General features: G+C 75.5%; 31 protein-coding genes and 2 pseudogenes. 21 read left to right on the top strand and 12 right to left on the bottom strand.

Annotated elements, in window-relative coordinates:
* Positions 1–4: 4 nt before the first annotated feature.
* Positions 5–88 (top strand): annotated as a pseudogene (locus AB0E96_RS06315) (cob(I)yrinic acid a c-diamide adenosyltransferase); the annotation flags it as partial.
* A 119-nt stretch (positions 89–207) separates the two neighbouring features.
* Positions 208–996, top strand: coding sequence for an SDR family NAD(P)-dependent oxidoreductase (locus tag AB0E96_RS06310; RefSeq protein ID WP_359819223.1), 789 nt, complete (start codon positions 208–210; stop codon positions 994–996).
* Positions 997–1,054: 58 nt separating this feature from the next.
* Here the strand turns inward: AB0E96_RS06310 and AB0E96_RS06305 are convergent, their stop codons facing one another.
* On the bottom strand, positions 1,055–1,921 hold the full coding sequence (locus tag AB0E96_RS06305) for an NAD(P)-binding domain-containing protein (protein WP_359819220.1): 867 nt from the start codon (positions 1,919–1,921) through the stop codon (positions 1,055–1,057).
* Positions 1,922–2,133: 212 nt separating this feature from the next.
* On the opposite strand from AB0E96_RS06305, the gene AB0E96_RS06300 reads away from it, so the two are divergent.
* Positions 2,134–2,673, top strand: a complete 540-nt coding sequence (locus AB0E96_RS06300; RefSeq protein ID WP_359819217.1) for a MerR family transcriptional regulator — start codon at positions 2,134–2,136, stop codon at positions 2,671–2,673.
* Positions 2,674–2,677: 4 nt separating this feature from the next.
* A complete protein-coding gene (locus tag AB0E96_RS06295) occupies positions 2,678–3,451 on the top strand; it encodes a GNAT family N-acetyltransferase (RefSeq protein WP_359819214.1) in 774 nt (257 codons plus the stop codon).
* Between the two features lie 411 nt (positions 3,452–3,862).
* On the opposite strand, the gene AB0E96_RS06290 is transcribed toward AB0E96_RS06295, so the two are convergent.
* The 4 genes from AB0E96_RS06290 to AB0E96_RS06275 form a co-directional block, all read right to left on the bottom strand.
* Positions 3,863–5,056, bottom strand: a complete 1,194-nt coding sequence (locus AB0E96_RS06290; RefSeq protein WP_359819211.1) for a PP2C family protein-serine/threonine phosphatase — start codon at positions 5,054–5,056, stop codon at positions 3,863–3,865.
* Positions 5,057–5,227: 171 nt separating this feature from the next.
* Positions 5,228–5,650, bottom strand: a complete 423-nt coding sequence (locus AB0E96_RS06285; RefSeq protein ID WP_359819208.1) for a MarR family transcriptional regulator — start codon at positions 5,648–5,650, stop codon at positions 5,228–5,230.
* 30 nt (positions 5,651–5,680) lie between these two features.
* The gene (locus AB0E96_RS06280; RefSeq protein ID WP_359819206.1) at positions 5,681–6,955 is read right to left on the bottom strand and encodes a M48 family metalloprotease; all 1,275 of its coding nucleotides are present in this window, start codon (positions 6,953–6,955) and stop codon (positions 5,681–5,683) included.
* Between the two features lie 138 nt (positions 6,956–7,093).
* Positions 7,094–7,885, bottom strand: a complete 792-nt coding sequence (locus AB0E96_RS06275; RefSeq protein WP_359819203.1) for a universal stress protein — start codon at positions 7,883–7,885, stop codon at positions 7,094–7,096.
* A gap of 273 nt (positions 7,886–8,158) precedes the next feature.
* On the opposite strand from AB0E96_RS06275, the gene AB0E96_RS06270 reads away from it, so the two are divergent.
* The 7 genes from AB0E96_RS06270 (at position 8,159) to AB0E96_RS06240 (ending at position 15,559) form a co-directional block, all read left to right on the top strand.
* The gene (locus tag AB0E96_RS06270) at positions 8,159–9,403 is read left to right on the top strand and encodes a CapA family protein (protein WP_359819200.1); all 1,245 of its coding nucleotides are present in this window, start codon (positions 8,159–8,161) and stop codon (positions 9,401–9,403) included.
* 459 nt (positions 9,404–9,862) lie between these two features.
* The gene (locus AB0E96_RS06265; protein ID WP_359819198.1) at positions 9,863–10,645 is read left to right on the top strand and encodes a 2,3-dihydro-2,3-dihydroxybenzoate dehydrogenase; all 783 of its coding nucleotides are present in this window, start codon (positions 9,863–9,865) and stop codon (positions 10,643–10,645) included.
* Between the two features lie 235 nt (positions 10,646–10,880).
* Positions 10,881–12,032 (top strand): isochorismate synthase DhbC, encoded by a 1,152-nt coding sequence (gene dhbC, locus AB0E96_RS06260; protein ID WP_359819230.1) that lies wholly within the window; start codon positions 10,881–10,883, stop codon positions 12,030–12,032.
* On the top strand, positions 12,029–13,708 hold the full coding sequence (locus tag AB0E96_RS06255; RefSeq protein ID WP_359819195.1) for a (2,3-dihydroxybenzoyl)adenylate synthase: 1,680 nt from the start codon (positions 12,029–12,031) through the stop codon (positions 13,706–13,708). Before dhbC ends, AB0E96_RS06255 begins: the two co-directional genes overlap by 4 nt.
* 35 nt (positions 13,709–13,743) lie before the next feature.
* Positions 13,744–14,499: an isochorismatase family protein gene (locus AB0E96_RS06250; protein ID WP_359819192.1), complete on the top strand. Its 756-nt coding sequence runs from the start codon at positions 13,744–13,746 to the stop codon at positions 14,497–14,499.
* Between the two features lie 5 nt (positions 14,500–14,504).
* Entirely contained in the window at positions 14,505–14,729 is a 225-nt protein-coding gene (locus AB0E96_RS06245; RefSeq protein WP_359819228.1) for a phosphopantetheine-binding protein, read from the top strand.
* A gap of 77 nt (positions 14,730–14,806) precedes the next feature.
* Positions 14,807–15,559, top strand: coding sequence for an AMP-binding protein (locus tag AB0E96_RS06240; protein ID WP_359819189.1), 753 nt, complete (start codon positions 14,807–14,809; stop codon positions 15,557–15,559).
* Between the two features lie 152 nt (positions 15,560–15,711).
* Here the strand turns inward: AB0E96_RS06240 and AB0E96_RS06235 are convergent, their stop codons facing one another.
* Positions 15,712–16,944 (bottom strand): amidohydrolase, encoded by a 1,233-nt coding sequence (locus AB0E96_RS06235; protein WP_359819187.1) that lies wholly within the window; start codon positions 16,942–16,944, stop codon positions 15,712–15,714.
* A 119-nt stretch (positions 16,945–17,063) separates the two neighbouring features.
* Here AB0E96_RS06235 and AB0E96_RS06230 point away from each other — a divergent pair, with 119 nt between their 5' ends.
* From AB0E96_RS06230 to AB0E96_RS06215, 4 genes are all read left to right on the top strand, one after another.
* Positions 17,064–24,572 carry an amino acid adenylation domain-containing protein gene (locus tag AB0E96_RS06230; RefSeq protein WP_359819184.1) on the top strand — a complete coding sequence of 2,503 codons (7,509 nt, stop codon included), beginning with the start codon at positions 17,064–17,066 and terminating at the stop codon, positions 24,570–24,572.
* Positions 24,569–24,754 (top strand): MbtH family protein, encoded by a 186-nt coding sequence (locus AB0E96_RS06225; protein WP_359819181.1) that lies wholly within the window; start codon positions 24,569–24,571, stop codon positions 24,752–24,754. The genes AB0E96_RS06230 and AB0E96_RS06225 overlap by 4 nt, the downstream gene beginning before the upstream one ends.
* Positions 24,755–24,765: 11 nt before the next feature.
* Positions 24,766–26,145 (top strand): DHA2 family efflux MFS transporter permease subunit, encoded by a 1,380-nt coding sequence (locus AB0E96_RS06220; protein WP_359819178.1) that lies wholly within the window; start codon positions 24,766–24,768, stop codon positions 26,143–26,145.
* A gap of 71 nt (positions 26,146–26,216) precedes the next feature.
* The gene (locus tag AB0E96_RS06215) at positions 26,217–26,765 is read left to right on the top strand and encodes a Uma2 family endonuclease (RefSeq protein ID WP_359819176.1); all 549 of its coding nucleotides are present in this window, start codon (positions 26,217–26,219) and stop codon (positions 26,763–26,765) included.
* Here the strand turns inward: AB0E96_RS06215 and AB0E96_RS06210 are convergent.
* From AB0E96_RS06210 to fhuB, 5 genes are all read right to left on the bottom strand, one after another.
* Positions 26,753–26,959: a DUF397 domain-containing protein gene (locus AB0E96_RS06210; protein ID WP_359819173.1), complete on the bottom strand. Its 207-nt coding sequence runs from the start codon at positions 26,957–26,959 to the stop codon at positions 26,753–26,755. The genes AB0E96_RS06215 and AB0E96_RS06210 overlap by 13 nt on opposite strands.
* Positions 26,956–27,771 carry a helix-turn-helix transcriptional regulator gene (locus AB0E96_RS06205; protein ID WP_359819170.1) on the bottom strand — a complete coding sequence of 272 codons (816 nt, stop codon included), beginning with the start codon at positions 27,769–27,771 and terminating at the stop codon, positions 26,956–26,958. The genes AB0E96_RS06210 and AB0E96_RS06205 overlap by 4 nt, the downstream gene beginning before the upstream one ends.
* 145 nt (positions 27,772–27,916) lie before the next feature.
* A complete protein-coding gene (locus tag AB0E96_RS06200) occupies positions 27,917–29,278 on the bottom strand; it encodes an RICIN domain-containing protein (protein ID WP_359819168.1) in 1,362 nt (453 codons plus the stop codon).
* Between the two features lie 273 nt (positions 29,279–29,551).
* A complete protein-coding gene (gene fes, locus AB0E96_RS06195) occupies positions 29,552–30,664 on the bottom strand; it encodes an enterochelin esterase (RefSeq protein ID WP_359819165.1) in 1,113 nt (370 codons plus the stop codon).
* Positions 30,665–30,683: 19 nt separating this feature from the next.
* Positions 30,684–32,864: a Fe(3+)-hydroxamate ABC transporter permease FhuB gene (gene fhuB, locus AB0E96_RS06190; protein WP_359819162.1), complete on the bottom strand. Its 2,181-nt coding sequence runs from the start codon at positions 32,862–32,864 to the stop codon at positions 30,684–30,686.
* Positions 32,865–32,971: 107 nt separating this feature from the next.
* Between fhuB and AB0E96_RS06185 the strand changes: the two genes are divergently transcribed.
* From AB0E96_RS06185 to AB0E96_RS06160, 6 genes are all read left to right on the top strand, one after another.
* Complete coding sequence (locus AB0E96_RS06185; RefSeq protein WP_359819159.1) at positions 32,972–33,991, top strand: ABC transporter substrate-binding protein; 1,020 nt, start codon at positions 32,972–32,974, stop codon at positions 33,989–33,991.
* Between the two features lie 28 nt (positions 33,992–34,019).
* On the top strand, positions 34,020–34,802 hold the full coding sequence (locus AB0E96_RS06180; RefSeq protein ID WP_359819156.1) for an ABC transporter ATP-binding protein: 783 nt from the start codon (positions 34,020–34,022) through the stop codon (positions 34,800–34,802).
* 227 nt (positions 34,803–35,029) lie between these two features.
* Entirely contained in the window at positions 35,030–35,878 is an 849-nt protein-coding gene (locus tag AB0E96_RS06175; RefSeq protein ID WP_359819226.1) for a DUF4132 domain-containing protein, read from the top strand.
* On the top strand, positions 35,875–40,956 hold the full coding sequence (locus AB0E96_RS06170) for a hypothetical protein (RefSeq protein WP_359819154.1): 5,082 nt from the start codon (positions 35,875–35,877) through the stop codon (positions 40,954–40,956). Before AB0E96_RS06175 ends, AB0E96_RS06170 begins: the two co-directional genes overlap by 4 nt.
* Positions 40,953–42,098: an AAA family ATPase gene (locus AB0E96_RS06165; protein ID WP_359819151.1), complete on the top strand. Its 1,146-nt coding sequence runs from the start codon at positions 40,953–40,955 to the stop codon at positions 42,096–42,098. The genes AB0E96_RS06170 and AB0E96_RS06165 overlap by 4 nt, the downstream gene beginning before the upstream one ends.
* Positions 42,099–42,102: 4 nt before the next feature.
* Positions 42,103–46,083, top strand: coding sequence for a DUF5682 family protein (locus AB0E96_RS06160; protein WP_359819148.1), 3,981 nt, complete (start codon positions 42,103–42,105; stop codon positions 46,081–46,083).
* Positions 46,084–46,108: 25 nt separating this feature from the next.
* Here the strand turns inward: AB0E96_RS06160 and AB0E96_RS06155 are convergent.
* Positions 46,109–46,204, bottom strand: a pseudogene (locus AB0E96_RS06155) (ABC transporter ATP-binding protein); the annotation flags it as partial.

Raw genomic sequence — 46,204 nt, 5'->3', positions numbered from 1 at the left:
CCGCATGGTCAATCTGACGCGCATCTACACCCGTACCGGCGATGACGGCACCACCGCGCTCGGCGACATGAGCCGGACCAGCAAGACGGGGCCGCTCCGGCCTGCTCCGCCCCGCTCCGGGCCGCTTTTGAGCCGACGACCGGTCGGATCCGGCGCACCGGTCCGGAGCTCCCCGACGCCCTCGTGCCCGCTGGGTAGAGTCGCGCCATGGTGACTGTGAGCGCGGGAACCCCCGAGGGCGGGCGGCTGGCCGGCCGTTCCTGCGTGGTGACGGGCGCGGCCAGCGGCATCGGGCGGGCCGTCGCCGAACGCTTCGTCCGGGAGGGCGCGTCGGTGGTCGCCACCGACGTGAACGAGGCCGGGCTGGACCGGCTGGCCGAACGGTTTCCGGGCGCCGTCAGCACGGTGGTCGGCGACGTGTCCCGGGACGAGGACGCCCGCCGGATGGTGGCGGCAGCCGTAGAACGGCACGGGCGGCTGGACGTACTGGTGGCCAACGCCGGGATCATCCCGCTGATGGACATCACCGAGGCCACCGCCGAGGACTGGGACCACGTGATGGCGGTGGACGGCCGCGGCATGTTCCTCACCTGCAAGTACGCGATCGAGGCGATGACCGCGCAGGACCGGCCGGGCGGCTCGATCGTCTGTCTGTCCTCCATCTCCGGTGAGGCCGGCCAGCCCGGCCAGGCGGTGTACGGGCCCGCCAAGTTCGTCGCCTCCGGCCTCACCAAGCACCTCGCCGTCGAGTGGGCCGGCCGCGGGATCCGGGTCAACGCCGTGGCCCCCGGCACCATCACCACCGAGCGGGTCGCCCGGCTGCACGACGAGCCCGGTGGCACCGAGTACCTCGCGGCGATCGAGAAGCTGCACCCGCTGGGGCGGCTCGGCGCCCCGGCCGAGGTCGCCTCGGCCGTCCTCTTCCTCGCCTCCGACGACGCGTCCTTCGTCACCGGGGTGGTGCTGCCGGTGGACGGCGGGTACCTGGCGCAGTAGCCGGCCCGGCCCCGCGGCGGTGGTCCGCTGCCCGGCGCTCCGGCTGCCCGGCGCCCGGCTACTCGGGGGCCCGGCCGCCCGGCTCGCCGGTGAGCAGCTCGACGAGGGCGGACACCCCGTCCGGCCCGTGTCCGGCCGCGACCGCGCGCCGGGTGAGCGCGAGCGCCGCGTCCAGCACGGAGGTGTCCAGCCCGCGCGCCCGGGCGGTGTGCGCGACGTGCGCCAGCCCGGCCTCGGCGGAGACGATGCTGCTCCGGTCGCCCGGGTGGCTCCGGTCGTCCGCCTGCCGCGCGAAGCCGTCTATCAGCGGTGGCAGCAGGCGTGGCAACCCCTGGGCGAACGGCGCCAGTTCGGCGCCGCTGATGCCCTCGGCGCGGGCCAGCGCCAGGGCGTGCAGGTATCCGTGGGCGGTGGTCCAGAACAGGTCGAGCAGGGCTGCGTCGAAGGCCGCCGCCCGGCCCGGTTCCGCGCCCACGTGGTGCACGGTGCCCAACGCCCGGAGCGTCGTCCGGTGCGCGGCGAGGAGCTCGGGGTCGCCGCTCAGCAGGACGGTTCCCTCCGGGCGGCCGATGGTCGGGGTCGGGGAGGCGATCGCGGCGTTCAGGAGGCGGAAGCCGCCGGCCCCGGCGTGGGCGGCGTTCGCCCGCGCGTCGTCCGGTGCGATCGAGGTGGCGTTGACGACGGTCCGGCCGCGCAGCGCGGATCCGGCGGCCTCCAGCACGGCCCGGGCGGCGGGCTGGTCGCGGACGCAGAGCAGGACGAGCGGGGCGCCCGCCACCGCCTCGGCAGGGCTCCCGGCCGACCGCGCGCCGAGGGCGAGCGGCTCGGCGTCCCGGCCCGGCGTGCGGTTCCACACGGTGACCGGATGGCCCGCGGACAGCAGCGCCCGGGCCAGCGCCCGGCCCATCGGGCCCAGGCCCAGCACGGCAACGCCGTTGGGGGAAGATGGGGTTGAGGAAGATCCTTGGTTCGGCACGGCGTTCACGCTAGACCTTCACGTCGGCGGCAGGGTCAAGACGGGCGGCGCCGTCCGGGCGGCCCGGCCGCCGGGTGGGGGCGTCCGCCCGGCCGTGCCGCTCGGCTGGTCCTGCCGTCCGGACACACCGTTCGGACCCGCCGTGACAGGAGGAACCGCGCATGCGGATCGGAGAGCTCGCCCGGCGCGCCGGGGTCACCCCGCGCGCCCTGCGCTACTACGAGGAACAGGGACTGCTCGCGCCCGAGCGGCGCCCCAGCGGCTACCGTGAGTACGACGAACGGGACGTGGACACCGTCCGGGGCATCCGCACCCTCCTCGCGGCGGGCCTCAACAGCGCCGCGGTCGGCGAGGTCCTGCGCGGTCTGCCGCTCCCCGGGCAGCGCCGACCCGGCCCGACCTGCCCCGAGCTGCTGGCCGGCCTGGCCGAGGAGCGTGCCCGGATCACCCGGCGGATGAACGAACTGGCCGGGGCCCGGGCACTGCTGGACGCCGTCATGGGCGCGGAGGCGCCGGGGGACGCGATCCGGTCCGGCTCCCTGGGCGCGGGCGCGCCGGAGGGGGACCGGGAGACGGAAAGGGGCGTGGAGGGGCAGGGTGCGCGGGGCCCGGTCGCGGGTTCCGCACCCGCCGGGGCCCGCCGCCCGCGCGCGGTGGCGCGGAAACTCGATGGCGCGCGATCCCGGGCCGTGCTGGAGTGAGCGGATGGATCATGATGAGGTGCTCGCCCTGTTCGACGACCGGCTCCGGCGCAACGCGCCGCCCGACCCGGGCTGCCGCGTCGAGCGCGACGGCGCCGTGCTCCGGCAGGTGGGTTCGGAGCACAGCTGGAACGGCGTGGTCTGGTCCGGACTGGACGAGGCCGGGGCGGACGCGGCGATCGCCGCACAGGTGCGCCACTTCGCCGGGCTGGGGCTGGAGTTCGAGTGGAAGGCCTACTCCCACGACCGCCCCGCCGACCTCGGCGCCCGGCTGCTGGCGGCGGGCTTCACCCCGGAGCCGGACGAGGCGCTGATGATCGCCCGGATCGCGGACCTGCCCACCGGAGCGGCCCTGCCCGAGGGTGTCCGGCTGCTCCCCGTGACCGATCCGGCCGGGGTGGACCTGATGATGGAAGCCCACGTCCAGGCCTTCGGCTCCGAGAACCCCAACCTGCGCGAGCGGATGGTGGACCACCTGCGGCAGGGCGGCTCGACGGTCAGCATGGTCGTCGCGATGGCCGGTGACCGGCCGGTCAGCGGTGCGCGGATGGAGCTGGTCCCGGGCACCGGGTTCGCCGGTCTGTGGGGCGGCGGCACCGTGCCGGAGTGGCGCGGCAGGGGCATCTACCGCGCCCTCGTCGCCCACCGCGCCCGTCTCGCGGCCGAACTCGGCTACGAGTACCTCCAGGTGGACGCGAGCGACCAGAGCCGGCCCATCCTCCAGCGCCTCGGCTTCGCCTGGGTGAGCACGACGACGGCGTACCTCCGCCGGCCGTAGCACCGGGTCGTGGCACCGGGCCGTAGCGCCGGGTTGTGGCGCAGTGTCGTGGCGCCGGGGCCGCAGTGCCTGTCGGGGCGGCGTGCCGCCGAGTCCCCCTGCCGATCGGCAGGGGGACTCAGGTGTGTCCTCGCCCGGGTTGTGCCGTTCGGTACATGTGCGGGAGGGGCTGCCGGGGTCACTGTGGGGACACCGCGAGCGGGGGCCGTCCGGGCCCCCGGGAAGGAGCCCGGCATGTCCGACATCCGCCGTCCGAGGATCGATCACGCCGGTCCCGGTCCCGGTCCCGGTCCCGGTCCCGGTGTCGGTGTCGGGGTCGGGGTCGGTGTCGCGGGCGGCGGTCCAGTCGGGGGCGTCCCGGAACGGCACCCCGATCGCCGCCGCCGGCGGCCGTACGGGGTCGGGCCGCCCTCAGGGCAGCCGCTCGACCACGACCATGGCCGCGTCGTCGTCCAGCCGGCCGTCGACGTGGGCGAGCAGGTCCTGGCGCAGGCGGTGGAGCAGGGCGGTCGGGCGCTCGGCACGCCAGGCGGTGACGCGTTCGGTGAGCGGGTAGAAGCGCCGCTGGGCGTCGCGGGCCTCGATCACGCCGTCGGTGTAGATCAGCAGCCGGTCGCCGGGCCGGAACGGGAAGGTCTCCGTCTCGTACCGCACCGGTGCGAGCTCGCCGAGGCCCAGTGGCGGGGCGGGCCGGCGGGCGGCGATTGCGGTGATGCCGTCGGGGCGCAGCAGCAGCGGGGGCGGGTGGCCGCAGTCGATCAGGCGGACGGGGGAGCCGTCGTCGGGGATGTCGAGCAGGACGGCGGTGATGAAGGACTCGCCGGCCTCGCCGCTCTCCTCGGGGGGCTCCTCCGGTGGAGGGAACGGCAGTGCGGACAGCGCCTGCCGGTCCCGGCGTTCCCGCCGGTTCTGTCGTTCCCGGCGGGACTGCTCGGCGAGCTGGGCGAGGTCCCAGCTGACGCTGCCGTCCAGGTAGGCGGCCAGGTCCGGCAGCTCGGCGTGCAGGTGGGCGGCGGCGCGGAAGGCGCCGAGAAGCAGGGCCGCGTCGCCGAGCGAGGACAGGCCCTTGCCGCGCACGTCGCCGACCAGCAGCCGGGTGCCGGTGGCGGTGCGGGCGGCCGCGTACAGGTCGCCGCCGACCTGTGCCTCGGCCTCGGCGGCCAGGTAGACGGAGGCCAGGTGCAGCGGTCCGATCCGCTCCGGCAGCGGGCGCAGCAGCACCCGCTGGGCGGCCTCGGACACCGAGCGCACCCGGGCCAGTTCGCGCTCGTGCCGCTCGCGCAGTACCCGCAGGCCGACGATCAGCACCGAGACGATCAGTTGCGCGCTCAGCTGGGTTTCGATGTTCGCGCTGGTCAGGTTCTCGCGCACGGCGCCGATGGCGGTCAGCGCGGCGAACGCGAGCACGGCGACCCCGGCGGTGGCCCGGGGCCCGGCGAAGGAGGCGGTGAGGGCGGGGGCGACGATCAGCAGCGGGCCGAGGTGGATGTCGGGCGGGGACAGGACGTCGACGACGGCGATCACGACGATGAGCGCGAGCGTCAGCGCCGTCAGCACCCGGCGGTCGGGCCGCCAGGCGCGGCGGCGGTCGGGGGGATGCGGCACGGGCGGCGGGTGCGGCGCATCGGGACGCTGCCGGAGGGGCACTCCTCCTCTGTACACCGTGGAAGCGGCGGGGCGCACCCGGAGGGGCCGGTCCGTGCTCCGGGCCGCGTTCCGATCGGTCCGGGTCGGCCGGGGCCGGTCGGGTCGGAGCGAGCCGTCCGGTCCGCTCGGTCAGCCCTCCTGGCCGTAGCGGGCCAGGTAGTCGGCGAAGCGGGCGACGTCCTCGTCGGACCAGTCGGTGAAGCGTGCGGTGAAGGAGAGCCGGCGCTGCTCGTTGGCGTCCTGCAGCAGCGTGAGTCCGGCTCCGGTGGCGCGCAGGATCTGGCCGCGCTGGTCGTCCGGGTCGGTCTCGCGGGCCAGCAGGCCGAGCTTCTCCAGCGCGGTGACCTGCCGACTGACGGTGGACTTGTCGAGCATGAAGTGCGCCGCCACGTCGGCGGCCCGGCAGCCGCCCCGCTCGGTGATCAGGTCGAGGATGCTGTAGGTGACCAGGGAGAGGTCGGGGTGCAGCTGGGAGGCCTTGTGCCGGGCGCGGCGGGCGAAGGCGGTCAGCTCGCGCTGGATGGTCTCGATGGACGACTGACGGCCGGGCACGGCGTTCCTACCTCCTCGATATTTGTTGCACTATACAACGGATTTGCCCGGGGTTCCACGCCGCTCCGATGCCCGCTGCGCCGGCGCGGCCCGCCAGGCGCGGGCGGCGGCGATCCGGCGGGTCGCACTCGGGTGAGTGGCGAACAGTAGCTCAAGCAGCCTCGGCGGGTCGACATCGGAGACGTTCGCCACGGCCAGTCTGCGCTGCATCGCCACGAACTGCTCGACATCCCCGGTCAGTTCGAGGGCGTGCCGGTCCGCCCTGGCCTCGATCCGGCGGCTCACCGCGCACTGCAGCGGCCCCGAGAGGGCGCTCAGCAGCGCCGCGAGCGCCGCCAGCAACGGCAGCGCCCGGGCGTCGGCGGCATCCGACACCCCGGCGGCGTCCAGCAGCGGTCGCCAGTCGGCGAGCAGGCCGAGGACGGCCACCGCGACGGCCGCGCCGACCGCGCCCATCGCGGTACCGACCGGCACGTCCCGGTGCTTGACGTGGCCCAGCTCGTGCGCGACCACCAGCTCCACCTCGCGCGGCTCGGCGGTGGTCAGCAGCGTGTCGTACGCGACGATCCGGCGGGTCGCCCCGAACCCGGAGACGTAGGCGTTCAGCGCGGTGGTGCGGCGGGAGGCGTCCGCCACCAGGACGTCCCGGACCGGGACCTTGTCCCGCTCGGCCAGCGCCAGCAGCGCGGTCCGCAGCTCGCCTCGGGGCATGGAGGAGAAGCGGTTGAACACCGGCTCGATCAGCAGCGGGTGCAGAAAGGAGAGCGCGGCCGTCAACAGGGCCGCCGCGCCCGCCCCCGGCAGCCACCAGTACCGCGGCGACCAGGCGGTCAGCGCGAACAGCCCGAGCGCGAGCGGGAGGACGAGGACGAGGGTCAGCGCGAGGCCGCGCGCCGCGTCCAGCGCCCAACCGGCCCAGCCCTGGGTCACCAGCCCGTACCGGGTCCGGACGGTCCGCGCCCCGGCGCCGAACGGCAGCTGCAGCGCCTGGCCGAGCAGCACCAGGGCCGCCGCGCCGGCCAACACTTCAGCCGGCCGGGAGCCGCCGAACCAGCCGCCGACCGAGGTCACCAGCGCGGCGCCGGCCGGGGTGAGGCCGAGCAGCAGGGTGAGTGCCAGGCCCGCCGCCCGACCGCCCAGCGCCCACGGTGACTGCGCGCGGCGCAGCGCGCGGCCCCGGGCGCGCTCGTCGGGGGTGAAGTCCGGCGCGGGGTCCGGCGTGAGGTCCGGGGCGGGGGCCGGGGCGGGGGTCGGCGTGGGGGCCGGTGTGGGGGTCGAGTCCGCAGGGGGCGGGGTGGGGTCCATGGCGGGGAACGGCTCTTCCGGTCGGGTCGCGAGAGGGGCGGGGGCGACGGTTCGGCGGGGGTCAGCGGTGATTCAGCATGGCGTACCCGGCCGGTGGGTGCCCACACGGTTGGTCGTCTCCCGCTCCGGGGGCGGGGTTCACTCCTGCACGGACCCGGTGGCGCCGTGGACGCCGGCGCGCAGCAACTGGTGGCCCAGGTCCACCAGGGCGCGGCCGACGGCGAACTCGTCGCCCACCTCCGGGGCGGGGTCGTCGTGCGGGTTGCGGCGGGAGCGGGTGTCGCTGTGCAGCACGTTGCCGTCGGCGTCCAGCACGGCGTGCACCCGGGTGGTGTCCTCGTCCTCGACCACGTGCAGGCTGAGCTGCCAGTCCTTGGTGCGCACGGCCCCGGAGGCCTGCCGTTCGGCCCCGGAGGCCGCGGTCACGGCCTGTGGCGGGGCGGTGGCCGTCCCGTCGGCGCGGACGATCACCACCGGGCAGGCCCCGTGCACCGCGCAGCGGGTGGACACCGAGCCGAGCAGCGTCCGGGCGAAGGTGCCCCGGCCGCGGCTGCCCAGCACCAACAGATCGGCCCCGGCGGCCGCCTCCAGCAGCACCTCGGCGGCGTGGCCCAGCACCAGGCTCTCCCGGACCTCCACCGGGCGGTCGGGTCCGAGGATCTCGTTGATCTCGGCGCTCAGCGTGCGGCGGGCGGTCCGCTCGAAGCCGTCGTCCACCATCGGCGCGAACCACCCGTAGAGCGAGGGGTACTCCCAGGCCGCCACCGCGTGCACCGTCGCCCCGGTCAGCACGGCCTGGCCGACCGCCCAGCGCAGGGCCGCCTTCGAGGGGGGCGAGCCGTCGATCCCGACCACGATCCGGCGATCCCGCGCCGGCGGCCTCCGGCCCCCGGACGAGGCGCCCTCGGCGGAGAGCTGGTTGCTGCCCATCACGTCAACACCTCCCGGCCCGCGCGGAACTCGCACCCCGTACACCACGCTGCGCGCTCCGCCTCCTCCGCGCCAGGGACGTGGTGGCCGGGTCGGCCGGGAGGATCCGGCCGGACAGGCCAAGTGGCCGCCGGCCGGGGCACGTACGTCCGTCGACGCCAGGGTCGGGGCAGTCGGCCTTTGTGGCCGGAATGTTGCGGGATCGGGTCCAGGTGGTGGTGATTCGGTGGCGTAGTCTGATCGTTCTCGCATCATCCTCGGGGGGATCCACTCATGCGTCGTGCCGCGGCCGCCGTCGCGCTGTTCGTCGGACTGACCGCCGTCGCCGCCTGCGGGCCGGACGACCCCGAACCGGCCCCGGCCTCCGCCGCCCCCGTCCCGCCGGGCACCTCCTCGGCACCGAGCGGCTCGCCCTCCGGAACGGTGCCCGGCAAGAGCGCCCCGCCCCGGCCCGACGGCACCATCACCGTCGCCTTCGCCGGGGACGTCCACTTCGAGGGCCGCACCGAGGCCCGGCTGGCCGTCCAGGCCCCCGAGTCGGCGCTCGGCCCGATCTCCCGCACCCTCGCCGACGCCGACCTGTCCGTCCTCAACCTGGAGACCGCGATCACCGGGCGCGGCGCCCCGGAGCCGAAGACCTACACCTTCCGCACCTCGCCCAAGGCGCTGTCGGTGCTCAAGGACTCGGGCGTCGACGTCGTCTCGATGGCCAACAACCACGCCGTGGACTTCGGCGCCGACGGCCTCACCGACACCCTCGCCGCCAAGGACTCCTCGCCGATCCCGGTGGTCGGCGTCGGGCGCAACGCCAAGGAGGCGTACGCCCCGTACGTCACCACCGTGCGCGGGGTGAAGGTCGCGGTGGTCGCCGCCAGCCAGGTCGAGGACATCACCAACCAGAAGTGGCGGGCCGGCGCCACCAAGCCGGGCATCGCCTCGGCGCTGGACGTCCCGGCGCTGGTCAAGGCGGTGGAGACGGCGAAGCAACAGGCGCCGGTGGTGCTCGTCTACCTGCACTGGGGCGACGAGGGCAAGGCCTGCCCGACCGGCCCGCAGACCACCATCGCCAAGAAGCTCGCCGCCGCCGGCGCCACCGCCGTGGTCGGCACCCATGCGCACACCATGGTCGGCTCGGGCATGCTCGGCAACACCTACATCGGGTACGGCTTCGGCAACTTCCTCTGGTACGGCACCTCCAACTACCCCAACTCCAACGAGACCGGGGTCACCACCCTCACCCTCACCGCCGACGGCAAGGTGACCGGCGAGGCCTTCGCCCCGGCCACCATCGACGACAAGGGCATCCCGGAGCCGGTCACCGGCGCCACCGCCGAAGCCGCCCTCAAGCGCCGCGACGGCCTGCGCGGCTGCACCGGCCTCACCCCGCCGCCCGGCGCCCCGGCCGCTCCCGCCGGCGGTTCGACGGCTCCGGCGGCCACGGCCCCCGCCTCCACGCCTCCCGCGAAGTCCCCGTCAGGTCCCGCCAAGGCCCCGGCGACCCCCGCGGCCTCTCGCTAGGAATTCCCGCCGGTCGGTGGGAGTGCCCGGCCGCGTCCTCTCCGTCGGGCGCTCCTGACGTGCCCCCGTGCCGGGCCCTCGTGCCGGGCCTTCGTGCCGGGCCTTCGTGCCGGCCCCGTGTTGTGCCCTCCGGCTGCGCTCTGCCGGGGGCCGCATCGATGCCGCCCTGCTGTTCTGCTGTCCACCCGCAGGCGGCAGCCCCCGTCCACGCCCCTCCCCGACCGTTCATGGCCGGCCGACCACGGCCGCGCCCCCCACGCCGCGGGACACCGAGGCCGTCCGCCCCACCGGGCCGGGCGGCCTCGTCGTGTCGAGGGGGGGTGGGTTTCGGTCGCGAGGGTCTGTCGCGGGCCTTGCGGGACGCGGGGAGCGAGTTGACGTCCGTACAGACGCTCGGCGCAGGCGAACAGCTGTGTTAGGTTAGGCTTGCCTAATCTTGCTGGTCGGAGGGGATGTCCTGTGCAGCAACAGTCCGAATTCGCCGGTGCCGTCGCGATGGTCACCGGGGCCGGGCAGGGCATCGGCGCGGCCGTGGTGCGGGCGCTGGTGGCCGAAGGCGCCGTCGTCGCGGCGGTGGACCGCAGTCCCGGCGGGCTCGACGCCCTGGTGGCCGAGCTGCCGACCGTGCGTCCGTACGTGCTGGACGTCTCCGACGCCCGGGCCGTGGACGGCGTGGTCGCGTCGATCGAGGACCAACTCGGCCCGATCGCCGTGCTGGTGAACGTCGCGGGGATCCTGCGAACCGCTCCGGTCGTCGAACTCACCGACGGGGACTGGGCGGACACCTTCGCGGTCAACACCACCGGTGTCTTCCACACCAGCCGTGCCGCCGGCCGCCGGATGGCGGCCCGTGGGCGCGGATCGATCGTGACCGTCGGGTCCAACGCCGCCGGGGTGCCGCGGGCCGGAATGGCCGCCTACGCGGCGTCCAAGGCGGCGGCCACCATGTTCACCCGCTGCCTGGGGCTGGAGCTCGCCCGCTCCGGAGTGCGGTGCAACGTGGTGTCGCCGGGCTCGACCGACACCGAGATGCAGCGCGCCCTGTGGGGCGAGGACGCCGAGGCATCCGAACGCCGCGTGATCGAGGGCGACTTGGGGGCCTGGCGGGTCGGCATCCCGCTCGGGCGGATCGCCGCGCCCGCCGATATCGCGGAGGCGGTGGTGTTCCTGGCCTCCGACCGGGCGCGGCACATCACCATGCACGACCTGTACGTCGACGGCGGCGCGACCCTGCGCGCCTGAGCCCGGTCGCGGGCCGTTCCGCCCGTCCTCGCAGGTCCGTCCTCGCAGGTCCGTCCCCGCAGGTTCGCCTCCGTTCGTCCGCCCCCGTCCGTCCGCCCTTGCCCGTCCTCCCGCAGAACCGTCCCAGACTGGAGAAACCGCCGTGACCACGGTGCACCACGCCCCTGCCGGGCCGATACCCGCCGGGCCCGACGCCTCGGCGACCGCCCTCGCCGAGGGCCCGGACCATGCCGTCATCGGCGCGGCCAGCGGACTGCTCGGCCAGTACCGGGCCGGCTCCGACGAGGCGTTCTTCGCCTCGCCGACCCGCACCCTGCTCGGCTCCGGCGTGCACGCCCGGGTGCCGCAGGACGGGCGGCCGCTGCCGGTACGGGTCGCCGAGACGCTGGCCGAGGCCGGCCGGGCCGGGGTCGAACGGCCGCTGGTGGTCGGCGCGGTGGCGTTCGACCGGGACAGCCGGGTCGAACTCGCCGTCCCCGCCCGGGTCCGCACCGCCGGGGCGCTGCGCGACGACCCGCTCATCGCCCTCCCCGCGCCGCAGGCCGAGCGGGTCGAGTGGCGGATCCGACCGGTGCCCGCGCCGGAGGCCTACGGGGCGGGCGTCGCCGCAGCCGTCGAGCGGCTGCGCGGTGGGGAGTTGAGCAAGGTGGTGCTGGCCCGGACACTGGAGCTGAGCGCCGCCGAGCCGCTCGACCTGCCCGCGATCCTGCAGCGGCTGGCCCGCCGCGACCCGGGTGGCTACACCTTCGCCGTCCCGTCCGGCGGCGGCCGCACCCTGATCGGTGCCAGCCCCGAACTCCTGCTCTCCCGGCGGGGAACGGCCGTCCTGGCCAACCCGTTGGCCGGTTCCGTGCCGCGCAGCGAGGACCTCGGCGAGGACGTCCGGCGCGCCGCCACGCTGCTGGAGTCGCCCAAGGACCTGCATGAGCACGCCGTCGTGGTCGACGCCATCCGGGAGGCGCTGGCGCCGTACTGCCGCACCCTGGAGGTGCCCGAACGGCCCACGCTGGTGCGGACGGCCGCGATGTGGCACCTGGCCACCACGATCCGCGGCGAGCTGGCCGACCCGGCGGTCTCCGCCCTGGAACTGGCCTGTGCGCTGCACCCCACCCCGGCCGTCTGCGGTACGCCGACGGACGTCGCGCGCCGGGTGATCGGCGAGGTCGAGCCCTTCGACCGGGGCCTCTACACCGGTATGGTCGGCTGGGAGGACGCGACCGGTGACGGCGAGTGGGTGGTGACCATCCGCTGCGCCGAGGCGGAGGAGCGGACGCTGCGGGTGTACGCCGGCGCGGGCGTGGTCGAGCAGTCCCGGCCGGAGGCCGAACTCGCCGAGACCAGCGCCAAGTTCCGCACCTTCCTGGACGCCGCGGGGGTGGCCCGGTGACGCCGCTGGAGACCGTCCGGGCGGGCTTCACCCCGTACCCCGCCGAGTTCGCCGAGCGCTACCGGGCGGCCGGGTACTGGCGCGGCGAGACCTTCGGACGGATGCTGCGCGAACGCGCCGCCGCACACGGCGAGCGGACCGCGGTCGTCGACCCGGGCGGCCACGCGGTGGCGGCGACCGAGCGGCGCTGGACGTACGCCGAACTCGACCGCAGGGCCGACCGGATGGCCGCCGGACTGCTGGCCCGGGGCATCCGGGCCGGGGACCGCGTGGTGGTCCAACTGCCCAACGCCGCCGAGTTCTTCGAGGTCGTCTTCGCGCTGTTCCGGATCGGCGCGCTGCCGGTGTTCGCGCTGCCCGCCCACCGGTACGCCGAGATCGGGCACTTCTGCTCCTTCACCGAGGCGGCGGCGTACGTGGTGCCGGCCGTCGAGGGCGGCTTCGACTACCGCGAACTCGCCACCCGGGTGCGGGCGGAGAACCCCGCGTTGCGGCTGGTGCTGGTGGCCGGAGAGGACCCCGGGGAGCACATCAGGCTCGCCGACGTGCCCTGCGACGGCCCCGGCCCGGAGGCCTTCGGCGGGGAGCCCGGCCCGGGCGACGTCGCCTTCCTCCAGCTCTCCGGCGGCAGCACCGGCGTACCGAAGCTGATCCCGCGCACCCACGACGACTACATCTACTCGCTGCGCGGCTCGGTCGAGCTGTGCGGGCAGGATCCGGACAGCGTGTACCTGTGCGTGCTGCCCGTCGCCCACAACTTCCCGCTCAGCTCACCGGGTTCGCTCGGCACGCTGTACGCCGGCGGCCGGGTCGTGCTCTGCCCGCAGCCCGCCCCGGAGACGGCCTTCCCGCTGATCGAGCGCGAGGGCGTGACCATCACCGGGCTGGTGCCGCCGCTCGCGCTGCTCTGGCTGGACGCCGCCGACCGCGGTGCCCGCGGGTACGAGAGCCTGGAGGTGCTGCTGGTCGGCGGCGCCAAGTTCAGCGAGGAGGCCGCCCGCAGGGTGCGCCCGGCGCTGGGCTGCACGCTCCAGCAGGTGTTCGGAATGGCGGAGGGCCTGGTCAACTACACCCGCCTGGACGACCCGGAGGAGCTGATCACCACCACCCAGGGCCGGCCGATCTCGCCGGACGACGAGGTCCGGGTGGTCGACGACCAGGACCGGGACCTGCCCGACGGCACCACCGGCCACCTGCTGACGCGCGGCCCGTACACCATCCGCGGCTACTGGAACGCGCCCGGTCACAACGCGAACTCCTTCACCGCGGACGGGTTCTACCGCACCGGCGACCTGGTCCGGCGCACCCCGACCGGCCACCTGGTGGTCGAGGGGCGGGCCAAGGACCAGATCAACCGGGGCGGGGAGAAGGTCGCCGCCGAGGAGATCGAGAACCACCTGCTCGCGCACCCCGCGGTGCACGACGCGGCGGTGGTGTCGATGCCCGACCCGTACCTCGGCGAGCGCACCTGCGCGTACGTGGTACTGCGTGCCGAACACCGTGAACAGCCCCCGAAGAGCGTCGAGTTGAAGCGGTTCGTGCGCCAGCGCGGGCTCGCCGAGTACAAGGTGCCGGACCGGGTCGAGTTCGTCGCCGCCTTCCCCGCCACCGGGATCGGGAAGGTCAGCAAGAAGGATCTGCGCGCCGCGATCGCGGCCTCGCTGACCGCCCGCTGATCCCCCGACCCGCCCTCCAGACAAGGAACACCACCGTGGGCCTGCCCCGCATTCCCCGCTATCCCATGCCCGCCGCCGAGGAGCTGCCCGCCAACCGGGTCGCCTGGACGGTCGACCCGGCGCGCGCCGTCCTGTTGGTGCACGACCTGCAGAACCACTTCCTGGACGCCTTCGACGCCGAAGCCGCTCCGGTGCCCGAACTCCTGGGCAACGTCGCGGCGTTGGCCAGAGCGGCGCGGGCCGCCGGCGTGCCCGTCGTGTACTCGGCGCAGCTCGGCGGGCAGAGCCCGGCCGAGCGCGGGCTGCAGCAGGACTTCTGGGGTCCGGGCATCCCCGACGACCCGCGGGCCACCGCGATCGCCGGGGCCGTCGCCCCGGAGCCGGGCGACACCGTGCTCACCAAGTGGAAGTACAGCGCCTTCGTGCGCACCGAGCTGGAGCGGCTGCTGCGCGAGCAGGGGCGGGACCAGCTGGTGATCACCGGCGTGTACGCGCACATCGGGGTCCAGGCCACCGCCTGCGACGCCTGGATGCGGGACGTACAGGCCTTCGTGGTGGCCGACGCGGTCGCCGACTTCGGCCCGGAGGAGCACCGCGGCGCGCTGGCCTGGGTGGCCGGGCGCTGCGGGATGGTCGACACGGCGGAGACGGTGCTCGCGGCGCTGGGTTCGGCCGCGGCGGCAACGGCCCCGGGGGCCCCGGCCGCGGCCGGCGTGGCGGAGGCCTCGGGCGCGTCGCAGGCCCAGGATGTGTCGGAGAGTGCGGAACTCGAGAAGGCGGGCGGCAAGTGACGGGCGTGGGCTTCACGGTGGAGCGGATCCGGGCCGAGGTCGCCGACCTGCTCGGCGAGGACCCGGCGGAGATCCCGCTGGACGAGAACCTGGTCGACTGGGGGCTGGACTCCGTACGGCTGATGGCCCTCGCGGGGCGCTGGCGGGAGGAGGGCGCCGACGTGGCGTTCGTCCAGCTCGCGGAGCGCCCTGCGATCGAGGCCTGGGCCGAGCTGCTGGGCGCGGCGTGATGGCGGCGGGGGCGGGCGGGGCGGTCCGGGACGCGGTCCGCGGGACGGCGCTGCCGACGGCACCGACGGTGCGGACGGTGGCGGAAGCGCCCGCGCTGCCCGAGCTGCCTCCGCTGCCCAGCCGTGCGGCGCGGTACCCGGCGACCACCGTGGTGGGGCCGGTCGAGGCGCAGGCGGCGCGGACGCCGGACGCGCCGGCGCTGCTGCTCGCGGGCGGGGAGACCGTCAGCTACCGGGAGTTGAACGCCTCGGCCAACCGGCTGGCGCGCGCCCTGGCCCGTCGTGGGGCACGTCCGGGTGCGGTGGTCGGCCTGGCGGGCCCGAGCCGTCCGGTGGAACTGGTGACGGCGCTGCTGGCGGTGGCGAAGTCGGGCGCGGCGTACCTTCCGCTGGACCCGACGGACACCCCCGGGCGCCGGGAGCGGCTGCTCGCGGAGAACGCGCCGGTCTGGGTGCTGGGGGAGGAGGTGCCGGGGGCGCCGGCCGGGCTGGAGACGGACGGCGAACTGCCGACCGACCCGCCCCGGGCGCTCACCCCGCAGCACCTGCTCTGCGTCGGGTACGGCCCGGGCGGGCGCCCGACCGCCGTCCGGCTCACCCACGCGGAGGCGGACCGCCGGGTGCGCGAGCTCCAGGCGGCCCACCCGCTCGGCCCGGGCGACCGGGTGCTGCAGCTGGGCCTGCCGCTCTGGGAGTACCTGTGGCCGCTGCGGACGGGCGCCGCGGTGGTGCTCGCCGATCCGTGGCAGGAGGGTGAGATCGGGGCGCTGGTGCGGGAGCTGGGCGTCACGGCGGTACGGGTGGCACCGGAGGCTCTGCTCGGCGGGTGAGGCCGGCCGCCGGCCGCCTGCCGCTTGCGTCTGCCGCTGGTCGGCGCACGGCGGACAGCGGGCGACGTTCGGATGACAACTTTCGGCGAACAGATGTCAGCGAACAGATTTCATCATCTGTTCGCTGAAAGTTGTCGGCTGTCACCCGTCGGTCAGCGCGACCCGGCCACCTCCCCTTCCGGGGCCGCCGCCGGCCGCGCCGCCGCCCGGTCCGCCGGGCCCGCCGCCTGGTCCGCTGCCGCCGTCTGCACCGCCAGGTCCACCGCGGTCCACGCCATCGCCATCGCGCCGTCCAGTAGCGCCCGTTCCGCCTCCGCGCCCAGCGCCGCCTCCGCGAACGCCTCCTCGTGCGGGGCGCAGGCGCCGCCGGTGATGTCCAGCACCGGGTGGATCGACGGCACCGCGTGCGACACGTTCCCCATGTCGGTGCAGGCGAACGGACCGCTCTCGACCGGTTCCGGCCGGCCGAGCGCCGCCGCGTTGGCCCGCCACAGCGTCAGCAGCCGGGGGTCGGACCGCATGTCCAGGTAGTCCGGCTCGGGCCGGGTCAACTCCACCTCGCAGCCGGTGGCGAGGGCTCCGGCACGGAAGCAGGCCTCGACCCGGGAGCGCAGTTCGGTGAGGTCCTCGGCCGCCGAGGCCCGGATCTCGTACTCGGCGCTCGCGCTGTCAGGGATCAGGTTCGGCGCCGTTCCGGCCGCCGTGGTAATGCCGTGCACCCGCCACTGCGGCGGGAGTTGCTGGCGCAGCAGCCCGATCGCGACCTGGGCGACGGTGAGCGCGTCGGCGGCGTTGCGCCCCCGGTGGGGGTCGAGGCTCGGGTGGGCGGCGCGCCCGGTGTAGCGGACGGACAGCGTGCCGAGGGCGAAGGAGCGGAAGTCGGCGACCTCGACGGGGCAGGGGTGGACCATCATGGCCGCGTCCACCCCGTCGAACGCCCCGGCCTCCAGCAGCAGGGCCTTGCCCGCCCCGCGTTCCTCGGCGGGCGCGCCGATCACTCGCACGGTGAGCCCGAGCCGGTCCGCGAGCGGGGCGAGCCCCAGCGCCGCGCCGACCCCGGCGGCGGCGATCAGGTTGTGTCCGCAGGCGTGGCCGAGCCCGGGCAGCGCGTCGTACTCGCAGACCAGTGCGACGGTGACCGGTCCGGTGCCGAGGCGCGCGTCGAAGGCGGTGGCCAGGCCGTGTGCGGGCGCGGTGACCGAGTACCCGTGCGCGCGCAGCAGTTCGGCGCACCAGGCGGCCGCCAGGTGTTCCTCGAAGGCGGTCTCGGGGTGGGCGTGGATGCGTCGGCTGAGCGCGAGCAGCTCGTCCCGGTGGGTGTGGACGCGGTCGTGCACGGCCTGCTTGGCCTCGGCGGGAGGGGTGCGCGGCTCGGTCGGGGTCATGGGTGACGTCTCCGGACTGTCAGGGGCCCGGCCTCGCGGGGCCGTTGACCAGATCATATGAGGTTAGATTAGGCTAACCTAAGTAAGGCGTTCCGGATCCCCGAGGAGCTCTCCACCCCATGCCTGCCGTCGAAACCCAGATCGCCGACAGCCAGATCGCCGACAGTCCGGCCGCCGACAGTCCGGCCGGTGACAGCCCGGCCGGTGACAAGCCGGTTGCCGACAGCCCGGCCGGTGACGGTCGGACCGCCGACGGCGAGGCCGCCGACGTCCCCCTGCTCGCCGCCCAGGCCGCCATCTGGTACGCCCAGGCCCTCGACCCCGCGAGCCCGGTCTACAACACCGGCGACGCCGTCGAGATCACCGGTCCGCTCGACGAGGACCGGTTCGAAAAGGCGCTGCGGCAGGCGGTGGAGGAGGCGGAGGCGCTGAGCGCCGTCGTCGTCACCGGCCCGGACGGCACGCCCCGCCAGCGGCTGCGCCCCGGCCGCCGCTGGCCGCTGCACCGCCTCGACCTGCGCGCCGCCGACGACCCGGCGGCCGAGGCCGAAGCCTGGATGCGTGCCGACCTCGCCCGCCCGGCCGACCTCGCCGAGGGCCCGCTGTTCACCCACGCGCTGATCCGGCTCGCCGAGGACCGTCGGCTCTGGTACCGCCGCATCCACCACCTCGCCGTCGACGCCTACGCGTTGACGCTCCTCGGCGACCGGGTCGCCGCCCTCCACACCGCCGCGGTCGCCGGCGCCGAGCCCGCGCCGAACCCCTTCGCCGGACTCGCCGAGGCCGCCGCGGAGGAGGCCGAGTACCGGGCGAGCGCGCAGTACGAGGCCGACCGCGCCCACTGGGCCGCCCGGATGGCCGACGCCGACACCCCGGCCGCCCTGCCGGGCACCCCCGAGCCCGCCGACGGCGACCGGAGCGCCGCGTCCGGTGCCCCGATCCGCCTCACCGCCGAACTGCCCGCCGGCACCCGTGAGCGCCTGGAGCGCGCCGCCGACACCGTCCGGGCCACCTGGGCCGAGCTGCTGCTCGCCGCCGCGGCCGGCTACCTGCACCGCACCGCCGGCACCCAGGACGTCGTCCTCGGCCTGCCGCTCGCCAACCGCCGCGGCCCGGCCGCCCTGCGCACCCCCGTCGCCGCCGCCAACGTGCTCCCGCTGCGCCTCGCCGTCCGCCCCGCCGACAGCGCCGAGGCCCTGCTGCGCGCCGTGGTCCGCGAGCTGCGCGCCGTCCGCCGCCACCAGCGCTACCCGCTGGAGGAGTTGCGCCGCGACCTCGGCCGCACCGGCGACCGCCGCTCCCTGTTCGGCCCGATGGTCAACATCAAGGCCTTCGAGAACGACCTCGACCTGGCCGGGCTGCCCGGCACCGTCCGCAACCTCGCCGCCGGCCCGGTCGACGACCTCGCCCTGAACGTCTCGCCCGGCCCGGACGGCGCGCTGCGCCTGGTCATCGACGCCGATCCGGCCCGCTACGGTGCCGCCGCCCTCGCCGCCCACCGCGACGGCCTGCTGCGCTACCTCGACGCCCTCGCCGACCTCCTGCTCACCGACCCGCGGGCGCCGATCGCCCGGATCGACCTGCTCGACCGGGACGGCCTGCGCCGCGCCACCGAAGGCCGCACCGAGCCCCCGGTCGAACGGACCGTCCCCGAGCTGTTCGCCAATCAGGCCGCCCGCACCCCCGACGCGGTGGCCGTCCGCTCCGGCCGGGCCGCGCTGACCTACCGGCAGCTCGACACCGCCGCCGACCGCCTTGCCCACCGGCTGACCGCCCTCGGCGTCCGGGCCGGCGCGCCGGTCGCGATCGCGCTGCCGCGCGGCACCGACACCCTGGTCGCGATGCTCGCCGTCCTCAAGGCGGGCGGCGCCTGCGTCTCCCTCGACCTCGCCCACCCCGCGCAGCGCCTCGCCGCCGTGCTGGCCGACGCCCGCCCCGTCTGCGCGATCGGCACCGCCGAGGCCATCGCCGGCCTCGACCTGCCCGACGGCCTGCCCACCGTCCGACCGGACGCGGCCGGCGAGGAGTCCGGCCGCGAGCCCGGCGACGTGAGCGGACGCGGGCCCGACGGCGCTCCGCCCGCGCCCGCCCCGCACCAGCCCGCCTACGTGCTGCACACCTCGGGCTCCACCGGCCGCCCCAAGGGCGTGGTGGTCACCCACGCCTCGCTGGCCAACCTGTACGCCGGCCTGGGCGAGGACCACATCGCCCCCGCCGTGCGCCGCACCGGCCGGGACCGGCTGCGCGTCGCCCACAGCGCCTCGTTCGCCTTCGACGCCTCCTGGGACCCGGTGCTCTGGATGGTCCACGGCCACGAGCTCCACCTGCTGGACGACGCCACCTACCGCGACCCGGCCGCGCTCGCCGCCCACCTCGACCGCGAGCGCATCGACTACCTCGACCTCACCCCCTCCTACCTCGAAGTCCTGCTCGCCGAAGGCATCCTGGACGAGGGCCGGCACCGCCCGTCCGTCCTCGTGGTCGGCGGCGAGGCCACCCCGCCCGCCCTCTGGCAGCGCCTGGCCGCCGTCCCCGGCCTCCACCCGGTCGACCTCTACGGCCCGACCGAGACCACCGTGGACGCCTACGCCTGGATCCCGGGCCCGGACGGCGCCCCGCGCGGCCGGGTGGTGCGCGGCTCGCGCGCCTACGTCCTGGACGGCTCGCTGCGCCCCGCGCCCGACGGCGTCACCGGCGAACTGTACGTCGCCGGCGCCTGCCTGGCCCGCGGCTACCTCGGCCGCCCCGACCTCACCGCCGAGCGCTTCCTCGCCGACCCCTTCGGGCCGCCCGGCGGCCGGATGTACCGCACCGGCGACCTCGCCCGGCGCCGTCCGGACGGCACCCTGGAGTTCCTCGGCCGGGCCGACGACCAGGTGAAGATCCGCGGATTCCGGATCGAACCCGGCGAGATCGCCGCCGTCCTCGCCGAACTGCCAGGCGTCGCCCAGGCCGTGGTGATCGCCCGGCCCGGTCCGCAGGGCAAGCGCCTGCTCGGCTACGCCGTCCCGGAAGCCGGCAGCGCCCCCGACCCGGAGGGGCTGCGCGCCGCGCTCGCCGCCCGGCTGCCCGCGCACATGGTCCCGGCGGCCGTCCTGCTGCTGGACGAACTCCCGCGCACCGCCCACGACAAGCTCGACCACCGCGCCCTGCCGGAGCCGGCCGCGACCACCGAGGGCGAGGCGCCCGCCACGCCCGAGGAGGAACTGGTCTGCGGCCTGTTCGCCGAGGTCCTCGGCCTGTCCCGGGCGCCCGGCCGGGAGGCCTCCTTCTTCGACCTCGGCGGCCACTCGCTGCTCGCCGGACGCCTGGCCGCGAGGCTGCGCGACACCTTCGCCGCCCCGGTCGGCTTCGCCGACGTGTTCCGGCAGCCGACCCCGGCCGGGCTCGCCGCCCACCTCCGGGCCGGCGGGGAGGCCGAGCGCCGCTCCGCCCCGGTGCCGGTGCCGCGCACGGAGCGGATGCCGCTCTCGCCCGCCCAGCGCGGCCTCTGGTTCCTGCACCGCCTCGAAGGCCCCAGCCCCACCTACAACATCCCGCTGGTGCTCACCCTCACCGGCCCGCTGGACCGCGGCGCGCTCGTCCTCGCCCTCGGCGACCTCGTCTCCCGGCACGAAGTCCTGCGCACGGTCTATGGGGAGGAGCCGGACGGCACGCCGTACCAGCGCATCCTGGCCCCTTCGGGCATCGAACTGCACGACGGGAGCGGCGACTTGGCCGGTTCCGTCCGGTACGCCTTCGACCTGACCGCCGAAGCTCCGCTGCGCGCCACCCTGTTCGCCGGTGCCGTCGAAGCCGTCGAAGCCGTCGGTGCCGCCGGTGCCGATGCGTCCGCCGCGTCCGCCGCGTCCGCCGACGGCGCGCAGCGGCACACCCTGCTCCTGCTGCTCCACCACATCGCGAGCGACGGCGCCTCCACCACCCCGCTGCTGCGCGACCTGGCCGCCGCCTACACCGCCAGGGTCGCCGGTCGCGCCCCCGAACTCCCCGAACTCGCCGTCCAGTTCGCCGACCATGCGGCCTGGCAGCGGGAGCGGATCGGAACCGCCGACGAGCCCAGCCCGCTGGCCGTCCGGCAGGCGGAGCACTGGCGCACCGCGCTCGCCGGACTGCCCGACCAGCTGGAACTGCCGCTGGACCGTCCGCGCCCGGCCGTCGCGGGCCACCAGGGCGCCACCGTGCCCTTCGCGCTCGGCCCCGAGGCGCACGCCGCCCTGGCCGGGCTCGCCCGGGCCGCCGACAGCACCGTCTTCATGGCCGTCCAGGCCGGGCTCGCCGCCCTGCTCACCCGGCACGGCGCGGGCACCGACATCCCGGTCGGCACTCCGGTGGCCGGCCGCGAGGACGAGGAGAGCGCCGCACTGGTCGGCTACTTCGTCAACTCGGTGGTGCTGCGCACCGACACGTCCGGCGACCCGAGCTTCCGCGAACTGCTGGCCCGCGTCCGGGCCACCGTGCTCGCCGCGCACGAGCACGCCGAGCTGCCCTTCGACCGCCTGGTCGAGGAGCTCAACCCGGCCCGCTCGCTCGCCCGCCACCCGCTGTTCCAGGTGATGCTCGCCTGGCAGAGCCGCCCGGACGAGCGGATCGCCCTGGGCGGCGGCCTCACCGCCGACATCGCCGCGATCCCCAGCGGGACCGCCAAGTTCGACCTCACCCTCAACGCCGGTGAACTGACCGGCGGCGGCATCGGCGGCTTCCTGGAGTACCGCACCGACCTCTTCGACGCCGCCACCGCGGCTGCCCTGGGGGAGCGCCTGACCAGGCTGCTCACCGCCGCCGCGAGCGCCCCCGACACCGCGATCGGCCGGCTTCCGCTGATCGGCGAGGAGGAGCGGCTGCGCGCACTGGTCGCGTGGAACGGCGGCGCCCCGGCCGAGCCCCGAACCCCGGCCGACGCCGGAACCCTGGCCGACGCCGGAACCCCCGTCGCCCCGGAGAACCCGAACGCGACCCTCCCCGAGCTGTTCGAGGCGGCGGCCGACGCCAACCCCGGCTCCATCGCGGTCAGTTTCCGGGAGCAGCAGCTCGACTACGCCGAACTCGCCTCCCGTTCCGACCGGTTGGCCCGGCTGCTGGCCGCCGAGAGCATCGGCCCCGGCACCATCGTCGCGCTCGCTCTGCCGCGCTCGCTCGAACTCGTCGTCGCCCTGCTGGCGGTGGCCAAGTCCGGGGCCGCGTACCTGCCGCTCGACCCCGACTACCCCGCCGACCGGCTCGCCTACATGCTGGCCGACGCCGCCCCGGCCGCCCTGCTCACCGACCGGGACACCGCACCCCGACTGCCCGCCCACGAGGTGCGGCAACTCCTGGTCGACGGGCCCGAGTCCGCCGCCTTCCCGGCCGCCCCGCTGGCGCAGCACGAGCGCACCCGCCCGCTGCGCGCCGAGGACACCGCCTACGTCATCTACACCTCCGGCTCGACGGGCCGCCCCAAGGGCGTGCCGGTCACCCACCGCAACGTCGTCCGGCTGTTCGGTGCCACCGACCACTGGTTCGGCTTCGGTGCCGAGGACGTGTGGACGCTGTTCCACTCCTACGCCTTCGACTTCTCCGTCTGGGAGCTGTGGGGCGCGCTGCTGCACGGCGGGCGGCTGGTCGTCGTCCCGCACCTGGTCAGCCGGGACCCGGCGGCCTTCCTGGAGCTGCTCGCCCGCGAGCGGGTCACCGTGCTCAACCAGACGCCGTCCGCCTTCTACCAGCTCAGCGCCGCCGACCGGGACCGCCCCGGCAGCGAACTCGCCCTGCGCTACGTGGTGTTCGGCGGCGAGGCGCTCGAACTGGCCCGGCTGGACGACTGGTACGACCGGCACGCCGAGGACGCGCCCACCCTGGTCAACATGTACGGCATCACCGAGACCACCGTGCACGTCTCGTACATCGCCCTCGACCGGGCGACCGCCGCCGCCGGGAGCAGCAGCACCATCGGCGTCAACATCCCGGACCTGCGGGTCTACGTCCTCGACCAGCACCTCCAGCCCGTGCCGCCCGGCGTCACCGGCGAGATGTACGTGGCCGGGGCGGGACTGGCCCGCGGCTATCTCGGCCGTCCCGAACTGACCGCCACCCGTTTCGTCGCCGACCCGTACGCCGAGCTGTTCGGCGAGCGCGGCACCCGGATGTACCGCTCCGGGGACCTCGCCCGCCGCCGCGCCGACGGTGTGCTGGAGTACTTCGGCCGGGCCGACCAGCAGGTCAAGCTGCGCGGGTTCCGGATCGAACTCGGCGAGATCGAGGCGGTGCTGGCCGCCCACCCGGCCGTCGCCGACGCCGCGGTGGTGGTCCGCGAGGACGTGGCGGGGGACAAGCGGCTGGTCGGCTACGCGGTGGCCGCCGGCACCTCGCCGGAGGAACTGCGCGCCCACGCGGCCGTCGAACTGCCCGCCCACATGGTGCCCTCCGCCGTCGTCCTGCTCGACCGCCTCCCGCTGACCGCCAACGGCAAGCTCGACCGCCGCGCCCTGCCCGCCCCCGAGGCGCCGGCGGCGGGAGCCGGCCGCCCGCCGCGCACCCCGCGCGAGCAGCAGCTGTGCGAACTGTTCGCCGAGGTGCTGGGCGTGGCCGCGGTCGGCGTCGAGGACGACTTCTTCGCGCTCGGCGGGCACTCCCTGCTGGTCGTGCGGCTCGCCGGGCGGATCCGCGAGGTGCTCGGACTGGAGGTCGGCATCGGCGCGCTGTTCCAGGCGTCCACCGTGGCCGCCCTGGAGGCCGCCCTCACGGCGGGCGCGCCGGACACCGACGCCCTGGACGTGCTGCTCCCGCTGCGGCCCGTCGCCCCCGGCCGGCGGCGGCCGCTGTTCGCCGTCCACCCGGCCGGCGGCCTCAGCTGGTGCTACACCGGGCTGATCCGCAACCTGCCGGGCGAGGTGCCGATCTACGGCCTCCAGGCGCAGGGCGTCGGCGCCGCGACGGCCGGACTCCCGCTGCCCGCGACGCTGGAGGAGCTGGCCGCGCACTACGCCGACCGGTTGCGCGAGGTCCAGCCCGCGGGGCCGTACCGGCTGCTCGGCTGGTCCACCGGCGGGATCATCGCGCACGCGGTGGCCGTCCGGCTCCAGGAGCTGGGCCACGAGGTCGAGTTGCTCGCGATCCTGGACGCCTACCCGGCCGAGGGCTTCCGCGAGCTGCCCGTGCCCGACCAGGCCGAGGCGCTGGAGGCACTGCTCACCATGGGCGGCTTCGGGCCCGAGGACCTGGCCGGCCGGCCGCTCGAACTCGGCGCCGTCACCGAGGTGTTGCGCCGCGAGGGCAGCCCGCTCGCCGGTCTGGACGAGGCCACGGTGGCCGCGCTGAACGAGATCTACCTCAACACCAACCACCTGGTGCGCGGCTACGACCACCGCCGTTTCGAGGGCGACGTGCTGTTCTTCCGCGCCACCGTCGACACCATCGACGACACCCTGGTGCCCGAGCTCTGGGAGCCGTACGTCTCCGGCCGGATCGCCAACACCGACGTGGCCTGCTCCCACAAGGACATGACCCTGCCCGCCCCGATCGCGCACATCGCGAGCGTGATCGCCGACCACCTCGCCGAACATCCCGTCGACCACCCCACCGCCGAACATTCCGCCGCCGAACATTCCGCCGCCGACCCGCGCACGACCCACGATGGAGAAGACCACCGATGAGCGACGCCCCCGCCAACCCCTTCGACACCGACGGCGAGTTCCTCGCGCTCGTCAACCCCGAGGGGCAGCACTCCCTGTGGCCCGCCTTCGCCGCCGTCCCGGCCGGCTGGAGCGTCGCCCACGGCCCGTGCGAGCGAGCCGCCGCCCTGGAGTGGATCAGCACCCACTGGACCACCCTGTGACGCCTCCACCGGTGGAGTCCCCGGCGCGCCCCCTGTTCGCGGGGCGCGCCGCGGTGGTGGTCGTCTACACCGCCGCGATGTGCATGAACGGCCTGGACTCGACCATCGTCAACCCGGCGCTGTTCAGCATCGCCGAGGACTTCGGCCGGCCCGTCTCGGCGGCCAACGCGGTGGAGACCGCGTTCCTGGTCGGCCTCGCCCTCGGTCTGCCGGTGGCCGGCTGGCTCGGCGACCGGTACGGCGTCAAGCGGATCTTCCTCGGGGCCCTCGCCGTCTTCACCCTCGCCTCCGCGCTCTGCGCGGCGGCGCCCGGCCTGGGCACGCTGTCGGCCGCCCGGGCCGTCCAGGGCGTGGCCGGCGGGCTGCTCACCCCGGTCGGGATGACCCTGCTGTTCCGGGCCTTCGCCCCGCACGAGCGGGCCGGCCTGGGCCGCATCCTGATCGTCCCGACCGCGCTGATGCCCGCCCTCGGGCCGCCGCTCGGCGGCTTCCTCACCGAACACCTGTCCTGGCACTGGCTGTTCCTGGTCAACGTGCCGATCGGGGCGGCCGCGGTCCTCATCGGGCTGGTCGGCCTTCGCGGTGAACAGGAGCCCCCGGCCGGGCGCTTCGACACCACCGGGTTCCTGCTCGCCACCCCCGGCCTCGGCCTGCTGACCTACGCCCTGGGCTTCGGTCCGGCGCACGGCTGGACCTCCCCGGGCGTGGCCCTCGGCGGGATGCTCGGCCTGGCACTGCTGGGCGCCGCTGTCCGGCACCAACTGCGCTCCACCGAACCGCTGGTGGACCTGCGGCTGCTCGCCGACCGCACCTTCGGCGCGGCGAGCTGGCTGGCCCTGCTGACCTCGGCCGGGCTGATGGGCGCGCTGTTCGTGCTGCCGCTGCTCTACCAGGCGGCGCGCGGTGCCACCGCCCTGGACGCCGGGCTGAGCGTCTTCCCGGAGGCGATCGGCCTGATGGCCGCCTCACAGGTGGTGGACCGCCTGCTGCCCCGCCTAGGCCCGCGCCGCCTCGCGCTGCCCGCGCTGCTGCTCGCGGCGGCGGTGCTGGCCGCGCTCGGCTTCGCGGAGAACCCGTGGGCGGTCAGGGCGTTGATGTTCGGCGTCGGCCTGATCCTGGGCACCGCCGTGCTCACCGTCCAGATCGCCGGCTTCGCCGATGTCCCCGGCCCCGCCATGGGCCGCGCGATGGGCCTGTTCACCATCCTGCGCACCCTCGGCGGCGCCCTCGGCATCGCGGCCACCGCCGCGCTGATCGGCGCGCTCGGCGACGGCACCGCCGCCGGGCCCTACCGCCTCGCCCTCCTGCTCACCGCCGCCCTGGTCGCCGCCGGCGCCCTCCTGGCCCGCCGCCTCCCCGCCGAGGCCCCGGGCCCTCCGCCGGAGGACTGACGGCGGAGCGGACCGTGGCGCCTCCGGTGCTCCGACTGTCGTACGGTGGTCGGAGCATCGGAGGAGAGCGCATGAACCCTGAGCAGTATCGTCTGCTCGAAGAGGCCCGCCGCAGCCTGCCGGACGGCTACAAGGTCGAGCTGTCCGGCGACGTCATCGTGGTGCAGACGCCACCGTCGTCGATCCATCAGCTCAATCTGGCGATCGTCCAACGCCAGTTCGAGGCGCACTGCCCGGCCGGGTACTTCCCGACCGGGAACAGCGACCTCTCCTCGCCCGAGGTCGGATCCGTCCGCAACCCCGACCTCACGTACCTGCCCGAGGACGTCATCGAGCTGGGCCGGGAGATCCCCGCCGAACTGGCGCTGATCGCGGTCGAGATCGTCTCGCCGTCCAACCCCGACAACGACTGGAGCGGGAAGGTCCGCGACTACCCGCGGATGGGCTTCCCGCTCTACCTGATCGTGGACCCGCGCCAGAAGACGGTGACGCTGTTCTCCGAGCCCAACCGCGACCGCTACCACACCCGGACGGAGCGGGAGTTCGGCGAGAAGATCCGGATCCCCGCGCCGTTCGACTTCGAGTTGGACCTGGCCCGGCTGGTCCCTTACCGGAACTGACCAAGTTCGGGACCGCTGTTCTGAGCGAAGCCGATGAAGTCGGCCCAGGCTTCGGCGGTGAAGTCGAGCTGAGGGCCGGTCCTGTCCTTGGAATCCCGCACATGGACCGTGCCCTTGGCGGAGGCGACCTCGACGCAGTTTCCGCCTTCGGTCCCGCTGTGGCTGGACTTGAACCAGGCCAGTTCGGTGCTCATAGTTCCTCCGCGAGCTTGCTGATGAACTCCGCCGAGGCCTCGGGGGTGAGGGCCTTCCTGAGGATCATTTCATGCCGCTGGCAGAGCTGGTTGACCTTGTCCGGCTCCGAGGAGAGTAGTCCCATCGATTGGCCTTCTTCATATGCGAGACGGTCATGTTCGGGCGTCTCAAGCAGCACGAAGGGCCCGTTGAGACCAGGGTGGGCTCCTGTGTCCGGCACCACCTGAACCGCGATGTGGCGAGGCTTCCCGCTGGCGAGCAGGTGGAGGAGTTGGCGACGCTGCTGGTCGATGCTCCCGATCGGGCGTCGCAGCACGTGCTCTTCGATCAGGAAGTTGAACGATTTGGTCTGGGTCTTCAGCAGTTCCTGCCGTTGTAGACGAGCAGCGACGCGTTCCTCGACGGTTTCGTCGTCCATGGGTGGCCAGTGTGCGTGCAGGAGCGATCGAACGGTCTCCTCGGTCTGAAGCAGTCCCGGGATGAGCTGATTCTCGTACGAGCTGTGGACGATGGCGGCGACCTCGTACCGCATGAAGTCCTCAGCGAAGTGGGGGTATTTCTCGGGCTTCAGATACTGCTCTCCCGCTGCGAGGATCCCCTTCGCGCCGCACATGTCGTCCGCCACCTGCAACATGTGCACGGACGGCTTGCGTCGCCCCGCCTCCATCGACCGCAGGCTCTCGATGCTGTACCCGGCCTCCTGCGCCAGGGCCTCCCTGCTGACGCCGGCACGCGTCCGCCACAGCTTGATCTGGTTGCCGCAGTACCGCCACGACATGGGCGGCGGCGTGGCGGGCGAGGACGCGTTCAAGGGGTACCTCCAGGCCGATCGATGCGAAGTTCGACGCTAGACGCCCGATGGCCTGGGGGTACGCGAATCAGCCCGAAACCATCCCCCCGGGTGACCGCCGGCCCGGCGGGGGCCGGGCCGGCGGTCAGGTGTCACGCGTGGCGGATCAGGCGGAGACGCGCCAGCGCTGGTTGTCGTCGCCGGTGCACTGCCAGACGCCGAGGACGACGCCCTGGGTGCTGCTGGTGAGGCAGCCGCCGTCGGCGCCGACGATCTCGTACTTTCCGCTGCCGACGGACCGCAGGGTCCACTTCTGGTTGTCGGTGCCGGCGTAGCCCCACAGTTGGGCGAAGTAGCTGGTGCCGTCGACGGTCCGGGAGCGGTCGTTGTTGGCGTCGAGCGACGAGCCGGTGTTCAGGACCGGGGTGATCCGGTAGCGGCCGTCGGACAGGCGCTCCAGGTTCCAGCGTTCGGCGCGGTCGCCCGTCGAGTAGGCCCAGGACATCACCCGGGTGCCGTCGGTGGTCTGCGAGTGGTCGACGTCGGCGGCGAAACCGGTGCGGGCGTTGACGATGGTGACGTTGGTGGTCGGCAGCGTCGGGGCGGGACCCGCGATCAGGTACGGGCTGTTCGCGACGTTCCAGTGGGAGGCGAGGTAACTGCCGGGCGCCGGGTTGGGGTTGAAGTACATGTCGTGGGTGCAGTCGATCCAGCCGGCGCCGGGGTGGCAGTCCGGTTCGGCGTCGATCATGGTGCCGGGCGGGCTGGGGATGCCGCCGTCGTCGTAGCAGAGCAGGTCGCCGTTGACGTAGCAGTGACCCCTGCTGGTCGAGTACTTGGCCGACGGCTTGACGGCGCCGAGGGTGTGGGTGAGCTCGTGCACGTCGACGTCGCGGTTGTCCCAGCAGCCGTTGATGCCGACGAGGACGATGCCGGTGCCGGTGGCGGGGTTGTCCTGGCCGGGCCGGTCGTCCCCGCCGCCACCGCCCCAGGCGAGGCCGCAGGTGGTGGACTCCACCCAGGTCAGGTACTTGCGGTCGTTGTTGTTGTAGCCGCGGCGGGCCAGCTCGTCGTGGACCGCGCCCTCGCCGCCGTTGACCGCGCTCTGCGGGATGACGACCCGCTCGACGACCGGCTCGCAGGTGGACGGGTTCTGGACGAACCGGATCGCGCGGTGGCCGCCGAGGGCGTCCGAGGTGCGCGCGTAGCGGGCGTTGAGGTGGTCGACGCGGGTGCGGAACTCGGGCACCAGTTGGTCGTAGCGGTCGGCGGTGGCGTCGCCGCGGACGTAGAGGAGCTGGACCCGCTTTCCGTTGACCCCGTTGCCGTCGCAGGCGATGGCGGCGGCTGCCGGAGCGGCGGCGAGGGACGGCTGCGCGGGTGCGGCGGTGGGCAGGTGGTCGTCCACGATCGTCTGCTCGACGGGGCGGCCGGCGGCGGGGGACCCACTGCCGTCGGCGACGGCGGGGCTCTGGAGGGCGGCGGCCACCAGGCCGGCTCCGAGCACCGCCCCGGTCAGTGCACGCATCAGGCGGGACCGTGCGCGTATCGACGCCATGTCATTCCCTTTCAGGGTGGACGGAAACGGTTCGTACTGTCGCGCGCCGGGGAGAGCGCCACCGCCACGGACCACGGGCACGCCGAGTCGGTTCGTGCCCGTCGTCCGTGGCGGGTCCATGGATTTCACAGTTCGTCCGTACACGGCAAGGATTGACAGTCGCGGCCTATCGGGCGTCCGGCGCCGGGTGTCGCGAATTCGACCGTCCGCGGGCTCGGGGCATCGCCGCAGGTGGCGGGCGCTTCAGCCGGCCGGCCGGCGAAGGAGCTCCGCCAGTCCGTCCGCCAGGCCGCCGCGCCAACAGGCGTAGTCGTGGCCGCCGTTGAACTCGCGGTAGGAGAGGTCGTAGCCGCGTGCGGTCAGCACGTCGCGCAGGTGGCGGTTCTGGCTGAGAAGCATCCACTCCTGGAGGCCGACCTCGATCCAGAAGCGGGCCGGGCGCCGTTCCTCGGCGGCGAAGCGGCGGGTGAGCCATTCGCTGCCCTCGTCGAACTCGGTCTCGTCGGGCCACCAGAAGGAGCCGGACTGGGAGAGGGCGTTGCCGAAGCGCTCCGGGCGGCGGTAGGCGGCGTAGGCGGCGGTGAGGCCGCCCGCGCTCTGGCCCGCGATCACGGTGGCGGCCGGGTCGGTGCTCGCGCCGAACTCCGCCGCGGCCCAGGGGAGGAGGCGGTCGGCGAGGAGGTCGACGAAGGCCGGGTTGCAGCTGAGGTCGTCCGGTCGCTCCGGCCCCAGGGTGTGCACCAGCAGTGCGACGGTGGGCGGGATCTCGCCGTCGGCCGTGAGGTTGTCGAGGGTGTCGCCGACGGACAGCACCTCGCCCCACATCTCGCCGTCCAGCAGCACCGCGACCGGGTACGGGCCCCGGCCGGGATCGTGCCCCGCCGGGAGGTGGACGTCGACCCGTCGCCCGGCCACGGTGCGGGCGAGCGTGCGCCCGCGCGGCACGTCCTCGCGCCGCGCCACGTACGGCTGTGCGGGCGCGCCGGGCAGGCTGAGCACCGAGGAGGGGTGGCGGCCGCCGCGGGCGGGCAGCCGGGGCTCGGTGTCGTGCGGGTCGGGGAGGGCGCGGTCGAGGACGCGCAGCCAGTCGGGGCGGGTCGTGCCGGGGGCCTCGCCGCGGAACGGGTACAGCTGGTAGGAGGCGCGGTGGTCGGCGCGCAGCCGGTAGGTGATCGCCCATGTCCCGTCCTCCCGGCGGGACATCAGGTGGGGTGTCAGGTCCCCGGCATGGCGGTCCTTGTCGGTGACGGTGTGCAGCAGTGCGAGCACGCCGTCGCAGTCGGCGTCCCGGTGGGTGAGGGTGACGAGGCGGTAGGCGGGGTCGTCGGGGTCGAGGGCGACGAGCGGGGTTTCCACAGCAGTGACTCCAAAAGGCCTAAGCGGGGCTGCCCTTGCGGCCGAGCAGCACCCAGAGCAGGAACGGGCCGCCGAGGATGGTGGTGACGATGCCGACGGGGATCTCCACCCCGGCGAACAGCACCCGTCCCAGCGTGTCGGCGAGCACGACGAGCAGGGCGCCGGTCAGTGCCGAGCCGAGCACCGGCACCCGGGCGGGTCCGGCCAGCCGCCCGGCGATCACGGGGGCGGCCAGCGCCACGAACCCGACCGGCCCGCAGATGCCTACGGCCAGTCCGGCCAGGGCGACGGCCAGCAGCAGGCAGGCGAGCCGGACCCGGCCCGGGTCGACGCCGAGCGCGGAGGCGACGTTGTCGTCGAAGCGCAGCACCGCCAGCCGTCGGGCCACCACCAGCGCGAGCGGCACCAGCACCGCCAGTCCGATCAGGACGGGCGTGGCGACGGCGAGGTCCCGTCCGTTGAGGCTGCCGTTGGTCCAGATGTACAGCGAGCCGGCCGAGTTGAGCGAGCGCCGGGCCATCGCGACCTGGATGACGGCGGAGGCGAGCGCCGACATGGCGAGCCCGACCACCAGCACCCGGTAGCCGCGCGCGCCGAGCCCGCCGGAGGCCAGGGTGACGACCAGGACGGCGACCAGCGCGCCGAGCGGTCCGGCCCACCAGGCGCCGAAGGTGCCCGCGGCGCTGGCGGAGATCAGGACGGCGGCCGTCGCGCCGTCGTTGACGCCGAGGAGTTCGGGGGTGGCCAGGCGGTTGCGGGCGAGGGTCTGGGTGAGGCAGCCGGCCAGGCCGAGGGCGGCCCCGGCGGCCAGCCCGGCGACGATCCGGCCGAGCCGGAACTTCTGCACCAGCAGTACGTCCAGCCGGTCGCCGTAGCCGAACACCGCCTGGAAGGTCCGGGTGAGGTCGAGTTCGCTCTGGCCGGCGTGCGCCGAGACCACGACGGCGGCCAGCAGGGCGGCGGCCAGGCCGAGCGAGGCGAGCAGGGCGCGGTGCGGCAGCAGCAGCGACCAGGCGCCGTAGCGCAGCTTCACGTCCGGCTTGGGCGGGGCCGGTTCGCCGCGGCGCCGGCCGGCCGGCGCGGACTCGGTCGGATCGCCCATGGCCAGGGCGGCGGAGCGCCGGGAGCGGACGATCGCGATCAGGGCGGGGGCCCCGATCAGTGCGACGATCACCGACACCGGTGCCTCGAAGGGGCGGGCCACCACGCGGGCGAGCACGTCCGAGGCGGTCAGTACGGCGGCGCCGAACAGCGCGGCGAGCACGGTGAGCCGGCCGACCCGGGGGCCGGCGACGGTGCGGGCGAGGAAGCCGGAGAGCAGCCCGAGGAAGGCGACCGGCCCGGCGAGGGCGACCGCCGAAGCGGTCAGCAGGGTGACAGCGACGGCGACGGCGGACCGGATGGCGCCGGGCCGGTGGCCGAGGCCGCGGGCGAGGTCGTCGCCGAGTGCGAGCGCGGTCAGCGGCCGGGTGGTGAGGGCGGCGAGCAGGAACCCGGCGCCGAGCACGGGGGCGAGCTGACGCAGTGTCGTCCAGCCCTCCACCCCGGCCAGCGAGCCGAGCACCCAGACCCGGTACCGCTCGTACGCCTCGGGGGAGTTGACGATGAGGACGTCGGTGAGGCCGCGGAAGATCGCCGCGACCGCGGAGCCGGCGAGCACCAGGCGCATCGGCGAGCCGCCGCCCCGGGTGCTCGCGACCAGCAGCACCACGGTGCTGGCGAGCACCGCGCCGCCGAAGGCGAAGGCGAGGTAGCCGAAGGAGGTCTGTACGCCGAGCACGGCGATGCCGACCACGACGCCGAGCGAGGCGCCGGCGTTGACGCCGAGCAGGCCGGTCTCGGCGAGCGGGTTGCGGGTGACGGACTGCAGCTGCGCCCCGGCGACGCCGAGCGCGGCGCCGACCAGCAGGGCGGTGAGGGTGCGGGGAAGTCGCAGGTCGCCGACGACCAGTGCGAGCCGGCTGTCGGCGCGGGCGCCGTGGCGGTCGAGCAGGTAGTCCAGCACCTGTCCGGGGCCGACCTCTCCGGCGCCGACGGACAGTGAGAGGGCGGCGAGGGCGAGCAGGAGCACCACGACGGCGGTGACGGCAGGCCAGGTCGGGCGGGCCCCCTCGGGCGGGCGGCCGCGCCGGCCCGGTGGCGGCGTGTCCGGCGCGGTGGCGGGGGGCGCCGTGGGGACGCCGGCTTGCGACAATGTCATAAGGTAAGGCTAACCTAATGGCCGAGCCCGTCCCGCGGGGCACCCCCGTCCCGCCGAGTTGTCCGGACGCCGCTCAACTCCAGTACCACCATTGCCCGGAGGCACCCATGCCGTTCGCCCGTCGCCCGCTCAGCCCCGTCCGCCGCCGTGCGGCCCAGGCGCTGGCCGTCACCGGGGCGGCCGCGCTCCTGCTCACCGGCTGCGGCTCCTCCGGCTCCTCGTCCTCCGGCTCGTCCGCGGCCGCCTCCCCGGCGGCGGACGCCGGCAAGGGCGGCAGCGGCGACAAGCGGACCGTCAAGGACGCCACCGGCAAGGCCGTCGAGGTCCCCGCCGAGCCCAAGCGGATCGTCACCCTCACCCAGGAGGACCTGGACGCGGTGCTCGCCCTCGGCGTCAAGCCGGTCGGCATCACCAACGGCCAGGGGCTGGCCGAGCCGCCCGCCTACCTCAAGGACAAGGTGCAGGGCGTGCCGGTGGTCGGCAACCTGCTCCAGCCCGTGATGGACAAGGTGATCGCCGCCAAGCCCGACCTGATCCTGGCCGGCGACATGCAGGACGAGCAGGTGCTCAAGCAGCTGCGCGAGATCACCCCCGCCACGCTGGTCACCATGGCGCCGACCGACGACTGGAAGCTCGCCTTCCGGGGCATCGGCAACGCCGTCAACAAGCTGGACCAGGCCAACAAGGTGATCGGCGACTACGAGGCCAAGGCCGCCAAGGCGGGCGGCGAGCTCACCAAGAACAAGGGCGCCGCCGTCTCCATCGTGCGCTGGAACCCGGCCGGCCCGAGCTGGATGGAGAAGAAGCAGTTCGCCGGCGGCGTCGCCCTGGACATGGGCCTGACCCGCCCGGCCGCGCAGGACAAGGACGGCAACGCGCACAGCCCGGCCCTCAGCCTGGAGAAGCTCAACGAGATCGACGGGGACTGGCTGTTCCTGTCCACCCTGACCGACGACGGCAAGGCAGCGCTCAAGGACGTCCAGTCCAAGCCCGCCTACCAGGAGCTGGGCGCCGTGAAGAACAACCACACCGTCACCGTGGACGGTTCGGTCTGGTCCACCCGGGGCGGCCCGCTCGCCGCCGACGTCGTCATCGGCGACTTCTCCAAGGCGCTGGGCGGCAGCTGAGCGCGCGCCGGTCGAGGGGGAGACAGCCATGGAGTTGACGATCGAGGGTCTCAGCGCCGGCTACGGGCCGGGGCGCCCGGTGCTCGGCGGCGTCGACCTCACCGTCCCGGCCGGGCAGGTGGTGGCGGTGGTCGGCCCGAACGGCTGCGGGAAGTCCACCCTGCTGCGGTCCGTCGCGAGGCTGCACCGGCCGGACGGCGGGCGGGTCCTGGTCGGCGGCGAGGACGTGTGGCGGCTGCGCCCGCGCCAGGCCGCCCACCGGATCGCCCTGCTGCCGCAGAGCCCGCAGGCCCCGGAGGCGGTGACCGTCACCGGGCTCGTCCGCTACGGCCGCCACCCGCACCAGGGGCTGTTCCGCCAGTGGTCGGCCGAGGACGAGCGGCTGACCGCCGAGGCGCTGCGCGCCACCGGGGTGGAGGAGCTCGCCGACCGCCGGCTGGACCGGCTCTCCGGCGGCCAGCGGCAGCGCTGCTGGCTCGCCATGGTGCTGGCCCAGGACACCCCGGTGGTCCTGCTCGACGAGCCGACCAGCGCGCTCGACCTCGGGCACGCGGTGGAGGTGCTGGAGCTGGTCCGCCGGGTCGCGGCGGGCGGGCGGACGGTGGTCATGGTGCTGCACGACCTCGCGGCGGCCGCCCGCTACGCGGACCTGCTGGTCGCACTGCGGGACGGCGCGGTGGTGGCCTGCGGGCCGCCGCGCGAGGTGGTGGACGCGCCGCTGGTGCGGGCGCTGTACGACATCGACAGCCACGTGCTCGCGGCGCCGGGCGACGGCGCGCCGGTGATCGTGCCCCGGGCACCGCTGGACTGAGCGGGCGAGGGGTCGGGGGGCGGGCGGGGCGGCTGCGTGGGGGCGGCTGCCCCGCCTTTCCTCATCTCATCGATCACTCGTTCGAGTGGTTTGAATTCGCCATGTCACGGCCCGAGTTCACCCCGCCGGTCGCGTTGTCAGTGCCCCTCGCTACGTTCCTCGCATCGCTGGTCAGCAAGGCGATCGACAGGTGTTTCCCTGGTGGGAGGAGTACGGCCGTGGCATGGGTGGAGACGGGCGCGGGAGGATACCGCGTCACGCTCGACGGGGAGGGCAGGGTGGTGTGCCGCAACGCGGCGGGCCGCGACCTCAAGTCCCTGCCGTCGAAGCTCGGTGACGACCCGGTGGTCACCCAGCTCAAGCAGCTCGCCGAGTGGCTGGCCGCGCACGAGCGCGGCTGCCTGGACGACGTCGAGCGCTGGATGGTCCGCTCGCTGCCGGTGCCCGCCGCCGTGCTCACCGCCGTGTGGCCGGACGAGGCCTGGCAGCGCGTCCTGAAGGACCTCGTGGTCACCGCCACGGACGGCTCCGTCGCCGGCTTCCTGCGCGGCGCCGACGCCGAGCGCGGCCTCGGCCTCGTCGACCTGGACGGCGACACCGTGCGCCTCACCGACGGCGAGGTGCTGATACCGCACCCCGTCCTCCTCCACGACCTCGAAGAGCTGCGCGAGTTCGCCGTCGAGCTGGGCGTCTCCCAGCGCGTCCAGCAGCTCTACCGCGAGGTCTGGCACCGGCCCGCCGAGCCGCAGGCCGGCACCGAGGTCACCACCTACGCCGGCGGCCGCTACCGGGAGCTGCGCGAGCTGGTCGGGCGCTGCAGCAGGCTCGGCGTCCGGGTCCGCGGCGGCTCCGCCGTCCAGCCCGTCACCGAGGGCGGCCGCACCGTCGAGGCCCGGGTCTGGGTCGGCGACTACTACGAGTACGACGAGTGCGAGACCGGCGCGCTCAGCTGGGCCGGCCCCGACGGCCGCGTCCTGCCGCTCACCGAGGTCGGACCGGTCGCCTGGTCCGAGGGCATGCGGATGGCCGCCGCCCTGCACGCCGGCCGCACGATCCAGGGGGACGAGACCGCATGACCAGCACCGTGAACCCGACCATCGCGGGCCGAACCGCCGCCACGCCCGAGCAACTGCTCGACGCCGGAGCCGTGCTCCCGTCCGGCACCCTGCCCGACGCCGGCCGCCCCGACAGCGCCGCCGACGTGCTCACCGCCCGCGGCTACACCCACCCCGCGCTCGACGGCCGCCGGATCGTCCGGCTCGTGCCCGGCGCGCTCGGCCCCGCCGAGGACCTCGCCCTCGACTTCCTCGGCCTGGCCCCCGAGGCCTCGCCCGCCGAGGTCGGCCAGGTCCGCCAGGAGGCGCTCGGCTTCCCCGCCTGGGCGCTGGTGCACGACCCGGCCAACGGCCACCACGCGCTCGCCCTGGTCAAGGAGATGGAGCGGCTCAACCGCCAGGCCGCCTCCAAGCCCGGCGCCGCCAAGGACGGCTTCGACGAACTGGCCGTCCGCCTGGGCCGGGCCGTCCCGCACTTCCTGCCCACCTTCTGCGAGGAGGTCGGCCGGATCTTCCTGCGCCACGAGAACCAGACCTACGCCGCCGCCTGGTTCGGCAAGGCCCGGGACGCCGAGCGCACCCACGGCCTGACGGTGGACGAGGAGCGGCTGCGCGCCGTCTTCCTGGAGTTCGCACTGGCCGGCGCGCTCACCGTCAAGTCCCTGCGCCAGTACGTCAAGGAGCTCGCCCAGCGGCTCGACCCGCTGACGGCCTGGCAGCGCTTCCGTCAGCTGTGCACCGAGCGCTCCGCCGCCGGGATGGCCCCGTACGCCGGTGTCGCCGAGGACGCCCGCGCGCTGGTCAAGGCCGCCGGGCTGGACCGCGCCGAGCATGAACGGGCGCTGCTCGCCGAACTGCTGGACTCCCCGTCGGTCAACCGGGCACCGGCGGCGTTCTGGAAGTCCTGGCACGGCGCGCTGGTCGAACTCGGCCGCGACGACCGGGCCGTCCGCACCCGGCTGCTGGAGCTGCTGCCCGACCCGGCCTCCTCCGACCCGGCCGCGCACGACACCGCCTGGCTGGCGCTGCTCGCCGAGACCGGCGCCGAGGAACTCCTCACCGGCCCCCGCGCCGAGGGCGCCGAGCCCGCCGCCGCCTGGCTCCAGCGCTGGTGCAACCACCTCGGCCGCGGCTGGCGCAGCCGGCCCGGCTGCCCGGCCACCCTCGCGCTGGCCGGCCGGATGGTCGAGCGGCTGAAGGCCGACGCCGTCCCCGTCGACCTCCACACCGGTATCCGCGGCAGCTACACCCGGATCGACCTGCTGGACCTGCTGCTGACCGCGGGCGTGCCGGTGGCCGACCCGCCGGAGAGCCTCACCTTCGACCTGCGCGACTGGGCCGGCCAGTGCGGCCCCGACGGCCCCACCCTGGCCGCCGTCGCCGCCGACGAGCGCTACCGGCCCCTGCTGCGCCGCGCCGCCCCGCCCGCCTGGGAGACGGCCGTCAAACGGCAGGTGCCCGCCCTGCCGGTGCTGAACGAACTGTTCGCCGAATGGGCCGAGGAGCGCACGCGGGAGCTGTCCGCCGCGCGCGGCCTGGCCGGCGCCGCCGACCTGGTCCGCTCGATCAGCCAGTACCGCGAGGCCGTCCGGGCGGTCGCCCCGGCCTCCGCCGAGCGGATCGCCGCCCTCGACGTCACCACGCTGCTCACCGACGCCCTCCGGGCCGGCATCCTGGACGAGCTCGGCTGGCCCGCCCTGGAGGAGGCGCTCGGCCGGCTCGCCGACCCGCCCGCCGCCGACGCCCCCCGGCACCCCGTCCCCAGCCTGGGCGGCGCGGGCCTGAAGGGCCTGATCGTCGAGGACGCCTGGCCGCACCTGATCCTCTCCCGCCTCGACCGGGCCGTCGTGGTCGGCCCCGAGGGCATCGTGCTGGAGCGCACCCTCCGGCTGCCCGAGCAACTGCACCAGCGCAACCGGCTCCGGCTGCGCCTCGTCGACGGCGAACTGCTGGTCGTCTGGTCCCACGAGGGCAAGCAGCTCGCCTACTGGTCGAGCCGCCCGGACGAGCAGTTCGAGCTGGAGGGCGAGACCATCGCCGGCTACCACTACGGCGACCGCGAGCCCGAGCCGCCGTCCCTCCAACTGCCCGGCGGCGGCCGCACCACCGGCGAGCGCCCGCTGCACGCCGGCGACACCCGGATGCCCGCCGAACACCCCGTCCTCGGCGACGGCACCGGCTACTGGACGCTGCGCCACGCCTCCGACGGCGAGGCCGTCCTGCGCGAACTCGACCCGGCCACCGGCACCCTGGGCCGCACGTCCGAACCGCCGGTGATCGCCGCCACCGCCGGATCCGGCCGGCTGCTGCGGAGCAGCACCTGGCTGCTGCCGCTCCAGCCCGGCCTGGAAGGGACCCCGCTCGGCACCGACGGCACCGTGCTCGGCAGCTGGACGAGGGTCGAGCCCGGAAAGGCCGTCACCACCTTCACGGCCGACGGGCAGCGCATCGTGCTGCCGCTGACCGGGCACCGCGCGGACACCGTCCCGGTGGGCCGGCTCGCCCTGCCCGGCGCGGGCGCCCCGGTCGTCAGCCACACCTCCGGCGACCACTTCTCGCTCAACCTGCCCGAGCTCACCGGCCGCACTGACCGCACCGTCGTGCTGCGCCCCTGCCGGTCCGGCGAACTCGCCGCCGCCGGAACCCCGCTCGTCCCGCCGTACCCGCACTGGCACGCCCTTCGCCCGCGCGACGAGGCCGGCTCGAAGGTGCTGCGCACCGTCACCGCCGAGCAGGCCGCCCGGCTGATCGACGCCGCCTGGCCGGTCGACACCGAGCCCGTCCCCGAGGGCGAGCAGTGCTGGCTCACCGTCCAGGGCGTGCGCCGCCCGCTCGCCCGGCACGGCTCGGCGCACCGCGTCCTGCCCGTCCCGGCGGTCGGCGGGATCCTGCCCGGCATCGCGCACCCCCGGCTGCTGGCCGGCGTCGCCGGGCTCGCCCGCACCGCCGCGGACCTGCTCGACCAGGTCGCCCGCTTCCTCCCGCAGCCGGAGGCCGAGCGCCCGAGCGAGGCGAAGAGCACCACGTGGCAGCCCGACCACGGGCGGGACCACGAACTGCGCGACGCCGTGCGCGCCGTGCTGCCCGAGAGCGACGGCTTCGGCAACAACTGGGGCTCGTCCGAGCAGTGGGCGGTGCTCAACAACCTGCGCACCGTCAGCGCCGTCCTGGCCGACCCGCCGGCCGCGGAGGGCGAGGGCTGGACCACCCCCACCACCGTCACCCTGCGCACCGGCGAGGTCCACCACGGCTGGCTCGGCCTGCTCGGCCGCCTGCACGCCCTCGCCTACGCGGTGGCCGCGCCGTACACCGAGCCCGCCCACCGGTCCTCGCTGGTCCTGCTGCTCGGCGAACTGTCCAAGGGCCCGCTGGCCGACCGCGGCGCCACCCTGCGCGAGGTCGTCCTCGCCGAACAGGTCCCGTTGGCCGCCAACGCCGGCTCCGGGCGGCCGGTCCCCCGCCGCGGGGGCGAGGTGCTGCGGCACGGCGACCGAACCGTCGTCATCCTCGCCCACCAGCGGCAGTACACCGACGGCGTGGTGCACTGGCTCGCCGTCGACCACGACCCGAGCGGGGAGTTCGGGCCCGTCGCGCACTTCACCACCGTCAGGGAGCGCGGCACCGAGGAGCGGATCGACGCTGCCTGGGTCGCCAAGTTCTGGCGGGTCGCCGCGCTGCGCGGCACCACGCCGTGGTCCCCGGACCAGGCCGAGGCCTTCAGCGTGCTCACCGGCATCGGCACCGCCCGCTCCACCCTGCTGCTCTGCCCGCCGTCCGGCCTGCTCCACTGGAGCGACGTCGCCGCGCCGGCCGAGTTCGGGCTCAAGGCCGCCGAGTTCAAGGCGGCCCGGGCCTGGCTGCGCCGCCACGACCACACCGGTCTCGCCGCCGTGTGGGGCGCCATGCTCCCCGCCGACCCGAAGACCCTGTGGACGGACGGCCCCGACCTCGCCGCCGGGGCCGAGGAGTGGATCCGGCGCTTCGGACGCCTCGTCACCCTCCCCGAGGAGGCACTGGCCACCGTCCAGGGCGTGTCCATCGACACCGTCGAGGCGGTGCTCAACCCCGCCCACACCCCGTGGCTCACCGGCCGCACCCGCTTCCGGGCCACCGACAAGGACGGGAACGGCCCGCGGCTGGTCGCCGAGGACGGCACCGCCGTGCCGGACTCCGGCGCGCTCGCCGCCACTGTCGGCGCCCTGCGCTGGCTCGCCTACCACCTGCCCGCCGACAGCCCGCTGCGCCCGCTGCTGCCCACCGCCGCCACCGCGCTGCGCGACCGCCTGGCCGACCCGGAGCTGCTGCTCGACCTCCACGTGACCAGCACCGTCAAGAACGCGCCGCTGGCTGCCGTGCTGCGCACCCACTTCGGCCTGCCCGCCGAGGGCGGAGCCGATCCGGACGGCCTGGTCCGCTGCGGCCCCGCACTCGTCCTGGTTCCGTACCACGAGAAGTACGAGCGGATCTGGCTGCGCCCGGCCGCCCTCACCGGCCCCGACGACCCGCTGCTCGAACTGATCGACGGGCTCTGCGACGGCCACTGGTACCACACCGAGCGGGCGGCGATCGCCACCGTGCTGCGCGGCGAACCCGAGCGGCTGGCCGCCTCCGCCGCCGCGGTACCGGCCGCCGGCGAGGGCCCGGCCTGGCTGCAGAACCCGCAGCTCTCCGTCCCCGAGCTGGTCGCCGAGGTGTCCCGCACCCACGGCCTGGGCGAGGACGCGGCCACGCTCTACCTCCAACTGCTCGCCCTGCCCGACCCGACGGACCGCAACGCCGCCCGCTGGACGGGCTGGAAGCCCGCCCGGCTGAAGAAGGCCCGCGCCGAACTCGCCGCCACCGACCTGGTGCTGGAGGCCAAGCGCGCGCGGGCCGGCCGCAGCCTCTTCCTGCCCGGAGGCTGGCAGGAGGCCAAGTCCCCCGCCCTGCCGGCCGAGAGCTGGAAGGCCGCCCTGTACGAACTGCCCACCCACCGGCCCGCGCTGGTCGACCTGCCCGTCCCCGAGCTGTTCGCCCGGGCCTGGCAGCGGACGGTCGACGGCGACGCCCCCGGCTACGAAGAGCTCCAGACCAGCAAGCGCAGGAAGGCCCGTCGATGAGCACGACCACCCCCACCCCCGCCGCGGACCGGCAGACCGTCCCGCCCGAGGAGAAGTACGCCGCCGAACTGGAGTTCCTGGCCGCCCACGACAGCGGCCCCCGCCCGCCCGGCTGGCGGCTGACCCCGCGCGCCGCGGTCACCTTCGTGATGGGCAGCGGCGGCGAGAAGCTCAAGGCCGGCCGCAGGAGCCTCGTCATCGAGCCCAAGTTCGTCGGCGAGCGCGCCCTGGTCGAGCGCTGCGTCGTCACCCTCGCCGGCGAGCGCGGCCTGCTGCTCGTCGGCGAGCCCGGCACCGCCAAGTCCATGCTCTCCGAGCTGCTCGCCGCCGCCGTCTGCGGCAGCAGCGCGCTCACCGTCCAGGGCACCGCCGGCACCACCGAGGACCAGCTCAAGTACGGCTGGAACTACGCCCTGCTGCTCGCCAAGGGGCCCAGCCGCGAGGCACTCGTCCCCTCGCCGGTGCTCACCGCGATGACCACCGGCGCGGTCGCCCGGGTCGAGGAGGTCACCCGCTGCCTGCCAGAGGTGCAGGACGCCCTGGTCTCGCTGCTCTCCGAACGGCGCATCGCCGTCCCCGAACTGGCCGGCACCCCGGACGGGCAGCTGCACGCCGCGGCCGGCTTCACCCTGATCGCCACCGCCAACCTGCGGGACAAGGGCGTCAGCGAGATGTCCGCGGCACTCAAGCGGCGGTTCAACTTCGAGACGGTCGGCCCGATCGGCAGCCTCGCCGCCGAGGTCGAGCTGGTCCGCCGCCAGTCCACCGCCGCCGTGGCGCGGGCCGGCGCCGCCTACGCGGTGGACGACGCCGTCCTGGAGGCCCTGGTCACCGCCTTCCGGGACCTCCGCACCGGCCGCTCCACCGAGGGCTGGGACGTCGAACGCCCGTCCACCGTGATGAGCACCGCCGAGGCGGTGTCCGTCGCCACCTCGCTCGGCGTCAGCGCCGCCTACCTGCCCGACGGCGGGGACCTGCTCGGCCGGCTGCCCGGCCAGCTCCTCGGCGTGGTCCGCAAGGACGAGCCGTCCGACGCGGCCCGGCTGCTCGGCTACTGGGACGGCCCGGTCCGCCGCCGCGCCGAACAGGGCGCCGCCACCTGGCGCACCCTGTGGGACCTCCGCCCGGCACTGGAGGCCTGATCCGATGAGCAGCGCGGAGATCCCCCGCCCGGACGACGCGGACCGGACGGTCCGGGCCGAGGCCGACCGGCTGGCCGCCTCCGGCACCGGCCACCCCGGGCCGCACCTCATCGGGGTGCGCCACCACGCGCCGTCCCTCAGCGCGGTGATCCCCGCGCTGCTCGACGCCGCCCGGCCGGACGCCGTCCTGGTCGAGCTGCCCGCCGAGTTCCAGCCCTGGCTCGGCTGGCTCGCCGACGAGGAGACCCGGGCCCCGGTCGCCCTCGCGGCGGCCCCGGCCGGGCCCGAGGAGGCAGCCGGGCCCGCCTTCTACCCGTTCGCCGACTTCTCCCCGGAACTCGCCGCCCTGCGCTGGGCCCGGCGCAACCGGGTGGAGGCCGTCGCCTGCGACCTCCCGCTCGCCCACCGGGCCGCCCGGGCGGAGACCGGCGGGCCGGGGGAGCGCAGGCGCACCGAGGGCGCCCCGGCCGCACCCGGTGTCGCCGACGCGCTGCGCCACCGCCTCACCGGCCGGGACTCCGACGAGGACCTGTGGGACCGCCTGGTCGAGACGGCCGCACCGGGCTCCGCCCCGGAGGCCGTCCGGCGCGCCGCCCTGCTGGTCGGCTGGGCGCTGCGCCGCGACGCCGAGACGGGCGCCGGCGTCGACCCGTACGACCTGCGCCGCGAGGCCTGGATGCGGGCCCGCAACCGGGACGCCTCGGCCGGCGGGCGCCGGGTCGCCGCCGTGATCGGCGCCTTCCACGCCCCCGCCCTGCTGGACGGCCCCCTCGCCACCGAGGAGCCCCCGCACCCCGACGACCCCGGGCACGTGCTGTCCCTGATCCCCTACACCTACCCGCTGCTCGACGCCCGCTCCGGCTACCCGGCGGGCATCCGCGACCCGGAGTGGCAGCACACCGTCCTGGACGCCGGCGGAGACCCGGAACGCCTCGCCGAGGCGCTCACCGCCACCGCCGTCCGGATCTGCGCCGCCCTGCGCACCCAGGACCACCCCAGCGGCCCGGCCGACGCCCGCGAGATCGTCCGCCTGGCCGGCGACCTCGCCCGGCTGCGCGGCCACGCCGCCCCCGGCCGCGGCGAACTCGTCGAAGCGGTGCAGACCGCCCTCGCCCAGGGCGAACCCCTCGGGCGCGGCCGGGCCGTCGCCCGCGCCCTGGAACAGGTCCTGGTCGGCACCCGTACCGGCCGTCCCACCCCCGCCGCCCCGCGCAGCGGACTCGCCCCCGCCGTCGAGACGCTCCTCGACGCCCTGGGCCTCCCGAACCCCGCCGACCCCGGCCCGCGCGACCTGCGCCTCGACCCGCTGCGCAGCGACCTCGACCGCCGCCGGGAGATCCTGCTGCACCGCCTCACCGCCTGCGAGGTGCCCTACGCCGAGCCCGTCGCCACCACCGGCGCCGGCGGCACCGAAACCCTCGGCACCCGCTGGCGCCTGCACTGGACGCCCGCCACCGCCGCCATGCTCACCGTCGCCGGCACCCGGGGCGTCACCCCCGCGCAGGCCGCCGAAGGCGCCCTGCGCGCCCGCCTCACCGACCAGCCGACCCCGCGCGAGATCATCGACGGCCTCACCGCCGCGGCCTCCACCGCGCTCCCCGCCCTCGCCGAGGCCCGCCTCGCCCAACTCACCACGGTCCTCCCCGCCTCCGCGACCCTCCCCGACCTCCTCGACGCCCTGGCGCTCGTCGACCGGCTGGCCGCCGGCCACTTCCCGGGCTACGCCCCGGAGGAGGCGGTGGCCGCCGGTGCGTCCCGCACGCCGGTCCTCGCCCCGCGGGCCCTTGACGGCCCGTGCGCCGACCACCCGGCCGACCACGTCGCCGGCCGCACCCCGGCTGGTGACGGTGCCGTGGAGGGCACGGGCGGGAACGCCGGATCCGCCGCCCCCGGCTCCGGTGACGCCGCCTCGGCCGCACGGGGCGGGGGCGTTGCCGCGCCCGCGCCCGCTCCCGGCGAGCTCGGCCGGGCGGAGCGTGCGGAGGCGGGCGCGGCCGGTATGCCGGGCGCGGCCGGTTCCACGGTCGACCCCGCCCGCGCCCCGCGCGGCACCGACCCGGCCGACCCCGTCGCGGACGACGCTCCGTCGGGCCCCGGTCCCGGTCCGCTCCGCGCGCCGGAGGGCCCGCCCGTGCTCGCCGCGGCCGGGGAGGTGCTCACCGTGGCCGCCGTGCGGCAGCTGGAGGGCCTGGGCGGGTCGGACGATCCGCAGGACGCGCGGGCCCTGGTGGAGCTGGTGCGACGTGCCGACCGGCTCGGCGGGGTGCGACTGGCCCACGTGCTGGCCGAACTCGCCGAGCGGGGCAGCCCAATGGTGCGGGGCGCGGCCGGTGCGGTGCGGGTCCTGCTGGGGCAGGAGCCGGCCGACGCGCTGGGCGGCCGGGCCGCCTCGTGGGTGGACGGCGCCACCGCTCCGGAGGCGCGACAGGCACTCGGGCGGGCGCTGGTCGGTCTGCTGACGGCCGCGGAGGGGCTGTTCGACTCCGCGCCGCAGGCGCTGGAACCGCTGCTGGAGCGGGTCACCTCGCTGCCCGACGACGCCTTCCTGGACCGGCTGCCCGCGCTGCGCGGCGGCTTCGACACCCTCAGCCCCGCCGCCCGCGACCGGCTGCTCGCCCTGGTCGAGGAGCACCTGGGCACCCGGCTCGCCGCCCTGCCCGAGGAAGCCGGCCCCGCCGTGCTCGCCGGCTGGATCCGGGCGGACCTCGCGGCGCGCGCGGCTCTCGCCCGCCGCGGCCTCCTGCCCGCGACGCCACCGGATTCCGGCCCCGGCGCCCCGGCGGCCGCGGTCGCCGAGCAGCCGCCCACGGCCGGCACGGCCACCACAGCCGCCACGGCCACCGCCACGGCCACCACCACGGCCGCCACGCCCCACGCCCTCGCCCCCGCCGAACGCTGGCGGCTGCTCCTCGGCCGCCCCGGCAACGGCGGCCTGACCGCTCGCGGTGCCCGACTCGCCACCGCCCTGGACGAGTTGTACGGCAGCGGCCACGGCGAGGGCTCCGGCCCGGGCCTGGAGAGCCGGGGCGGCAGGGGCGGCCGCGAGGCCCCGTACCCCGGCGTGCGGGAGTGGGCCGAGGAACTGGAGTCGCTGTTCGGCCCCGGCGTGCGTGAGGAGGTGCTGGCCGCCGCCGTCGCGCACGGCCGCACCGACGTCCTGGAGGCGGTCGACCCGGCGGCCGTCCGCCCGTCCGTCGAGCTGCTGCGCACCGTGCTGGACCACGCGGGCGGTCTACCCGAGGCCAGGGTGGCCCGGCTGCGCCCGCTGGTGCGGCGCCTGGTGGACGAGCTGAGCCGGGAGCTGGCCACCCGGCTGCGCCCGGCGCTGACCGGGATCGCCGTGCCGCGCCCGTCCCGGCGCCCGGGCGGCGGGCTGGACCTGGACCGGACGATCCGGGCCAACCTCGCCACCGCCCGCCCCGGACCGGACGGCGGCACCCTGATCGTGCCCGAGCGCCCGGTCTTCCGGACCAGGGCGCGGCAGGCCAACGACTGGCGGCTGATCCTGGTGGTGGACGTCTCCGGGTCGATGGAAGCCTCCACCGTGTGGGCCGCTCTGACGGCCTCGATCCTGGCCGGGGTGCCCTCGCTGAGCACCCACTTCGTGGCCTTCTCCACCGAGGTCCTGGACCTCACGGAGCGGGTGGACGATCCGCTGAGCCTGCTGCTGGAGGTGAGCGTCGGCGGCGGCACCAGCATCGCGACCGGGTTGCGCTACGCCCGGGAGCTGGTGACGGTGCCGTCCCGCACGCTGATCGCGGTGGTCAGCGACTTCGAGGAGGGTGGGCCGGTCGGCGGGCTGCTGGCCCAGACCCGGGCTCTGGTGGACTCCGGCGTGCACCTGCTCGGCTGCGCGGCGCTGGACGACACCGGGACGGCCCGCTATTCGAAGGCGGTCGCGGGCCAACTGGTCGCGGCCGGAATGCCCGTGGCGGCGTTGAGCCCGCTGGAACTGGCCCGCTGGGTGGGGGAGAAGGTGCGATGAGCGCGACGGCGCGGACGAGCGACTGTGTCCGGGCGAGCAGTCGACCGCGGCTGATGACGATCAGGTGGTCCGCGACCTTGGACATCTCGGTCATCAGGTGGCTGGAGACGAGGACGGTCCG

The organism is Kitasatospora sp. NPDC036755 (genome assembly GCF_040636595.1).
In the GTDB taxonomy this organism is placed as follows: domain Bacteria; phylum Actinomycetota; class Actinomycetes; order Streptomycetales; family Streptomycetaceae; genus Kitasatospora.
The sequence above is the reverse complement of the archived record's forward strand: the minus strand, read 5'-3'. Positions and strand labels throughout refer to the sequence as shown.

Bases quoted from the DNA above. Each gene is read 5' to 3' on its own strand.
- AB0E96_RS06310 (WP_359819223.1), top strand. From the start codon at position 208: ATGGTGACTGTGAGCGCGGGAACCCCCGAGGGCGGGCGGCTGGCCGGC.
- AB0E96_RS06300 (WP_359819217.1), top strand. From the start codon at position 2,134: ATGCGGATCGGAGAGCTCGCCCGGCGCGCCGGGGTCACCCCGCGCGCC.
- AB0E96_RS06295 (WP_359819214.1), top strand. From the start codon at position 2,678: ATGGATCATGATGAGGTGCTCGCCCTGTTCGACGACCGGCTCCGGCGC.
- AB0E96_RS06280 (WP_359819206.1), bottom strand. From the start codon at position 6,955: ATGGACCCCACCCCGCCCCCTGCGGACTCGACCCCCACACCGGCCCCC.
- AB0E96_RS06275 (WP_359819203.1), bottom strand. From the start codon at position 7,885: ATGGGCAGCAACCAGCTCTCCGCCGAGGGCGCCTCGTCCGGGGGCCGG.
- AB0E96_RS06270 (WP_359819200.1), top strand. From the start codon at position 8,159: ATGCGTCGTGCCGCGGCCGCCGTCGCGCTGTTCGTCGGACTGACCGCC.
- AB0E96_RS06235 (WP_359819187.1), bottom strand. From the start codon at position 16,944: ATGACCCCGACCGAGCCGCGCACCCCTCCCGCCGAGGCCAAGCAGGCC.
- AB0E96_RS06230 (WP_359819184.1), top strand. From the start codon at position 17,064: ATGCCTGCCGTCGAAACCCAGATCGCCGACAGCCAGATCGCCGACAGT.
- AB0E96_RS06225 (WP_359819181.1), top strand. From the start codon at position 24,569: ATGAGCGACGCCCCCGCCAACCCCTTCGACACCGACGGCGAGTTCCTC.
- AB0E96_RS06215 (WP_359819176.1), top strand. From the start codon at position 26,217: ATGAACCCTGAGCAGTATCGTCTGCTCGAAGAGGCCCGCCGCAGCCTG.
- AB0E96_RS06210 (WP_359819173.1), bottom strand. From the start codon at position 26,959: ATGAGCACCGAACTGGCCTGGTTCAAGTCCAGCCACAGCGGGACCGAA.
- AB0E96_RS06200 (WP_359819168.1), bottom strand. From the start codon at position 29,278: ATGCGTGCACTGACCGGGGCGGTGCTCGGAGCCGGCCTGGTGGCCGCC.
- fhuB (WP_359819162.1), bottom strand. From the start codon at position 32,864: ATGACATTGTCGCAAGCCGGCGTCCCCACGGCGCCCCCCGCCACCGCG.
- AB0E96_RS06185 (WP_359819159.1), top strand. From the start codon at position 32,972: ATGCCGTTCGCCCGTCGCCCGCTCAGCCCCGTCCGCCGCCGTGCGGCC.
- AB0E96_RS06180 (WP_359819156.1), top strand. From the start codon at position 34,020: ATGGAGTTGACGATCGAGGGTCTCAGCGCCGGCTACGGGCCGGGGCGC.
- AB0E96_RS06170 (WP_359819154.1), top strand. From the start codon at position 35,875: ATGACCAGCACCGTGAACCCGACCATCGCGGGCCGAACCGCCGCCACG.
- AB0E96_RS06165 (WP_359819151.1), top strand. From the start codon at position 40,953: ATGAGCACGACCACCCCCACCCCCGCCGCGGACCGGCAGACCGTCCCG.
- AB0E96_RS06160 (WP_359819148.1), top strand. From the start codon at position 42,103: ATGAGCAGCGCGGAGATCCCCCGCCCGGACGACGCGGACCGGACGGTC.